At 53.2% G+C, this 57,671-nt stretch carries 52 protein-coding genes and 1 pseudogene (2 of these 53 running past the window's edge); 12 read left to right on the top strand and 41 right to left on the bottom strand.

Annotation, left to right across the window (positions count from 1 at the left end; translation table 11 throughout):
- The 4 genes from D7M11_RS13605 to D7M11_RS13590 all read right to left on the bottom strand — a co-directional run.
- Positions 1-264, bottom strand: the 5' portion of a protein-coding gene (locus D7M11_RS13605; RefSeq protein WP_120747766.1) for an efflux RND transporter permease subunit. It extends 2,856 nt beyond the left edge of the window; 264 of the gene's 3,120 nt are visible here — the first part of the coding sequence; the start codon lies at positions 262-264; its stop codon lies beyond the left edge, outside the window.
- Positions 261-1,514, bottom strand: coding sequence for an efflux RND transporter periplasmic adaptor subunit (locus tag D7M11_RS13600; RefSeq protein WP_193556186.1), 1,254 nt, complete (start codon positions 1,512-1,514; stop codon positions 261-263). The genes D7M11_RS13605 and D7M11_RS13600 overlap by 4 nt, the downstream gene beginning before the upstream one ends.
- A 258-nt stretch (positions 1,515-1,772) precedes the next feature.
- On the bottom strand, positions 1,773-2,231 hold the full coding sequence (locus D7M11_RS13595) for a pentapeptide repeat-containing protein (protein WP_120747764.1): 459 nt from the start codon (positions 2,229-2,231) through the stop codon (positions 1,773-1,775).
- A gap of 61 nt (positions 2,232-2,292) precedes the next feature.
- Positions 2,293-3,285 carry a phosphotransferase enzyme family protein gene (locus D7M11_RS13590; protein WP_120747763.1) on the bottom strand — a complete coding sequence of 331 codons (993 nt, stop codon included), beginning with the start codon at positions 3,283-3,285 and terminating at the stop codon, positions 2,293-2,295.
- A 306-nt stretch (positions 3,286-3,591) separates the two neighbouring features.
- Here D7M11_RS13590 and D7M11_RS13585 point away from each other — a divergent pair, with 306 nt between their 5' ends.
- Positions 3,592-5,259 (top strand): S-layer homology domain-containing protein, encoded by a 1,668-nt coding sequence (locus D7M11_RS13585; RefSeq protein ID WP_147433428.1) that lies wholly within the window; start codon positions 3,592-3,594, stop codon positions 5,257-5,259.
- A 236-nt stretch (positions 5,260-5,495) separates the two neighbouring features.
- Here the strand turns inward: D7M11_RS13585 and D7M11_RS13580 are convergent, their stop codons facing one another.
- Positions 5,496-6,902 carry an ABC transporter substrate-binding protein gene (locus D7M11_RS13580; protein WP_120747761.1) on the bottom strand — a complete coding sequence of 469 codons (1,407 nt, stop codon included), beginning with the start codon at positions 6,900-6,902 and terminating at the stop codon, positions 5,496-5,498.
- Positions 6,903-7,074: 172 nt separating this feature from the next.
- Here D7M11_RS13580 and D7M11_RS13575 point away from each other — a divergent pair, with 172 nt between their 5' ends.
- Positions 7,075-7,932 (top strand): AraC family transcriptional regulator, encoded by an 858-nt coding sequence (locus D7M11_RS13575; protein WP_158606588.1) that lies wholly within the window; start codon positions 7,075-7,077, stop codon positions 7,930-7,932.
- 197 nt (positions 7,933-8,129) lie between these two features.
- Here D7M11_RS13575 and D7M11_RS13570 read toward each other — a convergent pair whose 3' ends face one another.
- The 3 genes from D7M11_RS13570 to D7M11_RS36390 form a co-directional block, all read right to left on the bottom strand.
- Entirely contained in the window at positions 8,130-8,339 is a 210-nt protein-coding gene (locus D7M11_RS13570) for a helix-turn-helix domain-containing protein (protein WP_120747759.1), read from the bottom strand.
- Positions 8,340-8,350: 11 nt separating this feature from the next.
- Positions 8,351-8,827: a DUF2975 domain-containing protein gene (locus D7M11_RS13565; RefSeq protein ID WP_120747758.1), complete on the bottom strand. Its 477-nt coding sequence runs from the start codon at positions 8,825-8,827 to the stop codon at positions 8,351-8,353.
- Between the two features lie 390 nt (positions 8,828-9,217).
- Positions 9,218-9,379 (bottom strand): hypothetical protein, encoded by a 162-nt coding sequence (locus tag D7M11_RS36390; protein WP_193556185.1) that lies wholly within the window; start codon positions 9,377-9,379, stop codon positions 9,218-9,220.
- A 76-nt stretch (positions 9,380-9,455) separates the two neighbouring features.
- Here D7M11_RS36390 and D7M11_RS13560 point away from each other — a divergent pair, with 76 nt between their 5' ends.
- Positions 9,456-10,037: an LOG family protein gene (locus D7M11_RS13560; RefSeq protein ID WP_120747757.1), complete on the top strand. Its 582-nt coding sequence runs from the start codon at positions 9,456-9,458 to the stop codon at positions 10,035-10,037.
- 80 nt (positions 10,038-10,117) lie between these two features.
- Here the strand turns inward: D7M11_RS13560 and D7M11_RS13555 are convergent, their stop codons facing one another.
- The 10 genes and pseudogenes from D7M11_RS13555 to D7M11_RS13510 form a co-directional block, all read right to left on the bottom strand.
- The gene (locus D7M11_RS13555; RefSeq protein ID WP_240041100.1) at positions 10,118-11,128 is read right to left on the bottom strand and encodes a Gfo/Idh/MocA family protein; all 1,011 of its coding nucleotides are present in this window, start codon (positions 11,126-11,128) and stop codon (positions 10,118-10,120) included.
- Positions 11,129-11,192: 64 nt separating this feature from the next.
- Positions 11,193-12,500 (bottom strand): ABC transporter substrate-binding protein, encoded by a 1,308-nt coding sequence (locus D7M11_RS13550; RefSeq protein ID WP_205127053.1) that lies wholly within the window; start codon positions 12,498-12,500, stop codon positions 11,193-11,195.
- 362 nt (positions 12,501-12,862) lie between these two features.
- Positions 12,863-14,449: pseudogene (locus tag D7M11_RS13545) on the bottom strand (response regulator); the annotation flags it as partial.
- Positions 14,446-16,212 carry a sensor histidine kinase gene (locus D7M11_RS13540; protein ID WP_120747754.1) on the bottom strand — a complete coding sequence of 589 codons (1,767 nt, stop codon included), beginning with the start codon at positions 16,210-16,212 and terminating at the stop codon, positions 14,446-14,448. The gene D7M11_RS13540 and the pseudogene D7M11_RS13545, both read right to left, overlap by 4 nt.
- Before the next feature lie 69 nt (positions 16,213-16,281).
- Positions 16,282-17,148, bottom strand: a complete 867-nt coding sequence (locus tag D7M11_RS13535) for a carbohydrate ABC transporter permease (RefSeq protein ID WP_240041099.1) — start codon at positions 17,146-17,148, stop codon at positions 16,282-16,284.
- Entirely contained in the window at positions 17,138-18,058 is a 921-nt protein-coding gene (locus D7M11_RS13530; RefSeq protein WP_120747752.1) for a carbohydrate ABC transporter permease, read from the bottom strand. Before D7M11_RS13530 ends, D7M11_RS13535 begins: the two co-directional genes overlap by 11 nt.
- 242 nt (positions 18,059-18,300) lie before the next feature.
- Positions 18,301-19,827: an alkyl hydroperoxide reductase subunit F gene (ahpF, locus tag D7M11_RS13525; protein WP_120747751.1), complete on the bottom strand. Its 1,527-nt coding sequence runs from the start codon at positions 19,825-19,827 to the stop codon at positions 18,301-18,303.
- Between the two features lie 19 nt (positions 19,828-19,846).
- Entirely contained in the window at positions 19,847-20,410 is a 564-nt protein-coding gene (gene ahpC, locus D7M11_RS13520) for an alkyl hydroperoxide reductase subunit C (RefSeq protein ID WP_120747750.1), read from the bottom strand.
- A gap of 311 nt (positions 20,411-20,721) precedes the next feature.
- Complete coding sequence (locus tag D7M11_RS13515; RefSeq protein ID WP_120747749.1) at positions 20,722-21,564, bottom strand: aldo/keto reductase; 843 nt, start codon at positions 21,562-21,564, stop codon at positions 20,722-20,724.
- Between the two features lie 63 nt (positions 21,565-21,627).
- Entirely contained in the window at positions 21,628-22,845 is a 1,218-nt protein-coding gene (locus D7M11_RS13510) for an MFS transporter (protein ID WP_120747748.1), read from the bottom strand.
- Between the two features lie 133 nt (positions 22,846-22,978).
- Between D7M11_RS13510 and D7M11_RS13505 the strand changes: the two genes are divergently transcribed.
- Positions 22,979-23,350 carry a winged helix-turn-helix transcriptional regulator gene (locus D7M11_RS13505; RefSeq protein WP_120747747.1) on the top strand — a complete coding sequence of 124 codons (372 nt, stop codon included), beginning with the start codon at positions 22,979-22,981 and terminating at the stop codon, positions 23,348-23,350.
- Positions 23,351-23,437: 87 nt separating this feature from the next.
- Here the strand turns inward: D7M11_RS13505 and panB are convergent, their stop codons facing one another.
- The 7 genes from panB to D7M11_RS13470 form a co-directional block, all read right to left on the bottom strand.
- Positions 23,438-24,268, bottom strand: a complete 831-nt coding sequence (gene panB, locus D7M11_RS13500; RefSeq protein WP_120747746.1) for a 3-methyl-2-oxobutanoate hydroxymethyltransferase — start codon at positions 24,266-24,268, stop codon at positions 23,438-23,440.
- 144 nt (positions 24,269-24,412) lie between these two features.
- Positions 24,413-25,384: a hypothetical protein gene (locus D7M11_RS13495; protein ID WP_120747745.1), complete on the bottom strand. Its 972-nt coding sequence runs from the start codon at positions 25,382-25,384 to the stop codon at positions 24,413-24,415.
- Positions 25,371-25,919: an RNA polymerase sigma factor gene (locus D7M11_RS13490; protein ID WP_240041098.1), complete on the bottom strand. Its 549-nt coding sequence runs from the start codon at positions 25,917-25,919 to the stop codon at positions 25,371-25,373. The genes D7M11_RS13495 and D7M11_RS13490 overlap by 14 nt, the downstream gene beginning before the upstream one ends.
- Before the next feature lie 130 nt (positions 25,920-26,049).
- Complete coding sequence (locus tag D7M11_RS13485) at positions 26,050-26,991, bottom strand: DUF4850 domain-containing protein (RefSeq protein ID WP_158606586.1); 942 nt, start codon at positions 26,989-26,991, stop codon at positions 26,050-26,052.
- A 216-nt stretch (positions 26,992-27,207) separates the two neighbouring features.
- Positions 27,208-29,073, bottom strand: coding sequence for a hypothetical protein (locus tag D7M11_RS13480; protein WP_120747743.1), 1,866 nt, complete (start codon positions 29,071-29,073; stop codon positions 27,208-27,210).
- 38 nt (positions 29,074-29,111) lie between these two features.
- Entirely contained in the window at positions 29,112-30,443 is a 1,332-nt protein-coding gene (locus D7M11_RS13475) for an ABC transporter substrate-binding protein (protein ID WP_120747742.1), read from the bottom strand.
- Between the two features lie 496 nt (positions 30,444-30,939).
- Positions 30,940-31,548 (bottom strand): ribonuclease FAU-1 family protein, encoded by a 609-nt coding sequence (locus D7M11_RS13470; RefSeq protein WP_120747741.1) that lies wholly within the window; start codon positions 31,546-31,548, stop codon positions 30,940-30,942.
- 105 nt (positions 31,549-31,653) lie between these two features.
- Between D7M11_RS13470 and D7M11_RS36385 the strand changes: the two genes are divergently transcribed.
- Positions 31,654-31,824: a hypothetical protein gene (locus D7M11_RS36385; RefSeq protein WP_158606585.1), complete on the top strand. Its 171-nt coding sequence runs from the start codon at positions 31,654-31,656 to the stop codon at positions 31,822-31,824.
- Between the two features lie 126 nt (positions 31,825-31,950).
- Positions 31,951-33,066 (top strand): ABC transporter ATP-binding protein, encoded by a 1,116-nt coding sequence (locus D7M11_RS13465; protein ID WP_120747740.1) that lies wholly within the window; start codon positions 31,951-31,953, stop codon positions 33,064-33,066.
- A 45-nt stretch (positions 33,067-33,111) separates the two neighbouring features.
- Here the strand turns inward: D7M11_RS13465 and D7M11_RS13460 are convergent, their stop codons facing one another.
- From D7M11_RS13460 to D7M11_RS13425, 8 genes are all read right to left on the bottom strand, one after another.
- Positions 33,112-34,020: a response regulator gene (locus D7M11_RS13460; RefSeq protein ID WP_120747739.1), complete on the bottom strand. Its 909-nt coding sequence runs from the start codon at positions 34,018-34,020 to the stop codon at positions 33,112-33,114.
- Entirely contained in the window at positions 34,001-35,263 is a 1,263-nt protein-coding gene (locus tag D7M11_RS13455) for a sensor histidine kinase (protein WP_240041097.1), read from the bottom strand. The genes D7M11_RS13460 and D7M11_RS13455 overlap by 20 nt, the downstream gene beginning before the upstream one ends.
- Before the next feature lie 134 nt (positions 35,264-35,397).
- On the bottom strand, positions 35,398-36,048 hold the full coding sequence (locus tag D7M11_RS13450; protein WP_120747737.1) for an amino acid ABC transporter permease: 651 nt from the start codon (positions 36,046-36,048) through the stop codon (positions 35,398-35,400).
- Between the two features lie 13 nt (positions 36,049-36,061).
- Positions 36,062-36,715 carry an amino acid ABC transporter permease gene (locus tag D7M11_RS13445; protein WP_120747736.1) on the bottom strand — a complete coding sequence of 218 codons (654 nt, stop codon included), beginning with the start codon at positions 36,713-36,715 and terminating at the stop codon, positions 36,062-36,064.
- 72 nt (positions 36,716-36,787) lie between these two features.
- Positions 36,788-37,624, bottom strand: coding sequence for a glutamate ABC transporter substrate-binding protein (locus D7M11_RS13440; protein WP_120747735.1), 837 nt, complete (start codon positions 37,622-37,624; stop codon positions 36,788-36,790).
- Positions 37,625-37,673: 49 nt separating this feature from the next.
- Positions 37,674-38,402, bottom strand: coding sequence for an amino acid ABC transporter ATP-binding protein (locus tag D7M11_RS13435; protein WP_120747734.1), 729 nt, complete (start codon positions 38,400-38,402; stop codon positions 37,674-37,676).
- A 187-nt stretch (positions 38,403-38,589) separates the two neighbouring features.
- Positions 38,590-40,548, bottom strand: a complete 1,959-nt coding sequence (locus D7M11_RS13430; protein ID WP_120747733.1) for an FAD-dependent oxidoreductase — start codon at positions 40,546-40,548, stop codon at positions 38,590-38,592.
- 127 nt (positions 40,549-40,675) lie between these two features.
- A complete protein-coding gene (locus D7M11_RS13425) occupies positions 40,676-41,965 on the bottom strand; it encodes an ABC transporter substrate-binding protein (protein ID WP_120747732.1) in 1,290 nt (429 codons plus the stop codon).
- 218 nt (positions 41,966-42,183) lie between these two features.
- Here D7M11_RS13425 and D7M11_RS13420 point away from each other — a divergent pair, with 218 nt between their 5' ends.
- The 4 genes from D7M11_RS13420 to D7M11_RS13405 all read left to right on the top strand — a co-directional run bounded on the left by D7M11_RS13420 (position 42,184) and on the right by D7M11_RS13405 (position 45,991).
- Positions 42,184-43,227 (top strand): LacI family DNA-binding transcriptional regulator, encoded by a 1,044-nt coding sequence (locus D7M11_RS13420; RefSeq protein WP_120747731.1) that lies wholly within the window; start codon positions 42,184-42,186, stop codon positions 43,225-43,227.
- A gap of 78 nt (positions 43,228-43,305) precedes the next feature.
- Positions 43,306-43,935, top strand: a complete 630-nt coding sequence (locus D7M11_RS13415) for a transmembrane-type terpene cyclase (RefSeq protein ID WP_120747730.1) — start codon at positions 43,306-43,308, stop codon at positions 43,933-43,935.
- Between the two features lie 87 nt (positions 43,936-44,022).
- Entirely contained in the window at positions 44,023-44,922 is a 900-nt protein-coding gene (locus tag D7M11_RS13410; protein ID WP_147433427.1) for an AraC family transcriptional regulator, read from the top strand.
- Between the two features lie 7 nt (positions 44,923-44,929).
- Positions 44,930-45,991 (top strand): phytanoyl-CoA dioxygenase family protein, encoded by a 1,062-nt coding sequence (locus tag D7M11_RS13405; RefSeq protein WP_240041096.1) that lies wholly within the window; start codon positions 44,930-44,932, stop codon positions 45,989-45,991.
- Between the two features lie 60 nt (positions 45,992-46,051).
- Here the strand turns inward: D7M11_RS13405 and D7M11_RS13400 are convergent, their stop codons facing one another.
- The 4 genes from D7M11_RS13400 to D7M11_RS13385 all read right to left on the bottom strand — a co-directional run bounded on the left by D7M11_RS13400 (position 46,052) and on the right by D7M11_RS13385 (position 50,663).
- The gene (locus tag D7M11_RS13400; RefSeq protein ID WP_158606584.1) at positions 46,052-47,221 is read right to left on the bottom strand and encodes a Ger(x)C family spore germination protein; all 1,170 of its coding nucleotides are present in this window, start codon (positions 47,219-47,221) and stop codon (positions 46,052-46,054) included.
- A gap of 8 nt (positions 47,222-47,229) precedes the next feature.
- Positions 47,230-48,717 (bottom strand): spore germination protein, encoded by a 1,488-nt coding sequence (locus D7M11_RS13395; RefSeq protein WP_240041095.1) that lies wholly within the window; start codon positions 48,715-48,717, stop codon positions 47,230-47,232.
- A 3-nt stretch (positions 48,718-48,720) separates the two neighbouring features.
- Positions 48,721-49,824 (bottom strand): endospore germination permease, encoded by a 1,104-nt coding sequence (locus tag D7M11_RS13390; protein WP_205127052.1) that lies wholly within the window; start codon positions 49,822-49,824, stop codon positions 48,721-48,723.
- A gap of 98 nt (positions 49,825-49,922) precedes the next feature.
- Positions 49,923-50,663, bottom strand: coding sequence for an HAD-IIB family hydrolase (locus D7M11_RS13385; protein ID WP_120747726.1), 741 nt, complete (start codon positions 50,661-50,663; stop codon positions 49,923-49,925).
- A gap of 88 nt (positions 50,664-50,751) precedes the next feature.
- Here D7M11_RS13385 and D7M11_RS13380 point away from each other — a divergent pair, with 88 nt between their 5' ends.
- A complete protein-coding gene (locus D7M11_RS13380; protein ID WP_120747725.1) occupies positions 50,752-51,441 on the top strand; it encodes a Crp/Fnr family transcriptional regulator in 690 nt (229 codons plus the stop codon).
- 193 nt (positions 51,442-51,634) lie between these two features.
- Here D7M11_RS13380 and D7M11_RS13375 read toward each other — a convergent pair whose 3' ends face one another.
- The 3 genes from D7M11_RS13375 to D7M11_RS13365 form a co-directional block, all read right to left on the bottom strand.
- Positions 51,635-51,832 carry a hypothetical protein gene (locus D7M11_RS13375; RefSeq protein ID WP_120747724.1) on the bottom strand — a complete coding sequence of 66 codons (198 nt, stop codon included), beginning with the start codon at positions 51,830-51,832 and terminating at the stop codon, positions 51,635-51,637.
- 339 nt (positions 51,833-52,171) lie between these two features.
- Positions 52,172-53,095, bottom strand: a complete 924-nt coding sequence (locus D7M11_RS13370; protein ID WP_120747723.1) for an acetamidase/formamidase family protein — start codon at positions 53,093-53,095, stop codon at positions 52,172-52,174.
- A 120-nt stretch (positions 53,096-53,215) separates the two neighbouring features.
- Positions 53,216-54,175: a tyrosine-type recombinase/integrase gene (locus tag D7M11_RS13365; protein WP_120747722.1), complete on the bottom strand. Its 960-nt coding sequence runs from the start codon at positions 54,173-54,175 to the stop codon at positions 53,216-53,218.
- Positions 54,176-54,755: 580 nt separating this feature from the next.
- On the opposite strand from D7M11_RS13365, the gene lysS reads away from it, so the two are divergent.
- A complete protein-coding gene (lysS, locus tag D7M11_RS13360; RefSeq protein ID WP_120747815.1) occupies positions 54,756-56,315 on the top strand; it encodes a lysine--tRNA ligase in 1,560 nt (519 codons plus the stop codon).
- A 143-nt stretch (positions 56,316-56,458) separates the two neighbouring features.
- Here lysS and D7M11_RS13355 read toward each other — a convergent pair whose 3' ends face one another.
- On the bottom strand, positions 56,459-57,671 hold the 3' portion of the coding sequence (locus D7M11_RS13355; RefSeq protein WP_158606582.1) for an ABC transporter ATP-binding protein. 530 nt of this gene lie beyond the right edge of the window; 1,213 of the gene's 1,743 nt are visible here — the last part of the coding sequence; the start codon falls outside the window, past its right edge; the stop codon is at positions 56,459-56,461.

Here is a 57,671-nt window from a genome sequence, read left to right as displayed (position 1 = left end):
GGAGGAATACCCGTTATGCGAAGTCGAGGTGATCGTTTTGATGCCTTGAATTTCCTTGATCTTCTGCTCGATAACCTTTGTAACCGTCTGCTCGACCTTTTCCGGAGTCGCCCCGGGATAAATCGTCATCACGAGCGCTTGTTTGATGACGACGTCCGGCATCTCCTGGTGCGGCAGCTGGGTGAATCCGAAAAAGCCGACAACCAGCGCCATCAGGAGGAAGAGCAGCGTAATTTTCCGTTTTTTGATGACGTAATCGATCACTTGGCACGCTCCTCTGACGTCGCGATCGAATCGCCATCAAACAGTTTGTACGCCCCCTTGGTGACGATTTGGTCGCCCGGCGAAAGACCCGATGTCAGATGAAGCCGGTTGTTCGTAAGCTCCCCGAGCGTGACTTTCGTCTTCACCGCTTTGCCGTCCACCTTCTTGAAAACGTAGGGCTCGCTGCCCGAACTGACGACCGCCTCGACAGGAACGAGAATCCCCGTTTCTCCGGTTGACGTTCGTGCCGCCTTCACGACTTGTCCCGGCAGCCAATCCGCTTTCGGATTCGGCACGAGCACCTCGACGTTCACCGACCCGGAGCTTGTGTTCGTCGTCGGGTATACATTCTTGACCGTCCCGTTCCGGGACTCTTTGTATAACGTTAGCGCCACCTCTTGTCCGACGCTCCATTTGCGGATTTCTTGATCGGGTACGGGGAGCACGACTTTGAGCTGCGTAATGTCGCCGATCCGGTAGGCCGGCTGGCCTCCGCCCGTCAGCTGCCATGCCGAGACGAACTTCTCCAGCACAACGCCATTGATCGGCGAGGCGAGCGAAGACTTCTCGACGGCCATCTGCGCTTGATCCCGCCCTACAAGCGCTTCCCGGCCAGCCGCTTTGGCTTGCTCGAGCCCCGCTCGAGCCTGTGCCATCGTCGCTTCTGCGGACGTGACGCCTGACGACGACTGATCGCTTTGAGCCTTCGCGTTGAGATAGTTGGTCTCAGCTTGTTTGTAGGCTAATCGCGCGTTGTTCATATCTGTCTCCGAAGCGCTTCCGTCTTTATAACTCGTCTCCACCTTGTTCAAATCGTAGGTTGCCTTGCGAAAAGCTTCCTGGGTAAGCGCCTCTCCGTTTTTACTCAACACATCCCTCGATTGCCGCGCCGTTTCTACGCCTACCGCCGCCGCGGCGACGGATGCCTCCGCCTGACGGACCGCCGCTTCGGCTTGCCCGATCGCCGCTTCCGCCCGACCGAGCTGAAGCTTGTAATTCGTGGCGTCCAGCGACGCAAGCACCGCACCCGCCTTGATGACATCTCCCACTTGAACGAAAGTTTCAGTCACCCGGCCGTCCACCTCGAAGGAGACGACGGCTTCCTTCATCGATTGCAGAGTGCCCGCAAGCGCGTACCGGTCCAGAACAGGCTCCGGCTGCACCGTGATCACCTCCACGGTCTGCAGTTTCTCGGCGACAATTGCCGCATCCTTGGCTTGAAGCGAGCAAGCGCTCGAAAGTGTAACCACGAGCCCCCAGGTCAGTACAGAAAGCGAGATTCTCTTCCTACGATTTCCAGCCATCCATTTCTCTACCTCTCTCTATAATCTCGTAGTCCTACAGGATTGGAACTCCTATTTTATTATAATCGAACGTGATCGGCTTCGTCATGCCTAGACGATACTTGTTCACGAATTCGATACTACTTGGAAGTTTTCAAACAAACGAAAAAGGAGCTGCCGTATAGGAGCTCCTTCACTACCGTTTTCCATAATCAAATCCATGGTTTACTGGGAAGTTTTGTTTTGATAACTTTTTAAGAGCTCTTCCACCAAAATCCCATTTATCTTCATACCTTTTAGATCACAATCCGATATCTCGACGTGGCTAAGGTCGCAGTTTGAAATCCGGCTGCCTCTTAGCTCACAATGCTCAAATCTTATGGGCTGACCTGCAGTTTGGGGATTGTAGTGGGGATCTCCTTCCTTAGGGATCCCGATGTTGTGAATATATGCTCCACCCATCTGAGCTTCAGAAATTTCAAGATTGCTCATATTCGCGTCCGAGATTTTAAATCCGGACATATTTACATCATGTAAGGACATCCCACTCATATTTGCATTAGTGATTTGGGTTCTAGCCAAACTGACGTCATCAAAATATAGCTCATCTGCTTTGACCTTTTCAAATCGAGACCCCGTAATATCAGTTAGTTTTAGTTCTAACTTTTCCATTTTCAAATTCATTGTTCCAATTCTCCTTTCGCAGATCAGCGATACTAGGATGATAACATCTTCGACATGTCGGTTAGATTCCCTTTCCGTCCTCAGAGACTATTCCATGATGCTCACACCAATGTCGTAAAAACTTAAGCTGTCTATTGAAATAATGATCATTTTGCCAGCCTCCCCATATATGCGCATTTCCAGTATGGAGACCCATCAGCCAAATATCTCTAATCGCCACAAATAGAGGAATCGCTTTAAGATCGGCATCAGACAGTGGTTTTACCTGCTGGTAGGAGTTAATGAATGGCGCCCACATCTTATTATCAAAAGCGTCCTTGCTCTTTCCCGTAACCATATTCCAGAGAAAGACCGAAACATCGTAGGCTCTCCATCCATACCCTCCGCAATCAAAGTCAAATTGGGTTAATGTTGTTTCTTGAAAATGCACATTGCCTCCGTGAAGATCGCCATGGCATAAGCCCCAATTCAGATAGGGTGATAGATGTTCAATCCGGCTCCGAAGGTCTGCCGCTAGAGTTTCCAAGTATGTAAAGTCCTCAGGTCTGTGAGATAAGAAAGGATGAATCGCTTGCAGCGGTTGCTGTAACAGATGGTTTAAATCTATCTTGAATCTGGCGTAATCAGAATGAAATTCATCCATAGCAAGATGCATTCTCGCCACCTCTTCACCAAACAAGGCACACTTCTGTTCATCCTTTGAATATTCACCTTCAGCGAATGTAAACAAAACAGCGTATCTCAAACCTTCAGGGGCATCGATATCAAAGAGGTACTCTTTATTTGTTCTGGGCACCGGTGATGAAACGGAAATCCCTTTCAACTTCAAATGATTGAGAAGCTCAAGTTCGAACAAAATGTCCTCTTTGCTGCGCCAATGGGATTTGTAGACCCGCAATATATGTTTATCTAAAGCTGTCTTCACTAAATAGGTATCATTCAAACCATTCGAAAGAAACCGGCATTCAGTCGCTTCTCCGATTGAATACAATTTACTTATTGCCTGCATTAACGAATTTGAGGAAATGACGGAGTGATTAATATCCATTTTCATTATAACTTCCTCTTCCTCCCCGTTTTATCTACAAGGGTATAGTACGGTAGTATGATGAATCATATCATAGTTTTTCTGGTAATAAATGATATAATAAAACTTTCCTTCCATTCAAAGAAGCAAGGCTGCCGATTCTATGCCGGGCATAAGGGTACCGTTTTAAGTCGGCGACTAACAGTGCCGGTTTAATTTTTTTTATTTTTTTTAAAATCCCTGTTTCAATTGCGATCCTGTTGGTTAAAGGTAATTCGGAAGGAGGTGAACTAAGGAGAAATGAAAGAAGATTCGAAAAGGAGCGAGACCCCTATGTCCAAGTTTCACCTGTTGAAAAAAACATCATTTTTTGCCGCAGCACTTTTACTAGTTTCGATGCTCGTTCCTGTTCTGGCTTCGGCAGCCATCGTAGTGAATGGTTCGTTTGCGCAAGACGGACGGCTATCCGGACAAATCCGTTTCGACGGCGATGTCGGCCAAGCCGTTTATAATCAGCCGACGGTCACGCTGGGCATTTACGCAGCAAACGGTTCACACCTTCAAGATGTGACCGTATCTTACACTACATATGAAAACGGAACATCCGTTTATACGATTCCGGATTCCGTCGTCATCGATTCCGTATACGATGCCGTCTACTTCAAGTATGGAGCTAATGAGGCAAGCGGAATTTTGTATCGCGAATCGGATAGCTCGAATCCCGATCCGGACGGAGACGGAAATGGCTCCGGCGGCTCGGGTTCTGATGGCGGAAGCGGCGGTTCGTCCGGCGGTTCCGGTAGCGGCAGCGGTGAAGGCAGCGGCAATAACGGCTCCGGCCCATCCGGCGATGTCGGCGATACGATCGATGCCGCAGATGGCACGGTAGACGCCGATTGGCTAAAAGCGGCGCTGGCCAAATACAAGGAGGTTACGATCAGAGTAACGGGAGACTCCGTTTCCATCCCGGCATCCGGGCTGGAAGGCGCAGGGGCCAAATCCCTCCTTCATATCGTAACCGATCACGGTACATACCATCTGCCTCTTGCGGCATTCAGTCTGGAGCAGCTGGCCGACAAAATCAATGCCGACATCGCCGACATGAACATCCATGTAGGCATCAAGGCGCTGACAGGCAGCGAAGCAACAGCTGTAACGAACGCGATTGCCTCGCTCGGCGGCAAGGCGCTCTCTCAGGCTTACGAAATGAATTTTGCAGTATCGAATAAAAACGGCGTTAAAACGAACATCCCTAATTTCGATATGTACGTCAAACGGGATATTCCGCTTTCGACGGCGTCGTCGCACTCGGCTACGATCGCCCTGTTCAATCCGGATACGAACCTGCTCAGCTTTGTTCCGGGAACGATTACGTCCACGCAAGCAACGTTTTGGCGGACGGGCAACAGCATTTACACCGTCCTCGAATTGAACAAGCAGTTTAACGATAGCGCGTCTCATTGGGCAAAGTCCGATATCGAGCTGCTGGCCAGCAAGCTGATCGTCGAAGGGATGAGCGAAACGTCCTTTGCGCCGGAGCGCAGCGTCACGCGCGCCGAATTCGTAGCGCTGGCTACACGCGCATTCGGGCTTGTCGATGTGAACGACGGGACTTACTTTTCCGACGTGGGGCTGGGCAGCTGGTACTCCGGCATGATCGCCGCGGCGGCCAAAGCGGGACTTATTAACGGCTACGAAGACGGCACTTTCCGTCCGGATGCACCTATTACGCGCGAAGAGCTTGTCTCCATTATCGTCCGGGCATACGCTTATGCCGGCGAGCCGATCACGATTGACGCATCCGAACAAGCGAGACTGCTCTCGGTGTTCGACGATGCAAACGAAATCGTCTGGGGACAAAAAGAAATCGCCAAAGCGATTTCCAAAGGCTTTGTGCAAGGAATGACCGTCGATACGCTGGAAACGTCCTCGACAGCTACTCGCGCTCAAACCGTTACGATGCTGAAACGAGTGCTCGTATCTTTGAAATTTATCGATTAACAGGCAGAAGCCATCGGAGTCCTTCATGGAGGCCCGATGGCTTTCTCTTGTTGAAACAGGCCGCCCACCGACTTGCCGGATGACGGCCTACCCCATTGTATCGGTTATCGCAGCAGGCAGAATGCCACCGGGATGCGATGTTGGCGCTGCTGCGCGAGACGGCGATAGTTTAGACGAAAAAGCCGCCAATCGGCGACTCCTTCTGCTTGATTTCATTTATACCCAGGGGGTAGCGCTTACTTTTTCGATGCTTTGATCGTCTCAATATCTTTATCCGTTTCTTCTGTCGCTTTTCTCAGCAGTGTATTGACATCGTCATTTCCTGTTCCGGTGATCAGTTGGTTCATATTATTAACCCATCTTGGTTTAGCTTGAGCATCGTAGGTTGTCATCGCCATAGGCTCAGCCAGCTTCTCCGGAAGCCGCGCCTTAATATTTTTCCCCTTCAAGTACTCCACTTCCGACCCGAAAGCATTACGTACTGCTTGGCTCTTGCTGACAGGCACGTCTCCGCGCTTAGCCAGCTTCATCTGGAATTCGTCCGACGTTAAGAAGGCGATCGCTTCAAACGCGTCATCCTTATGCTTGCTCATCGAAGTGATATCGAAATAGGTCGGATACGGCTGCGAGCCGACGCCGGGAAGCTCTTTAAATTCCGGGAGTTTCACCATGTCCCAATTTTTAAGCGCATCGTTTTTATCGGGGATGGCCAGATGCGCCATCATCGCTACGGTCAAGTCTTTACGGAACGCATCCACCTGTGCGAGCAGGACGCCTGTCTTGGAATCCACCTCATTGCCCGGAATTTTATAGAAACGGATGAGATTTTCCGCGATTTTTTTCCAGTTCGCATTTGTCCCGAACAATGCCTTATCCGTTTTGGGATCCACATAACCTGCCGAGAACTGGTTCGTCTGAGCGATATGTTCGACCGAGGCTACGAATCCGCGATATTGTACGCCGCCTTCGTTTCTCGTCATTCTTTTGGCTAACTCGTAGGTATCGTCCCAAGTCATTCCGTCTTTTGGATAACTAACCCCGAATTTGTCGAACAAATCTTTATTATAGGACAGCACGCTTACGGTGTTCGTCACCGGCAGTCCGTACATGCCTCCATTTGCGATTTTTTTCATGAGATCAACCGTCGAAGGCTCTATTTTGCTTAAATCGTAATTGTTCTTCTTAATCAGCTCCGTCATATCGTACTGCATGTTATTGGCTAACAAAAACCCATGAATATGACCGACCGAGGAGAACAGCACGTCTATTGTCGTTCCGCTGGCAAGCAGATCGGTGAGTTTCGCGCTCGGAATAAATTTGATATTCATATGCGGGAATTTCGCTTTGATCGCATCGCCGTACTGCTCCATAAACATAGCTTCCGTCCATCCGCTGGAGGTCTGGTAAAACACCAGATCGACCGGGTCTTTCTTTTTCACTTCCGGAGCTTTGCCGCTATCGGCCGGCCCCACAGTCGTATTCCCACCGGTGTTTGCGCCCGAGCAGGCTGACGCTATGGCGGCAAGCAAACCGAAAACTGCGGCGTTTTTGGCGAACTTTGCCAGCAGGACTCCCTTATGACGATTTTCGCTTTTTGTAGCGCGGCTATCCGCAAGTCCGATTGTGGTTCTTTTGTTAACCATTCTCTACGCCTCCCTTTTTAAATGAGCGCATATGATGAAATTGTTGTAAGCGCTCTTTTCCTGATGCGATATAAGCCGCACAACTTGAGGATATCATAAATCCGGTATAGGAAAGTTACGATTTGTTATGGTAAAATGTCAATATTATACGTCGAATGTTATCGGAGGATTTATGTTGATTTTCGAACATTGCCAATTTCTGATTGACTCCCCGATTAAGCTCGATATGTTTTTTAACAACTCCCGGTATTTCAAGCAGCTGTTTCATTTTCATCCCGGTATTGAAATGATTTTTGTACATGAAGGGTCCGGGCAGCTCATTCTGGAGCAAAGCATCTATGAAGTAAAGCCCGGCACTTTGATTTTCCTCAAGCCGTACCAGCCGCATTATTTGCAAATGCAGATCAGTCCCGGAAAACCTTATATCCGATCGCTGATCAAATATGAAACCAGCTATTTCTCCGAAAATCTGAAAGCGTTCCCGCAGCTGCATGAATTTCATGAGTACATATGCAGCGACACTTCGACGGCCCAAGTGCAGTATGTACCGGAATGGAAGCGCTTCGAACAGTTTCTTCAAGAAAACTACGAAAGGCTGCAGCGGCATCCTTACCGCAATCAGATGGAGGGCAATGCCCTGTTTCTCGTAACCATCCTTCACTACTTGTATCCGTTATGGAATACGGGAAATGTATCGAAGCAGAGAAGGCAGGCCGCCGCACCGACCGTAGCGAAAATGATAAGATGGATCGACGAAAATTATGAGCAGGATTTTCAGCTCGAAGCGTTAGCCCAAGCGGTGCATATCTCACCGAATTACGCGTCGCATTTATTTCGCCAGACGACCGGCAAGACGATTATGGAGTTTTTGACGGATCGGCGTCTCAAACAGGCGTGCATCCTGCTGAAAACGACAAGCGGATCGGTCCAGGAAATCGGCGAAAAGTCGGGATGGGTGAACTTTAACTATTTTTGCAGCATCTTTAAAAAACGGATGGGCATGACGCCGAAGCAATATCGTCACCATTAAGGGATTACCGTACATAGCTGCCTTTCACGGGTCATTTTGGCCAACGTTGGAATGCAGCTTTTTTTCGATAGCCTTCTATGATTTTTACCATAACGTTAATCACCCTCCTTTCAGCCTTCTTGGCCAAATAGAGGGCGATCATAGAAATCCCTATAAGCGTGAGTGATTAATTCAAACTTAAGTAAAACGCAGTTCGATCATTCGTCAGCTCTGTATTCCAAAATATCACCGGGCTGACATTCCAAGGCTTTACATATCGCTTCCAATGTGGAAATCCGAATCGCCTTGGCCTTTCCATTCTTCAATATAGATAGGTTGGCCATCGTTATGCCTACTCGCTCCGACAACTCAGTAACGCTCATTTTCCTTTTAGCCAGCATCACGTCAATGTTTATTATGATCGCCATGTCGATTCACCTCAGACCGTTAAATCGTTCTCTGATTTTATATCTATGGCTGTTTGCAGCAGCTTCTGAAGCACAGCGGCAAAGACTGCAATTACAACAGAAGCAAAAGAAATGACCAGTCCGATCACGATAAGACCCGGGGCATCGTCCATTTCCGCCATGAGATACAGGAACGGAAGCACTGCGACATACAGGATGCAAATCGCGATAGCGCAGTTTTTAATTTTCTTCAGCGCCCCAACCGACAATTCCGAAAAAGCTATATTTCGGTCGATGTAGCCTAATAGTCTGAAGGCCTGATACAGGGCAATGAAAAACGGCACTGCCGAAATATACATTCCCGCCAATACGGGGTACAGCATGTAGGCCGGAAAATAATCTGCCGCTTCCTTCACGATCATAGGCAGCCCGATTAGACATAAAGCCACAATCGGAATACCGACTAGAAAAATGGTTGCTTTCAAAAAAAGCGTTGTCCCCCGTTTCATATCCAAATACACCTCACACGGACTTTTTTTCAACGATTAAAGAATACATTAATGAATTTATCACATCATTTATCGTTTTACAATATATTTTGATCGTTTTGTGACGATTAGGATCATAGTAATTCCGGAAAACAGCAAGGCACCCGGTTGGGGTACCTGTCCATAAGAAGCTGTGAAGCCGTTATCGCGGGGATAACGGGCCAAAAGCGGGAGCGACTCCTTATTTCGCTGCTGCTCTCGTTTCCTCGATTTTTCTTGTTCGTCGCTTCCGCCGCCTGGCGCAAGGCGGCATTGATGTCGACGCCCTTCGTGGAGATATTCGTCAGCGCGGCGTTCAAGTTCGACGAGGCGACAGCGTTTAGCGATGCTTGTAACTCGTCCGAAAGTTTATTAGTTCACGATGAAATCGTGCAGCTGCGCGTTAACCGTTTGCTCCGACTCTGTCTCGTTAGACAGATACGCAGCTTCGACGACGGCCATCACCGACTGCCCGTACGCGCCGGAGATGGAGAATGTAATCGGGGTACGCCTCGGCTTCAACATCCTCATCATTTGTGATAGAGTAATATAGCAAACATTCGTTCCTGCCAACGGAACGTACGTTATCCATGAAGAGGAGCGACCGGAATTGAAAACAATCGCTGTTTTTTGCGGCTCCAGCGAAGGAGCCTCCCCCCTATATAAACAAAACGCCAAAATGCTGGGCAAAGAGCTCGCCAGGCGCGGATTGACGCTGGTTTACGGCGGAGCGAACGTAGGGCTGATGGGTGCTGTCGCCGATGCGGTGCTGGAGGCGGGCGGCGAAGCGATCGGCATTTTGCCCCGTTTTTTGCAAAATCGCGAAATCGCGCATCAAGGGCTGACCGAGCTCGTGCTTGTCGACTCGATGCACGAACGCAAGGCGAAGATCGCCGAGTTGGCGGACGCCTTCATCGCCCTTCCCGGCGGCCCCGGAACGATGGAGGAATACTTCGAGATGTTCACATGGGGACAGCTCGGACTGCATCCGAAGCCGTGCGGGCTGTTGAACGTCAACCGGTATTACGACCCGCTCGTGGCGATGTTCGAGGTAATGGAGCGGGAAGGCTTCATGCAGCCGAAATACCGCGGCATGATCCTAACAAGCGACACCGCCTCCGGGATCCTCGACCAGTTTGCCCGTTATGAGGCTCCATCCGTCAAAACGTATTCCGCCGCTCCGCGCGCCTGAATCGGCGTGACAATCGGCAAAAACCCGTAACCCCATGCAAAAGCTGGGGATACGGGTTTTTATATGGGCTATTCGACTGCTTATGCTTCAAAGCGGTTCAAATACGTTACTGCTTGATCGGCGAGAATAGTCGCCTCCGTTGCTTTTACGATATCGTCGTGTGTGATCATGCTCGCCTCCCCGCCGATCCGCCGCAGCCAATCCTGAGTGATCGTACAGGGCGGCTCCAACGCGGGTAAGCATTCGACGGACTCGCCGTTCGTCGAACGGATGACGACCGGATCGAGGCCGACCAGCGGGTCGCCGTGCAGCCTAAGCTCCACGAAGCTGTCCGTTCCGGTTACGAAGATGCGGCCGTCGCCCCACGACCAGCCCCCGACCGGCGAATGCCAGTCGGCATACAGCTGGGCAACGATGCTATCTTCCAAAACCACCTGCAAGCTCGCCGAGTTGTAAAACGTCGGATGCTCGGGCATAATCGTTTTCCCTACATATCCGCCGATCGTTACGAGTTCCTTGCCGGTCAGCCAGCGGAGCAGGTCGAAGTCGTGAACGAGCAGATCGATCAGGATGCCGCCGGACAGCCTTTTGGAATAAAACCATTCCGGGCGGGAAGCGGCATTCAGCCGGTGCGGCTTCCGCATGCCGATCGTCACGATGTCCCCGAGCGCTCCTTTCTCGATCTGTTTCTTGACGGTGTAGATCGCCGGATGGAATCTCTCGGTCAGCAGCATGCCGATCTGGATACGATTTCGCTCCACGACCGCCTTCAGACGCTCCAGCCCTTCGCGGCTAACCGCCGCCGGCTTGTCCACCATCACGTGCTTACCCCGGCTTTCGCACAGCTCGATGACGTCGAGCTTGTCGCTGTTGATCGCCGAGCAGCCGACGAAGGCGACGTTTTCGCCGAGCAGCTCCTCTTTATTTCGAGTAAGAGGAACTCCGTACTGATCCGCCAAAGTGCGGGGCAGCTCACACCCTTCTTCTTCATAGATGCCCGCGCAGCTATAGCCCAGCTTCAGCATTTCGTCGATAAAAATCCCGATATGCGCATGCTGGCAGCCGATGACGGAAAACTGTCTTTCGCTCATGCCGGATATTTCCCCCTTACTGGCGCAAGTTATGGCAGCGTTCCGCTTGAAAGCGCGCTTAACCTTAGTTGTTTTTCTCGAAAATTTTATCGGCTTCTTTGCGGAATTCAGCGACGACATCGTCGATGGATGCTTTGCCGAATTGCAGCTTTTGCACCGTTTGTTCGAACAGCTTGGTCACCTCGCCGGTTCCTTTCGGCCCGCCGTCGTACATGCTTGGTTTACTGCTGGTCACATGCTCAAGCATCTTCACCATTTTTTTGTCGCGATCGTTAAATCGCGGGGTCAAATATTCGAGTATTTTTTTGTTTTCCGGCAGTCCTCTCTCGATTTCGAGCACGTCGGCGGCTTCCTGCGAATTAAGGAAAAAGTCCACAAACATCGCCGCTTCCTTCGGATGCTTCGATTTGGCCGACATCGACAGGAGCATGGCGGGCAGCAGCGCGCCTCCGCTCATCTTATCCTTCGGGAAGGAGACCATGTCGATTTTGTCCTTCATGACGTTCTCATACGCCGGGAATGTCGCCGTAAATTGCGGGCCGATGATCGGCACGATGCCTCGCATAAGCGCGTCCTTGTTCGGATCGAAGTTGCCAAGCGGCAAAAACGAAGCCGTCATTGCGGCAGTCGGCACGGTCCCTTCTTTGCGGGCATCGTCCCACATTTTCAGCCAGTTGCGGAACGTTTGATCGTTATAGCCGAGCTTGTTGCCTTTGTACATCGTATCCCCGACCGAGAAGGCGTAATACATGAACGCTTCCAGCGACGCCGACATATCGAACGCACCGTACACTTTGTCGCCGAGCTTCGCCTTGATTTCGCGCGCCTTATCGAAAAACTCCTGCCACGTCATATCCAGCTTCGGCGGCTCGATGCCGGCCTGCTGATACATTTCTTTATTGTAAATGAGCACGTTCGCGTTATCCGATACCGGCAGCCCGGTCAGTTTGCCGCCGATTGTGCCTTGACCCGTTATGACTTCCTTGTTCAGATCGGCGATGCGAATTTCTTTGTTCGCATACGGAGTCATATCGGCAAGCACGCCGCGGTCGGAATATTCCTTAATGTAAAGAACGCTCATCTGCATCAAATCCGGCGCGTTGCTGCCGGCGACCTGCGTGGACAGCTTTTCCCAATACCCGTCGAAGCTTGTATATTCCGGCTTGATTTTGATGTTCGGGTGAAGCTGCTGGAATTTCTCGATCGCTTTCAGCGTCCGGTCGTGCCGGCCCTGGCTACCCCACCACGCAAACCGCAGCTCCACATTTTGAAGCGCTTCCGAATTGGTCGAGCCGGCGGCGGGTTGATCGCTGCTTTTCTTTTCCGTCGGCACACAGCCTGCGAGCAAGCCCCCTAATACCGTTACCGCCATAACCGAACCTAGTAATCGCCGTGTGGACCGATTCTGTCTCCTCATTATGCATACACCCCTCTGGTGATTTCTTTCCTACACCTTTTATTATAGAATCGGCGATTTTTTTAAAAATAAGACAAATCTACAATCTCTATTAAAAATTACGGATTGTGCGGGATAGAGAAAAAGAAACGCTTCTTCGCGAAAAGAAGCGGCCTAGAATTTATAAGTTTCTGGGCTCCCCGCAAAGTATTTGGAACAATCGATTCCCCCGAAAGTGACGTGAGCCTCCGTAGCTTACTCCTATTACTTTCGGGGGAGCCCCCAGCTTCGAAGCCTAATCTCCACTTTGTGGGGTTATCTTATTTATTCAGCTCGGACGGATACGAGCCGGTATGCTTTTTGAACAGCTGGCTGAAGTAGGCATTGTTTTTGTAACCGACGATTTGCGCGATTTCGAACACTTTGTAGTTGCCGGACAGCAGCAGCTCCTTCGCTTTTTCCATACGGAAACGCGTCAAGTAACTGTTGTAGTTTTCGCCGGTTTCCTGCTTGAAAATTTGGCTTAAATAGTTGCGGGTCAAATACACTTTCTCGGCGATGAGGTCGAGCGTAATATCTTCCGCATAATGCTGCTGTACGTACCGTTTGATGAAATCGATCGTTTTGCGGTGCTTCTGCGAGCTCCTCTCGTCCATCGTCCTGCATATGGGAACCAGCAGATCGCCAAGCCAGCCGGTAAAATCCGCGACCCCGCAAAACAGCTCCAGCTCCTTGTACATGGACACGTCGGCGCGAAACGATTCGAGATGCAGGCCGTTCTCATGCAGCGCTAGCGACAAAATGCCGACGATATCGATCGCACACTCCCTCAGCTCGCCGATGCTCGGACTGCTCTCCCGCAGGAAGGCGGTCAGCTCCTCGATGCAAGCCGTCACCTGCTCCTGTTGTCCGAGCACGACCGCGTCAACTAGCGCCTGGTACGTCTCGATCGGCCGGCGCGGCACGGTCCGGGCCAGCTCCCGCACGTCCTCCTGGAGCAGAAGCTGCTTGTCCGACACGCGATCCCGGCTGGCGAGCAGATCTACCGCGACTGCGTAAGACTTCGGAATATCGCCGACATGCTCCGCAACCGGACCGACCGCCGCCCATACTTGGAGCTTCAAGTAATCCCGCACATGCTCTAACAGCTCTTGCGCCACCTGCACCGCTTTTTGCCGGGCTCTATCCCGTTTCGCATGGAAAGGCGCCGCGACGATGACCGACAGCAGATTGCGCTGAAGATCCGCAACGTAGACGCCATCCTTATGATCGGCAAGCTCATTCACAATATTTTGCACAGCGTAGGCGAACAGAGCCAGATCGTTTGGCCGGTACGAAGTACGCTCGCGCCCCACGAAAAATTCGATCAGGACGACCGTATACGACTGCCCCGAGAAATCGAGCTGCAAATAGTCCGTCACTTTGCGATAAAAGCCGGATTGGGTAAAGCCGGGCTCCAGCAGTCCTTTGAACAGCTGCCGCCGCGTCGTCGGTTTATGGAACGTCAGCAGCTCGCGCAGCTCCCTGTCTTCCTTCTCTGCCGTTTCCCGCTTCGTTATTTGATTCACGGCATCCTGAAGAACGCGCTCGATCTCGTCAAGCGTGGCGGGCTTCGACAAATAATCGTTAACGCGAAGCTTCACCGCGGACTGGGCGTACTTGAAATCCTCATAGCCGCTCAAAATGATCACTTCCGCCGCATTTCCCGCCTCGCGCAGCTCCTTCAACATATCGATGCCGTTCATAACCGGCATGAAAATATCGGTCAAAATAATGTCCGGCCGGTGGGCCTCGATCTGCTCAAGCCCCTCCTTGCCGTTTTTCCCCGTGCCAACGACCTGAATGCCGAACTGCTCCCATCGGACCGATCGCGTCAGTCCTTGTACGGTCGTCATATCGTCGTCGATAATGACAGCCTTGATCATGCCGGTTCCCCCCCGATGCGTTGTGCCGGCTCCTCGGTTTGCTTGGGCATATGGAGCGTCACGCTTGTCCCTTGACCCAGTTCGCTGAACAAGCGAACCCCATAACGGTCGCCGAAATAGAGCTGTATCCGTTCTCGTACATTGCGAATCCCGTTATGCTCCCTCCCGGGTGCGTCGCTGTCCAGATTCATACCGTGTCCGTTGTCTTCGATCTTGAAATAAATGCCGTCGGCGTCTTCCCAGCCCGTAATCGCGACAATTCCTTCGCTGCGGCCGTGCAGGCCGTGAATGAGGCTGTTCTCCACGAACGGCTGGACGATCAGCTTCGGGATGTAATACTGCTTCATCGTTTCCGGAACGTCGATGACGAACTGGATCGTATTCTTGTAGCGAATCGTCTGCAGCTCTGCGTAGCATTGCAGATGTTCGATTTCTTTGCGGACGCTAATAAAGGACGCTCCGCTGGACAGTCCGATCCGCAGCATCTTGCCGAGCAGCGCCAGCATGCGGCTAATGTCGCGCGAGCCGGCTTCGATCGCGTGCCAGTTCATCATGTCGAGCGTATTGTACAGAAAGTGCGGGTTGATCTGCTCCTGAAGCACCTGCATCTCCGCTTCGCGCTTGCGCCGGTTTTGCTCCGTCACCTGCTCGATCAGCGTTTCGATGCGCTGCGTCATGTCGTTGAAGTTGTCGTTCAGATGGCCGAACTCGTTGCGGTACTCATTTTCGATCCGAACGTCCCACTTGCCGATTTTCATCGCGTTCATCGCGCGGATGAGCCGCCGGATCGGCGCCGCGAACTGTACGGACAATAAATAAGCCATCGGAACCGCAAGCAGGATACACAAGCCGACGACTAGCCAAATGACGTTCGCTATGCGCCGGCTGCCGGTTGTAATGGTATCCCACGGGATGACGTCCATCGTTACCCACGACGTCTGGTTCTGCTTGTTCCAAATAATAAGCGATTTCCCGCCTGCATGGGCGACCGCATATTGATCGGCCGGGGATCGATCCAGAATGGCTGCGATCCCCCCGCTTGCATCGTCATACGCTACGGGGGCGGCCGAGCCGCCGCTGAACTGCGCGATCAGCCTCCGGTTCGTGTCGAGAATAAATCGGCTCGCATCCGTCTTGCTGCCGAACGCCAGCTTCTGCAAGTACGACAATTTGACGTTGACGACAAGAATGCCGGCCTCCTTGCCCGAGGCCGACATTACTTTGCGAGCGAAGCTGATCACTTGCCGGTCTTCCTCCGAATAATCGCCTACTTCGATCGGATGAGACCCGACCCAGCAATAGTCGGCATCTTGGATCTGGTTGTACCAGATCGCCTGCTCGAGGACGCCGTATTCGTACACCCCGCTTCCGGCGATGTGGCTGCTCCCCGACGCAAACTTCGCATACAGCTGTACGGACTGAATGCCTTCCTTCACGTAGCCGGGACGGCTGAGCAGATCGATCAGCTCTGACGTTTGGCCGATCCGCTCAAACGGGTCCGTGTTAAACTCCAAATAATGGATCAGCTTCGGATTACTCGCCAGCGCCAGCGAATCGAATTCGACGGATTGCAGCTGCATGTCGAGCTGCTTGTTGATCTGCTCCAGCAGCAGCTTTCGCGACGATATCGTTTGCTGCACGACTTCCTGATTCGTAATATAATAGCTTGTCAGGCCGAGAAGCAGGATAAGCAGCACGGATATGGCCAGAAACGAAACCAGAAACGTCGCCTGAAACGAAAATAGCTTGAACGGGTTTCTCATCGTGTGCCTCCTCTGCCTTCCTGACCGTTTCTATATACAGCATAAGGCCGAAAACGCCTGACGTAAATACTAGCCTTTGATTCCGGTCGTGGCAATTCCCTCCACAAAATATTTTTGCGCCAACAGGAACAGCACGAAGCAAGGAATGACGGACAGCAGCGCCATCGCATACATCGGTCCCCAGGTAACCGCCGACGTGTTATCGAGGAACAAACGGAGCGCCAGCGGCACCGTAAACTTCGCCGTATCGGTCAAATAGATCATCTGTCCGAGGAAATCGTCCCAGGTCCAGATGAAGCTGAATATCGCCGTCGTGATGAAGGCCGGGGTGCACAGCGGCAGCACGATGCGGAACGCGATCCCGATCGTCGAGCAGCCGTCGATTTTGGCCGATTCATCGAGGTCCTTCGGAATGCCGCGAATAAACTGAACGATCAGGAACACGAAGAACGGGCTGACCGCCAAAAAATGCGGTACGATCAGCGGCAGCGTCGTGCCGACCCAGTCGAACGACTTGAACAAAATGTACTGCGGCACCAGCGTCACCTGCGCCGGAAGCATAAGCGTCATCATCAGGATGCCGAACCACAAGTTTTGCAGCGGAAACCGGAGCCGGGCGAACCCGTAAGCGACTAGCGCGCTGGACAGCAGCGTGCCGATGACGGAAAGCACTGCGATCAAGAACGAATTGGCAAAAAAATGCGCAAAGCTAAACCCAGGTATCGCCGTCCATCCTTCGGCGAAATTGCTCCACTGCAGCTTGCTTGGAAACAGCTGTGCTTTCGGAATATCCTCGTTCGATTTTAAAGCGTTGCCGACGAGCCATAAAACCGGATAAATCATTACCAGGCTGCCGAGTAAAAGAACGATATAACGATAGATTGTATCCAGCTTCATCCCCGACAAGCTCCTTCCTGCCGATTCGTTACGTTTCATAGTGTACCCACCTTTTCGAAGACCAGAAGATCAGAGCCGTACAAATGCCGATGATCGCAAGCAAAATCCAAGCCAGCGCACTCGCATATCCCATATTGAAATAGGCGAAAGCTTTCTGGTACAAATACAGCGCGTACACGAGCGTCGAGTTGATCGGTCCGCCCTTCGTGACGATAAAAGCTTGGGTGAACATCTGGAAGCTGCCGATAATCTGCATCACGAGATTGAACAAAATAATCGGCGTCAGCATCGGCAGCGTAATCGCAAAAAAACTGCGCACCTTCGACGCTCCGTCAACCGAGGCGGATTCGTACAAATCCCGCGGAATTTGCTTCAGTCCGGCGAGGAAAATGACCATCGACGAACCGAACTGCCATACCGCGAGCAGTACGAGCGTGTAAAGCGACGTCCCCGGCGTGTTGATCCAGTCGAGGCCCTGCAAGCCGAAGAAGCCCAAGATCCGGTTCATGAACCCATCCATGCCGAACAAGTTGCGCCATATGGCCGCGAGCGCTACACTTCCCCCGATCAGGGACGGCAAGTAAAAGACGGCCCGGAATATCGACATGCCCCGGATCGCCCGGAACAGCAGCAGAGCGACGAGCAGCGCAAACATCAATTTGAGCGGCACCGACAGCCCCACATACGTAAGCGTTACTTGCAGCGATTTCCAGAACGTATCGTCCTCCGCCAAAATTTCCTTGTAGTTGTCGAGGCCGACCCACTGGGGAAGCTCCAGCAAATTGTACTGAGTCAGCGATAAATAAAACGATTGGGATAACGGGCCGATCGTCAAGACGAAAAAGCCGATCAGCCATGGCGATATAAACACGTACCCCCATATCGGCTCGATCCATTTGTTCCACCGGCTCGCGCCGGATTTGGTCGTGCGCCGCCGCACTTGCTCCATACCTAACGTCACTCCTGTCTGCACTCGGTAATAGTTGAATCGCTTTGTATTCAACATGTTACCGTTAACGGGAGACGCTATAAATGAGAGAAATCTACAATAAATAATAAAATTATACGGAGAATGAAGGCAGAGGCAGGTGTTTGCTAGATTGGTGGTAGCGGAAGTGCTTCCATACGTTGGCAGATTGGCTTACAGACAAAAAAAGCCACCGCAAAGCGGTGGCTTCTCCAGTTACGATATTAATTCCGGATCAAATAGTCGAATGCGCCAAGTGCGGCGGTTGCGCCTGATCCCATCGAAATAATGATCTGCTTATAAGGGCTGTTCGTGCAATCGCCTGCGGCAAACACGCCGGGGACGCTTGTCGCGCCTTGACGGTCGACGACAATTTCGCCCATGCGGGTACGCTCCAGCGTTTCGCTGAGCCAGTCGGTATTCGGCACGAGTCCGATCTGCACGAATACGCCTTGCAGTTCGACATGCTTCACATCTCCGGAGTCGCGTTCGATGAAGGAAATACCGTCTACTTTATCCGTCCCGGTAATCTCCTTCGTCTGAACGTTTTTGTACACCGTAACGTTCGGCAGGCTGTAGAGCCGCTCTTGCAGAACGGAGTCAGCCTTCAGCTCAGGCATGAATTCGAGTACGGTCACATGCCGAACGATGCCCGCCAGGTCGATGGCCGCCTCGATGCCGGAGTTGCCTCCGCCGATAACAGCTACGTCTTTGCCGGCGAACAGCGGACCGTCGCAATGCGGGCAATACGCTACGCCTTTATTTTTGAACTCCGCTTCGCCCGGAACGTTAACATTCCGCCAGCGAGCGCCGGTAGCGAGAATGACCGTTTTGCTCCGCAAAATGGCGCCGTTCTCAAGCTCCACTTCGATCAGCTCTTTTTTCTCGAGCCGTTTCGCGCGCTGGAGCTTCATAATATCGACGTTGTATTCTTTGACATGCTCTTCCAAGCCAGCTGCGAGTTTGGCGCCTTCGGTGTACTTGACGCTGATGAAGTTTTCGATGCCGACGGTATCCATCACCTGACCGCCGAAGCGCTCTGCGACGATCCCCGTGCGAATGCCTTTGCGGGCCGCATATATAGCCGAACTTGCGCCGGCCGGACCTCCTCCGATGACGAGTACGTCAAATGGAGCTTTATCAGAAAATACCGATGCATCCGGGGCTTCGACAATCTTGGCGACAATCTCCTCAAGCGACATCCGTCCGCTGCCGAAAAACTCGCCGTCCAAATAAACGGAAGGTACGGCCAAAATGTCCTTGCTCTCGACCTCCGCTTTATAGGCGGCGCCGTCGATCATCGTATGCGAAATACCCGGATTGAGCACGCTCATCACGTTTAACGCTTGTACGACATCGGGGCAGTTGTGACAGCTGAGGCTGATATAGGATTCGAAGGCGTACGTGCCTTTGATACTCTTAATCTGATCGATAACGCTCTGATCTACCTTCGGAGCTCTACCGCTCACCTGAAGCAGCGCCAGAACGAGCGAGGTGAACTCATGCCCGAGCGGGACGCCGGCGAATACGACGCCGGACTCTTCGCCCGGCCGGTTCACGCTGAAACTCGGCGTTCTGGGAAGCTGAGCGTTTTCGACCGATATGCGGGAGGACATGCCGGACAGCTCGTCCAGGAACGCCAGCATGTCGACCGATACGGGATCGGAATCCGCGCTAACTTTGATGAGCAGGTCGCTTTCCAGGAGCTGAAGGTATTGGTCTAACTGCTGCTTAATATCCGCATCCAACACCGTGATGGCCCCCTTTGGTTTAGATTTTGCCTACGAGATCGAGGCTAGGCTTCAACGTTTGACCGCCTTCTTGCCATTTTGCAGGGCAAACTTCGCCCGGATTGTTGCGAACGTATTGAGCCGCTTTGATTTTGTTAACCAGCGTGCTCGCATCGCGGCCGATGCCGCCTGCGTTGATTTCTACCGTTTGGATGACGCCGTCCGGATCGATGATGAACGTTCCGCGGTCGGCCAGCCCGTCGGCTTCGATCAGCACGTCGAAGTTGCGCGAGATCGTATGCGAAGGGTCGCCGATCATAATATAAGTGATTTTGCCGATCGTTTCGGAGCTGTCATGCCATGCTTTATGTGTAAAATGGGTGTCCGTCGATACGGAATATACTTCTACTCCGAGGTCCCTAAGCGTCGCATATTGATCTTGCAGATCGCCAAGCTCGGTCGGACATACGAAAGTGAAGTCCGCCGGATAGAAGCACACGACGCTCCATTTGCCTTTGAAATTTTGTTCCGATACTTCGATGAACTTCCCATTTTGGTAGGCGGATGCTTTAAAAGGTTTTACTTCGGTTCCAATCAGAGACATAGTGTAATTCCTCCTGGTTTTGGGTTTATACTTGTTAACTGAGAATCGTTAACAGTCGATAATTATTTTAAAGTAAATCTTGTTATAAATAATAACATCGTTAGGCGCTTCAATCAAGAACCAAGCCCAAAAAAGTTTTTTGATCTTTTTGTGAACTTTTATAGGATTCCAACTTTGGCGAAAACGATGCAATGGGCCCGGTGATAGGCTATTCTGCAAATAACCGGATACCCCTTAATTCGAGAAAAGCTAAACATTTCCTGCTGGATCGCTCCGTTTATTCCTAAAAGTTCTGTTTCGTCTCCCTCATCTTAGAAGTCAAAATTGTCGGGGTCAGGTCCAACCCGCAAGTTCTGGTTCAGCGCATCGATGCGGGCCATCTCTTCACTCGTTAGCTCAAAATCGAACACCGAGGCGTTCTCGATAATCCGGTGAGCCTTCGTCGACTTGGGAATCGTTACGATGCCGTGCTGCAGATCCCAGCGAAGAATGACTTGGGCGATCGACTTGCCGTGACGGGCGCCGATTTCTTGCAGCACCGGGTTATCCAGCAACTGGCCCTGCATCAAAGGCGACCAAGCCTCGATCTGAATATCTTGCTGTGCGCAGAAGTCACGCAGGGCTTGCTGGCTGAGCCGCGGATGCAGCTCGACCTGGTTTACCATCGGCTTGATCTCGGCATCTTTCATCAGGTCCTCCAGGTGATGAATCTGGAAGTTGCTGACCCCAATCGCTTTGACGCGTCCGGTCTTGTACAGAGTTTCTAGCGCACGCCAAGCTTCCTTGTACTTGCCAGCCACCGGCCAGTGAATCAAGTACAGATCGAGGTATTCCAGCCCAAGCTTCTCCAAGCTGGTCTCATAGGCGGCGAGCGTTGCTTCATAGCCGAGATCGGCGTTCCATACCTTGGAAGTGACGAACAGGTCTTCGCGGGAAACTCCCGTTTCTTGGATGGCTTCGCGAATAGCTTCGCCTACGCTGCGCTCGTTGTCATAGATGGCCGCCGTGTCAATGCTGCGGTAGCCATGGGCGACAGCCGCTTTGACTGCCTCCACGAGCTCTTGGCCGTCCGCGACTTTGAATACGCCGATACCGAACCAAGGCATAGACTTTCCGTTATTTAGGGTCGTAGTTGCTTGCAGATGCGTTGTCATAGATAAAACCTCCAGTAGGTGAATTTAGATTAATTGTTTTTGTTGGAACAGGTAGCTTGAAAGTCAAGACCGGGCCGGCTTCGCCTGCATGGCGCTGCCCCCGTTGCCTTTGCGTTCCAGTGCCACGCTCCAACCGGTCAGCAAAACCGCAGCCAAGACCATGACAGCGCCGATCCAGGTGGTATGAATCAAACCCAACGAATCGGTGACCACCCCACCAAGATAAGCCCCAATGGCGATGCCAGCATTAAATGCAGCGATGTTGACGGCGGAAGCGACATCCTTAGCTCCCGGCGCGAAACGCTCAGCGAGTACTACGACATAAATCTGCAGACCGGGAACGTTCATAAAGGCCAGCAGGCCCATGAAGAAGATCGTAATCAACCCAGCTACCTTGAATGGCGCGGTCACCATCAACACTAGCAGCACGATCGCCTGAAGGATGAACATGAAGAATAAAGCCTTAAGTGGCTGACGGTTCGCCACCTTTCCTCCGATGACATTGCCGATCGCAATCGCAATGCCGTATATCAGCAGGATGAGAGCAACAGTGCTTTCGGCAAATCCGGTTATCTCATGCAGCAATGGGGATAAATAAGTAAATACAACAAAGGTGCCGCCATACCCGAGTGCCGTGATGGCGAACGCGAGGAGCAATCTGCCATTCGTCACCAGCTTTACCTGCTCACGCACAGGGGTCCGAGTGCCCTTACGCAGCGAGGCGGGAATTAATATCAGGTTGGCGATCAGCGCGACCAGACCGATAACGGCGATAACGACGAAGGCCGCCCGCCAGCCCATCTGCTGGCCAATCCAGGTACCGAGCGGCACCCCTGTCACGATGGCGACCGTCAGGCCTGAGAACATCAAAGAGATAGCGCTAGCCCGTTTGTTGTCCGGTACGAGGTCGGCAGCGATGGTCGATGCGATCGACATAAATACGCCGTGCGACAAAGCGGATAAAACGCGGGCCATCAGCAGAACGCCGATGCTTGTGGAAGCCGCCGCCAGACTGTTGCCAGCGATAAAAACGACTATGATGGCGATCATCAGCGTCTTGCGGGACATTCCTGTGGTGAGCGAGGTCAGCACGGGAGCCCCGAAGGTGACCCCAAGCGCATACAGCGTTACGGTAAGTCCTGCCGTTGTGACCGATATATGAAAGTTTTCTGCGATCAGGGGCAGCAGCCCCACGCTGATAAACTCGGTAGTTCCGATCGCATAGGCACTGATGGACAGTGCCAGAAGTGCAAGCATACTCCGTTTTTGATTCAATTGCATGTGAACTCACCTCTAATCGTGGTAATCATCGGCCGATATATGCTAGTATGAGAGGAGCATGCATTTTTGGCTAGTACGTACTTTAAAGTACTATAGGTACTAAAAAGTACCTGTGGCTATTGGAGGGCATCGCATGAGCATAGAAACCAAAAAGAAGTATAATATATCGGTGGAAGCAACCTTGGAAGTCATCGGAGGAAAATGGAAGTGCGTGATCCTCTGTCACTTGACGCGCGGAAAGAAGCGGACAAGTGATCTCAAGCGTATTATGCCAAACATTACGCAAAAGATGCTAACCCAGCAACTGCGGGAACTGGAGACGGACGGAATCGTCAACCGGATTACGTATCATCAAGTGCCGCCCAAGGTCGAATACGAGCTAAGTGAATACGGATGGAGCCTCAAGCCTATTCTGGATGCGCTTTGCTCCTGGGGAGAGGGTCATATCATTAAAGAATACGGCGATAAATTCGCCGTATTGGAGGACAATATTCTAAATCATTGAGAATTGGAAAATTATCGTGGAACTTTATACGTAGAAAAAGACCGCCGTCTCCGGCAGCCTCCTCAGTTGGATCTATCTATTGTAAAATTACTTCCGGTCTTTTCCCGAGTACCAGCCCATAAAGCGCTCGCGTTCCGAATCTATCATCGTGCGTGCGTTCGCAGGCTGCGGAAACTGGCCGTTCGTCACTTCTTCGGCGTAGGCTCGAAACGCCTGGAGCATCCATTCTCCCGCATTCGCATAATTTTTCGCATGACGCAGCGGGTGCGGAGTCAGGCCCAGCATATCGTGAACGATCAGCACTTGTCCGTCCGTGTATCGGCCCGCGCCTATGCCGATCGTAGGGATCGTTAATGTCTCCGTTATCGCCTTCCCAAGCTCCTCTGGAATCAGCTCCAGCACGATCATGCTCGCACCGGCGTTTTGCAGCGAAACGGCGCTTTCCAGCAGCGCCCTGGCCGCATCATACGTTTTCCCCTTTACGGCAGCTTTCTCGTGGAACTGCGGGTTATATCCGAGATGAGCGCACACCTCGATTCCGCTACCGGCCAAATGGGAAATGACCGCCTCCTGCATCCCTTCCAGCTTGACTCCATCCGCTCCGTGAGACAGCAGCTCTCTTGCCGTGATCATCGCCATCCCTGGATCGTCATACGTTTTGTACGGCAGATCGGCGAGCAGGTACGCTTCCTGCACTCCCCGGCGCACCGCCTTTAGATGGTGTACGATTTCGCCTAAAGTTACCGACGTTTCCCGTTCATACCCAAGCTCATTGGTTCCCAGGGAATCGCCTACGAAGATGACGTCCAGTCCCGCTTTGTCCTGCAGCACGGCGGTCGGATAATCGTAACACGTCAGCATCGTAATTTTCCGGGACATTTGCTTCTTGCGGTGCAGCTCCTGCATCGTTGTGGTCATGGTAAAGCCTCCTTAGTCTTTGTTCGCTTGGAATCAAAGCAACGGATTAAAAAAGAAATGATTCAGTCTCGTGTCGAGTACCGCTCCACAAGGATGCCGTCCCGACAAGATGAGATTACCACAAAATCCCTTTTCGGTCATCGGTTATTTCGGATTGCTTTTAAGTTCGTTCGGCTTCAACTGATCCGTTGTTTGCAGGATGAGCGACTTCTTTTTCGGGTCATAAAGGAAATGATACACGTCGATAAAATCTTGACCGGCCCCGTACCCGCCGGTTATGATCAGCTCCTCGTCCGTTATTTGCAGCTCGCGGATCGGGAGCCTGCCGAGATTCGATAAGCTTCGCTTCGCGTCCATCTCGAACGGAACAGAGAACGCCTTGCCGTCCGCAACGCCGAATACATATGTTTCGAGCGCGTGACAATCCGTATAACGCGGTGTATAGGCGAAAAGCTCCGTCCCTCCGAGCTGGAATTTCTTCATCTCTACCGGCGTGTCGCCTCGTTGGATAATCTCGAAATCGATTGGGAACGTAAATATTAAACTTGTGGCTCCCCCCGTCTTCGGTTCCCAATAGACAGCATAGTCCCCTCTCCAATTCAAATCCGTTTCCTGCCCGTAACAGCTGGCGGCGCCGAGAGCGGCTACCTTCGCTTGATTTGCGGGCTTTATCACGATAAGCCCCTCCGAATGCGTTCCAATGGCACGGACCGACACGTCCTCTCTGGGCGGCGCCACGGCTTCCTCTGTTCCATCGTTTTTTTGCTGCGGCACTGAGGGGGCGTTGTCCGCTTTATTCGGTGCTTGGGCTGAATCTCCGTCGCCTTGAAGGCCGTGCCTTTCTTTTACCGAGGGCGGGTCCGCTTCTTTCCCGACTTCCGTAGAATTATGAATATACGGTGCATATGGGTTAAAAGAAACAAACACAAGCAACACGATGATTAAGCCGGCAGCAATCCCTATTGCCGCTGATCTTGTCCCTCTCGCCCGGTACGAGTTGCTTCGCCCCTCCTCCGCCAATCGTTCAATACGGCTTATCGTCCGATCCGTGAACGTCTTTTTGCGGAACGGGTCGTTTTTCAAACGCGCATACCAATCCGGCTTAGACTCCTTCAAGCGTTTCCCTCTCCCTCCACATTTTCGTCACCTTGCTGCGCGCCCGAGACAACCGCGACTTTACCGTACCTTGCGAGATGCCTAGCACTTCCGCTATCTCCTTGTTCGTAAGCTCGTATTTCGCATCGAGGATCAAAACCTCCCTATACGCAATCGGTAGCTTGAGAACGACCTGCCAAATATCTTCGGCAAGGCACAGCTCCATCGCTTCGTCTTCCGCCGAGTTATGGGTGTCGGGACGGACGATCCATTCGACCAAAGTCACTTTCCGGATAAAAGCGGAACGCCGGTAGTTGATCGCCGTATTTCGCGTGATGGAAAACAGCCACGTCTTGAACGACGACTCCCCCCGAAACGTTCCGATGTTTTGATATACTTTCAGAAACACATCTTGCGATATATCGTCAGCCAGATCGGCTCGCTTCGTAATGAGAAAAGCATAGTTCCAAACCTCTTGTCCGTACTCAGTCATTAACGCACGGAATGTTTCTTTATTAAGGGAAGCCATATGCTTCCAGTGCTCTTGCTCCTGCACGAACTATTCACCTCGCCCTCACTATATTGGACAAATGAAAGAGGGATATAGTTCCAGCCTTTAGGAAAAAAGCAACAAAAAACCGAACCCCGCGTAGAGGTTCGGTTTCTCCGAGGACGCCGCATACCGACTATTCCGGCTGTTCCCGGTGCAGCGCTACAAACAAATTCAGTATTGCGGTTGCCATCGCTTTGTCTGCGGACGGTAGACCTACTTCCTCGTCGCGGAACCTTGCACCTCCGCCGCCATGCTCTTGGTAGGCAACGCCGTGAACCGAATATCCTCTCTTCTCCGATTGCTTGCGGAAGGCGACTAAATTCGGCGTCAACATCGCCCGTTCGGCGATTTCTGGGCGCGGACTTACTTCATATCCTTGCTCCTCGACCCACTCTTTCAATTCAGGAAAATAACCGCCTATATTCGGAACGAGGCAGCCTTGACAGCCTCCCTGATCGAAGTAGTCGACATATTGCTCCTCATCGTCCGGATTGACGAGCCGAATGTTATGAGAGCCGTTGGCGCCGACGCCGGCCGCAAACAAGCTCCAGTCTTTAGGCGCCAGCAGCAGTACGCCTCTCCCGTTCACCCCGAGATTCATCCAATAGGCGGCGAGCGATGAGCGAAACGCTGAAGGAATGACGTAGGTGTCGACCTGGATCGGCTGCCCGGGAGCGACCGCTTGCGAACCTTCCGGGCCGTCGAACCCGTAGGTTGCCCGAATGCAGCGCAGCGGCAGGTGCGTGGTACGCTCATCTTTACCGAATTGGGCGGTACCGCACTCTTCCAGCCCGATCTCTATCGGCTCGGGGGCAGCTACCGCCGGGACTGGCACTGGCGATGCTCCCCATGTAGCCGGTGTCTCGGCTTGCTGCGGTCGAGGTGAGACAGCAGGCGTATCGACAGCGGGTTCTGGCTGTCTGATAGCGGGACTGTTCATCTGCACGGCTGGATGAGGCGGCTCAGCCGCCATTCCGGATGGATTATTCCCCTCGCTGCAAGCGCTGATCGTAAGTGTAGCCAGTATTGCGGCGAACCGTATGCTGTTTTTTACAAGGCTGAGACTACGTTTCATTCCAATCTCCATTTCGATCAGGTGTAAATTTATACTTGCTTTCCAATTTATTATAGTGGATCACTATTCAAAGGTCAGCACCCTTTTTACCTATTTGCCCGGGATACGAGGATTACACTGAATTTATTTAATGTCATTAATAAAATTAATAATTATTTAATCACATTAAATAAGCCCCGCAAACCGGAAATTGCCGAGTTTACAGAGCTTATCTGTCTAACCATCGTATTCGATTCGAAGCAGCGACAGAGGCGGCAGTTCAATTCGGTCCGATGCGGACGGGGCTGTAATCTCCGTAAGCGGAGAACCTGCATAGTCCGCTGACATCAGTACAGCGGAGCGCCAGCTTGAGCTGTCAATACGCAAGTGTACGTTCGCGGAACAGGTAACGGAACGGTTGCTTACAAACAGCCATAACGAACCGCCGCCTTGCACGGCGAATGCATCAAGCCGTCCAGAAACAAGCTCCCCCGCTACGATAACAGGCTCCCCCTGCTCTTCTCTATCCGCACCTGATTTCTCTTCTCCATTGGCCTCAGCCGAAATGGGGAGCAGAACGCCAGGAAAAGCAGGGCGGTACAGCCGATACAAACGGGAGATCGAGGTTTCCGCCACTTCTCCGCCGTCCTTACGGATCATTCCCATCACATTGATCAGATGATAAAAGTTCGCGACGGCCAGGTGCGGAGCCAGCCGCGCCAGCTCCTGAATCAGTCCGGCGTAGAACAGGCCATGACTTGCATCGTCGGATTCGTAAAAACCCCGGCCGTCCCAATGGGACGCCGATATCCAATAATTCCACTCCGTTAGCGCCACCTGTGCCTGCGAACCCGCTTCGCGGCAGTCCCGAATAAGTGCCCGCAGATCGTCTCCAATTTTCGCTGCGCTGTCCGCCGCGTTGTCGATTTGCTGCTGCGGGTCGGCGTACAATTGTCCTTTGTAACGGTTGATGGAAGCGACATCGAACAAGTCCCTTCCTTCCCGCAGCAGTGTTTCGCGCCACTTGGTGTCGGGCTGCCATACGCCTACGGATATCGGCTCGGCCAACGCCACAATGAACGCTTTCGGATATCCGCTGCGCACCTGGGGAACGAAATCGCGCAAAGCGCGGATATACATCTCCGCATCCATATGCGAAAGCTCCCACCTGCCGTATTGCTCGTTGCCCATCTGAAAATAAATGTCCGGAAGCTCCAGACCGCGCCGAACGTACCAGTCCCGGCAATAGTCGGCCCATTCGCCCGCTTCCTCCGGCGTGCCGGTGCCGATATTAAGCGTCAGAAACGGCTGAATGCCCTGGGCACAACACATCTCCAAATATTCGCCGATGCCGAATTCGTATTCGAGCCGGCTCTTGTTGACGGGGTCGTGGCAAACCGGACGGTGATGGGCCTCTCCGGTCCCGAGGCGCCAGTGATAGGCCGTCGACGTACAGCCGCCGGGAAAACGCAGCACCGGCAGGCGCAGCGACCCGATCATCTCGATCAGCTCCCGGTCAAGCGAAGGCTCCGCTGCCGGACGCAAATGGATCTGATCGAAGCAGGCGAAGCCCGGGCCCGCGACCGAAACAACGAAAACGGCTTCGGGATCGCCCACTGGGCACTCGAGTTCGGCTGTGTACTTTTTCCAGTAGGACGTCTCGACCCGCACTCGGGCCGTGACGTATTCCGGCTGCCGGATCTGAAGCGGCCGCAGCGAAATCTCCAGCTCGAACGGCTGGTGCTTCGCCATCGCCCATATTTCGGCTACGAGCCGCTCTCCGGCCTTCACGTTTCGTCCGGTTTGCACCATCGCCCCGTTTGCGGCTTTTGCATACACAACGATCGTTTGCGCTTCGCTGCCGTTTAGCCCTAATCCCGGAACGAGCCGGTACTGGACGCCGGCATAATGATTGCTCATCGGCTGCCAGCCAGGAGCCAGCCCGTTAACACCCTCCGGTCCGAAAAACTTCGGATTGTCCAGCCGCTCCGACAGCAGCAGCCCGTCCGTATACTTCCCCATCTCCAGGTTCGTCCCGAGTATGGATGCGGGCACAAGCGGGCCGCTTCTTCCCAGTCCTTCGACATCAATTACGAAATCCATCTGCCGCAACTCCTTGTTCCGTTTCGGTCATGTGGAAGCTATTTCTTGTTCGCCAGTTGGGTCTCGATCGCTTTATTGGCGTTTTCCTGTGCGACGCGAAGCGCCGTGTTCAGATCGTCGCTGCCGAGTACAGCCGCCAGGAACGCTTGATACACTTGTCCCTGCGCAACGCCCAAATACGTGTTCGGCTCAACCAGATCGGCATATTTGACGGGAAACAGCGATTTCGCATTTTTACCCTTGAGATCCGGCACTACATCCGCTCCTATGGAAGCGGCCGGACTTTGCTTCAGCACGCTGCCGAGACCCGTTTTCACAAACGCCTTCTGCTGTTCTCCCTCCAGAATGGCCGTAAGCGCCTGAAAAGCGCTATCCCGCTTGTCGCTCGTTTTCGGAATGACATAAAACACAATGTTTGGCTGAGGCCCCGTACCCGGATTGGCCGCCAGTGTCGGGTAGGAGACGACGTCCCAGTTAATTTTCTGCCCCAGGCTTTCCCGCGGATAATCGGATTGCATCTGCACTAGCATCGCCAGTGTCTGGTCCTTGAGGAACATATCGTACGCTTTGGCGCCTTCTACGAGTTCCTTCGTGGCACCGTACCCCGGAACCTGATAAAATCTGGCGAAATTCCCAATGTAATTTTTCCACGAGTCTGTATTGAATACGGCTTTATTGTTTTTGTCGACGACAGGGAGCGAAAGTTGGTTCATTCCGATGAAGTTGCCAGTCCGAATGCCAAAGCCCCGGTAAACCGTCCCGCCTTCCAGACGCGTAATCTTCTTCGCAACCTCATACACTTGGTCCCAGGTCATGCCGTCGGTCAAGTAAGGAACGCCGAACTTATCGAACAAATCTTTGTTGTAAAACAGCGCGAGCGAGTTGACGTGCGACGGCAAGCCGGCGATTTTCCCCGGATCGACAGCCTGAATCCCTTTCAGCACGCCCGGATTGATCGCATCGAAGTTATATTTGTTCTTGGCTGCGAGCTCCGTAATATCGCCGTCCCAGCCGACTGTCTTGACTGCGGCGAACGAGGAATCGGTCGTCATGATCAGGTCCGGCTTCAGCCCGCCTGCAATCAACGCCTCGTAAGAGCTGCCTTTCTCGTTTTGTACGTAGTTGATCGAAATATGAGGGTACTTTTTGATGATGCTGTTCCCGGCATCCTCCATAAACTTTTCTTTCGGATAACCGCTCCATGGATAAAACATCGTCAGCTCTACCGGCTCCGGCTTGGGGGCCGGTTTCGTTCCCGGATCGGCCGTCCCCGGCTCTTTTTGGGTTCCGCATGCAGTCGTGCCCAGTAACGTCGCGATAAGAAACGTTACTAGCGCAGGTTTCATCTTCTGTCTCGGTCTGTTTGCCATGTCCGATTCCCTCCATCCTAATAGATGACAGCCAGTCTTGGACCGGAATGTGTGCGGAGATCGACAAGTGTAAGCGCTTAATAAAAACGCTTCAGTCCTTGACTTTTATTCATAATCTAGACCCGTTGTGACGCAATCCCTCCCCCGCGAGATTCTGATTCAGGGAAATTTGAACCGGTCCCCTTTGGTCTGTCTTCTCTCTACCCACAGTGTATTGTCTGAAAGTAATATTGTCAACAATTATTGACGGAGAGATGTCCTTACCTCGTAGTCATTTTTAGAAGGTATCCTGTCCCTAGCTGCACCCGAACTGTCGTCCAAACTCCATCGCTCTGGCCGGCTTGACGCTCCTTCCCGCTTTAGCGGAACTTCCGGTTCCGCGATCACCCGATATCCTTAGTCGCGAACGCACGCTGCGGCCCTTCCAAAAAAAATCCGCGATAAACGCGGACCGGCAGATTAACATCATATGAACTTCAGCAAAGCTTCCGGGCCGTCACGCCCAGCGCGGCAGCTCGGGAACCGTCCATTCCTGCGGAGGCCGCCACTGCCTCCATCTATCGACAAAGGATGCGGGGAACTCCTGCAGCTGCTTCGCCGCCAGCTCGCCTTCCTTGCGAATGCCGCTGGCCATCTCCTCCTTAATAACCCCGCCGGCGACCGCCAGCTCGAACTCTTCTTCATCCTTCCATGTCCAAACGGACCGGTCGGTCGGGAGGGTCACATCCAGCAAGTAGTCGGTCGTATCGAAACCGAAGTCCGTCCGGACAAGGGGTGCTTGCAGATTGATATACCAGCCGGTCAAGTGAAACTCCTTGTCCTTCATCGCATAGATCGCATGGGACGCTCCAGGACGAATCAGCATAAGCAGGTGCTCGATCCCACCTCCCCATCTGCAATCCCGCAGTTCGGGCTCGAGCGCTTGCTGGTCGGCGGCTTGAAGCGGACTTTTCGCGGCTTTGAGCGGATAGCCCGGACCCAAATACAAGACGATCCAATCCTGCGTATCCTGCACAACAGTTAGCGTCGTAACCCGGTACACCCGTTCCTGCCATACGCGCCGTAAGACTACATGTTCGCCAGGGCGATAATAAAATGGACTCATCTTTTCCCTCCTTGCGGCATAGCTTGCCGGCCGACTACAACCTACTGGCAACACTTGTGAGACTCATTTTACCAATAAGAATGAAGCGGGAAAAGCAACTTACAGTTGCTCCCGGACGACCACGCGGAGCCGGTTATCGGCGATTACACGACTACCGAAGAGGATTACTTGATTTACATCGTACAGGATGACGACAAGAATAGTCTCCGCGAGCTTGCCATCGATTTTCTCGCCAAGACGCTGATCAAGCAAATGCCCCTGCACCCCAAATCATAACCAGAAGCCGCAGTTTACGCATTCTTAACACAACAGCCGTTCCGTTTCGCGATATACTTGTGCGCAGGAGCTGTCTATCTCCTTTCCGCTTAAGTTAATCGACCCAGATAACGGAGGTATCGGTTCGTGTCCCGCATATTGTTCAGTCACGTAGGCAAGCGGTACGGCAAAAACAACGCCGGCGCCGTGCAAAATTTTACGCTCGAAATCGATGACAAAGAGTTTATCGTCATCGTTGGTCCCTCCGGCTGCGGCAAGTCGACACTGATCCGCATGATCGCGGGATTGGAAGAAATCAGCGAAGGCCATATTTACATCAACAACGTGCGCATCAACGATCTGCCGCCGAAAGACCGTGACATCGCGATGGTGTTTCAAAATTATGCGCTATACCCGAATATGTCTGTCTATGAAAATATCGCTTTCGGACTGCGGCTGCGGAAAATGCCCAAGCACGAAATCGATATCGCGGTCAAACGCGCGGCCCGCCTGCTCGAGATTGAAGCTTATCTGGAGCGTAATCCGAAGCAGCTGTCCGGCGGACAACGCCAGCGTGTCGCGCTGGGGCGCGCGATCGTACAAAGTCCCCAGCTGTTTCTGATGGACGAGCCGCTGTCGAACCTCGATGCGAAGCTGCGCGTGCACATGCGCTCCGAGCTCATACGGCTGCACAAGCAGTTAGGCGTGACGACGCTGTATGTGACCCATGACCAAACGGAAGCGATGACGATGGCCAGCCGGATCGTCGTCATGAAGGACGGCGTCATCCAGCAGGCGGATACGCCGGAAGAAATATACAACAATCCGGCCAACGCGTTTGTGGCCGGATTTATTGGGCTGCCGCCGGTAAATTTGATTGCAGGGCAAGTGCAGGAACGAAGCGGGAAGTTGGAGTTTCAGGCTGGACTGTTCGCGATTGCTATCCCCGCTCGTATAGCCAAAGTGTTTACCGATCGCAATCTGCATAATAGCGCCGCTTTGCTGGGCATCCGACCGGAGCATGTTTATCTGAGCGATCCTGCTCCTCCCGCTTTTCCTTACGCCGCCATTCACGGCACCGTTCAGTACAGCGAGCTCCTGGGAGCGGACCGCTATGCCTATATGGATATCGGAACACAAAAGCCGATCGTCGCGCGGACAAGTCCGGGCCGCAGCCTGACACCAGACCGGCAGGAACCGATCTTCCTCGATATGGACAAGGCGCTGTTTTTCCATGCCGAAACTGGGGAACGGCTCGTTTGAGGGGCCTTTTTCTTGCTGAAATGGCACGTCAAGTCTCTGATGCGGTCAGCTTTGCTTCAGCTCCAAATAAAACGCCTGGATAAATTTTTTCACATTTACCTTGCTATTCGTTCCATCCGTTTCTTGCTCCAGCTCGCGCATGCGGGTGCGTACTTCCTTGAACTCGAACAAGCGGGATGCATAATGCTCGAATATCGGATTCGCATAATCCGTCAGGCCTAGCGACGAAAGGTGGGTCAGCGTTTGCAGCACCATCCGCCGCATTCGCTGCTCCAGCGCCCGAACCTCCTTCTCCGCTTGCTTCGGCGGCCCGCTTCGTTCCTCCTTCCTCAGTACTTCGGCGTATAGGTCTTTCAAAGAAGGCAGCTCCCGGTGCGGACCGTTCTTCCGTTCCTCTTCGTCCAGCCAGCGGACAATGCTCATCAGATCCCCCGCACCCGCTTCCCCTGCAATGCCGAGCTGAAGCATGATCGAACCGGCTTTCTCTTCAAGCGATGGCTTGGGAGGGGTTGACGCTACTGGTTCCTCAGCTCCGGCATCGCCTCCGAGTGCGCGCAGCGAATGGCGGATCGAATCGATCGACCGCACCAGATTTAGATGATGCTCGACGCGTCGCAGCACGGACAGCACTTCATTGCGATTGATCGGCTTGCTGATGAACGTGTCGACTCCTTCCCGGTAGGCTTCCCCGACCAGTTCCTTATGCTCCACCTGTGAGATCATAACAAAGGTTCCAATATAACCTTCCTTGCGCAGAGCCTTGATCGTTTCGATCCCGTCTCTTCCCGGCATTAGCAGGTCCATCAGAACGACATCGGCTTTCGCCACCTCACGGGCTGTCACTTCCAGACCGTCCGCAGCTTCCCCGACGACTTCGCCAAGTCCGCTTTCGGCAATCATTCGCTCCAGCATTTTGCGTACGGCCGCATCATCGTCAATCAAATACAGCTGCATGTTCGTCCTCCTCCCCTTTCCGCATCAAATGCCTGATCGGCACACGCAGCTCGAACCGGGCACCGTTGTCGGAGCCGGGCAGCAGCGTCAGCGAGCCTCCCAGCGAAACGGCCATATCCCGCGCGTGCGTCAAGCCGATGCCGGTCGAGAAATAGCCGTCCGGGCTGAACTTGGTCGAATAGCCAGGCACGAATACCATCTCCCGCTCCCGCTCGGATATGCCGGGTCCGTCGTCGTTAACCCGAATGACAAGCCATTCCTCGATCAGCACCGCCTCCAGCCGGACCAGCCCGTGCTCCGGTATCGCCTCGACTGCGTTTGTGAGCAAATTATTCAAAATCGACAATAACACATACGTTTGGTTCGTGTGGAGGTGCACATCCGCCTCCAGCCGAAATTCGATCCGCTTACCGCGGTTTTCCGCATACGATTCGTTCGCCTGCACCGCGAGCCGGCAAAGCTCGGCGATCTCCAGCCGCTCCCCGGCCTGCGTGGGCTTCATCAGCTTGGAAAGCCCGGCGACGATGCGCTGTAAATCTTTTTTTAGCTCATGCACGTTTTCCGCCACATGCAGCGCCTCGCGATGCTCCGGCAGATGCTGATCGATCAGTCTTTTGTACAGCCGGTAGCTTTCGCGCGTCAGCCGTTCGACATGATCCATCAATTTGCGCATATAGAACGATTCCTTGTACAGATTGGAGTTGAGCAGGATGAGCCTCTCCAGCTCCATCTTCTGCCATTCCCCGTGCGCGCGTACCTGACGGATCGAAAGCATATTGTACAAGCCGACGACGAAAAAACTGCGCAGCAAACCGGTAATGGCGATCAAGAGCAGTCCCTTCCACGTAAACGAAGCGGAATCCAACAGCAGCGAACGGGCAAACAGCTCGGCGCAATTGGAGAGCGTATCGGCCGCCCCTCCTATTAGGCCGACAAGGATCGGAAATTCGGCCTGCCTGCGGATGCGAAGCAGCTTCACCGACAAAGCGAACGTCAAATAGAAGAGAAACGTCGGGATATGGTGCACAAAACTGGAAAATACCTCATCGCTACCCGTAACGAGATCGGCGCCGATCCGGAACAGAACGACGAACGCGCCGGTCAGCAGCCCGGTGGACAGCACCGGGACGGAAAACCAGAGCAAGCCGAAAAAATAGGCGACGATGCCGAGCGAGAAGCGGAACGAATCCCCGAACGGATTCAGCTTTACTTCCCCAAGCAGCGCTGTACTCAACAGCAGCACGATCAATATACGAGTTCGATCCGACACGGCGGTTTCGGTACACCTCCCCAAAAAACGATATGGTTATCGTGCCCAAAACAGCCCCACCCTAAAGTGGAGCTGCTGTTTGTTCGCCGAAGAAGCGGCAAGCGGTCCTACGCTTGCCTGCTTTCCAGTCTTCTGGACAGAACCGACAAGGTGTAATTGACGACAAAGTACATGAGCGCAGCCATCACATAAGTGGGAATCACATAATTGACGTTGCGCCCGTTAATAATTTGCACATGGTTCATCAGTTCGGGCAGCGCAATCACGACGGCGAGCGACGTGTCCTTCAGCAGCGAAATGAATTGGGAGACGATCGGCGGTACCATGCGCCGCATCCCTTGCGGCAAAATGACGTAACGCATCGTTTGCACGGCGTTTAGTCCCGACGAGCGAGCCGCCTCGATCTGCCCTTTGTGAACGGAATCGAGCCCGCCGCGGACGATCTCCGCCAGCATGGCCGATTCGAATATAACGAGGGCGACGATCGCGGCGGTCATCTTGCTCATCTTGATGCCGATTTCCGGCAGCGCGAAATACGTAAAGAAAATGATGAGCAATAGCGGCAAATTGCGAACCGTTTCCACAAGAAATGCCATAATCCCCGACAAAAGCGGAACTTTCCAATAACGGATGATCCCGATAATCGTGCCGACCGCGAAACTGAGCACGATCGAGACGAAAGCGACCTCAAGCGTCACCCATAATCCTTGTACCAAAAACTTTAAATGCGAAGGAGCGTAGGCGCCGGCAAAATCCATCTCGTTCTCCTCCTCACCGGGCTCCTGCCAACCGGCGTTCCATATAACGGATGCCGAAGCTGAGCGGAATCGTTAACACCAAATAAAACATGGCGACAAAAATGTATACGTCAAACGTGACGAACGTAGAAGAAGAAACAAGGTCGCCGTAATACATCAGATCGAGACCGGCTATGACGCCGAGCACGGACGAGTTTTTGATCAGGTTCAGAAACTGGTTGCCGAGCGGCGGAATGACAAGCTTGACCGCTTGCGGCAGGATGATGTAACGCATCGTTTGCACATAAGTGAAGCCCGAGGAACGTCCCGCCTCCATCTGGCCTTTCGGCACCGACAAAATGCCGGCCCGGATCGCTTCGGCGATGAACGAGGACGTATAGATCATAAGACCGATCGTTCCCGCGGCAAACGGCTCAAGCCGCAACCCCAACACGGGAAGTCCGGTAAACATGAAAAAAACGATAATAAGAATCGGAATATTGCGGAAAAATTCTACATAGGCAGCCCCGACGATATTCAGCGTCTTAACGGGAGCGATGCGAAAGACGGCGAAAATCGTACCTATAATGAAGCTGCCGATCAAAGCGAGCACGCTTGCCTTGATTGTATTCAGAAATCCGGCCATATACTGGCCGAAATGGTCGGTCAAAATCGTAAAATCGAGCATGGCGGCCTCATCTCCCCGAGCTGGCGGATGGCGGCGGGCAAGGTCTGTTGCCTCGCCGCACCCGGCATGCTTTTATTTTTTCGGCTTCTCGCCGATCCATTTTTCATACAACTTGTCGTACTCGCCGTTGTCCTTCATTTCTTTAAGTACCGAATTGACCAGCTTGACGAGCTCCTCTTCGTTTTTGCGCATGCCGATCCCGTATGGCTCCTCGGTAAACGTCTCGGAAACGACCCGGTAGTTCGGGTCCTGCTTCGCCATGCCGTACAGGAGGGCGTTATCCGTCGTAAGCGCGTCGCCTTGACCGGCTTTAAGCGCGGTGAACGCTTCGGCATAGTTTTCGAACTCCATAATTTGCGCGCCCGGCGCCTTCTCGCGAATATTCGTCGCAGAGGTCGAGCCTTTGGCCGTAACGACCTTGGAGCCTTTAGCCAAATCCGCCAGGCCGTTGATTTTGCTGTCCTTCTTCACCAGCAGAGACTGGCCAGCCATAAAGTAAACGTCGGAAAAGTCGATTTCCTTCTTGCGATCTTCGGTAATCGTCATCGTTGCGACGATCATATCGATTTCGCCGTTTTTGAGCATCGGGATACGCGTCTTGGACGTAACTTCCTTCAGTTCGATTTTGTTTTCGTCGCCGAATATTTTTTTGGCGATCGCCTTCGCCAGATCGATATCGAAGCCTTCGACTTTGCCCGAAGCCGGGTCCTTCAGCCCGAACAAGTTCAGATCGTATTTGACGCCGACCTTCAGCTTGCCGTTTGCTTTAATTTGCTCGACCGGACCGGCTGCCGGCTGTGAGCCCTTCTTCGTATCTCCTCCAGCTTGGTCTCCGCCGCCGCAAGCGGCAAGAGATACGGCCATAACCGCCGTCAGCGCAAGTCCCGTTACTTGTTTCCACATGTTCATTAGTAGTCTCCCCTTTTACCCATATTATTGAAGAGCGAAACAGAGTGAATCAATGATTCAGCACGCGGCTGAGAAACAGACGTGCCCTCTCTTCCTTTGGCTCGGCGAAAAACGACGCGGGAACGGCTTCCTCGACGATCCGGCCCTGATCCATAAATACGACGCGATCGGCTACCTCGCGGGCGAAACCCATCTCGTGGGTGACGACGACCATCGTCATCCCTTCGCCGGCAAGCGTTTTCATAACATCGAGCACTTCGCCGATCGTTTCCGGATCGAGCGCCGACGTCGGCTCGTCGAACAGCATAATTTTCGGCTTCATCGCAAGCCCTCTGGCAATCGCAACACGCTGCTGCTGGCCGCCGGACAGCTGCGACGGATAGGCGTCCGCCTTGCCGGATATGCCCACCTTTTCGAGATACGTCATCGCGGTTTCGCGCGCCTCCGCCTCGGACACCCCCGCCGTTTTCGTCGGCGCGAGCGTAATGTTTTTCAGTACCGTCATGTGCGGGTATAGATTGAAATGCTGAAACACCATCCCGATGTTTCGGCGCAGCTTGTTAATATCCGTTTTGCTGTCATTGACGCGAACGCCGTCCACGATCAGCTCCCCGTCGGTAACCGCTTCCAATCGGTTGATGCAGCGGACGAGCGTGCTTTTTCCGGAGCCGGAAGGCCCGATGACGACGACGACCTCGCCTGATTTGACGGATAAATTAATATCTTTCAAAACGTGAAACGACCCGTAATGTTTGTTCACCTGATGAAACCGTATCATGCGCTCCCCCCTCCAAAAACCAGAATGATAAGGCTTACACGGAGTATAAACGGCGGCGCACCGAATCCGACCGAAAACGACAAAATGTTTATTTGACTTGAGAAAAGTCCGTAAAAAAGTAAAACGGCCATGCCTGTATCGGCATGACCGTATATCAATCGGTGCAAGATGGACGCGACAAAAAATTTTATTCGCCCGTCTCCCGCTTCGTCTGTTTCCAACGCGAAAGTTTAAGCAGCTCGTACAGCACCGTCAAAAACCGGCCGCGGGACACGGCGTCGCCGCTCACTTCCCCCAAGCTTACTGCACCCGCATCGCCGACTCCGAGTGCACGACAAGCAGCAGCAAGCCACCTGGAGGCAAGAAGCCCCGTAAGCTCCGGCCGCTCGGCCCAGTACTCCCGGTACGGCTGTTCATCCTCCAGCTTTCTCGGCCCGATGTCCACGCCGGCCGGCACGATGCGATCCGTAGCGGGAAGCGCAGGCAATCGGGCGCCGCCCGGCAGCGCACGAGCCATGCCGATCCACAAGGAAGCGTCAGCGACGGTACAAGGCTCCCCGAGCTTCGCCTCATACCCGGAGAAAAACGATTTCGTCCCGAAGTATTGCAGTGCCCCAAACGCTTCATGTTCGGCTTTGACGTCGCGGAAAAAGGTGATTAGCTGGCGCGCTTCGATCAGCTCATCTTGAAGCGAATCGATGCAGAGCCTCTCTACCGGCGCGTTTGCGTCCGCGCTCATCGACGCGGCCACCCCTGCTGCGAAGCCGAGCTGCATCCAGAACGGCTCCATCCGAATCGTCCCGAAGCCCATATGGGTAGCAGATACCGCTACCGGGACGAGCAGATTGCCTACGGTTTCCGGCACCATTAGGCCGAACGGAATTTGGTACACCTCCGTCAGCGCGCCGAAGCCGAGAAACCCTTCCAGCGAGCGGTTTTGTCCGATAGGTTCCCGCTTGCACGTGGCGTGCGAATCGATCGCATAATCGCCTGTAGCGATACTGTCGTAGTGAATAGGAGAACGCTGCAAGCCGGGGGCAAGACGTGCGTCGTTTTCAGTAAACACATATCGTCCAGCGATTCTGCGCGCTTCCCGCACATAGATTTGCGGAGGAAAGTGACCGCTCTCCACAAACTCGTCCGCCGCATAACCCCATTGCCGGGCTTCCGCTCGAATCTTCTCGGGAATTTGCCGGTCCTCCTGCAAAAACCAGAGCAGTCCTTGGATGTAACTTTTGTGACGCTGAGCAATCCGCTCCCTCACTTGACGACTGCCTTCCGGATAAGCGCCGTTCTCGCCGGGCAAGTCCGTCGAGCACATGCAGTTGTGGTGATTGTTCGTATCGGTCTTGCCGTTCGGTATTCGCGAAAGCTTGACGATCTCGCCAAAGGAGTTCAGCCGTCCGGCCGTTATATCTTCGATCAGACTCACATAGTCGTTCCGGTCGTACTGCTCCGGCTCAGTGAATGGGACCCGGTTGGCCGGATTGTCGGTCATACAGAGCCGGAAGTTGTACGCCTGAAGCAGTTCGTCACCTTCGCCCGTGCTTCCTGGAAGCACCTCTTTGGTTCGGTATTCGCAGTACAGCTTACCGGCGAATTCCTCGTTCCACTCGTCGCGCGATTCCCGCCCGAGCCGGTACGGAACGCCTGCCGCGGCAGCGAGGTCTCCTTCGTACGTAGCGTCGATAAACTGACCGGCCTCGTAAACCGTTTTTTCACCGGTAGCGGTATGCTCCGTTACGATGCCCCTAATCCAGCTGCCGTCCATCGTCACCGACACAAGCTCCTCACTCAAGAGGACTTCGATACCGGGTTCCCCGGCAAGCAGCACCCGCATCACTTTTCGCGCTACGGAAGGCTCGAAGCGAAGCCCTCTGTTGCACTCCTTCACCTGGATGGACCCTTTGCCGTATTCCGTAACGTAAAACTCGTATACGCGAGTGAGAAATTCGCCGAATACCGAGCCGGACGTATCGACGGAACGAATATCCGTTTCCCCGAGCCCGCTCGTCATCAGTCCCCCCACGTATGCCGAAGGCTCCACCAAGGCTACGCGTTTTCCCCTTCTGGCCGCTGCTATAGCCGCGCCGATCCCTCCCGGCGTTCCGCCGTATACGAGTACATCCGTCAGTTTTTTGTTCATTGTTGTACACTCCCATGCAGTATGATTGATTGTCTCTGTATGCGGCCTACGGCTCCACTCCGCGAACTCCGCTTTTCATTCAGGTTAACCGCTTACTTGACCGGGCGCCGAACCGCTGCTTCCGGTCCTACTTGGCCTGCAGCTTCGCCTTCTCCGTCTGTATCGCCTTGTTGATCTCATCGTCAAAGTCGCGCAAAATCGTGTTCGAATCGTTCGTGCTCGTAAACAGCTTGGAGAAATTGACGGATACGTTCGTCAATTGATCGGCCCTCGGAGGCAATGCCGGGGCGTCGGGATAGTAGTAAAGCGCTTGAACATTTTTGCCCTTCCACTGCGGCAAGTCCTGGCCGAACGATTTGCGCACGCCCGGATCGGCCAGTGGCGTGCCGATCGCTTGCCTCGTCAGCTTCGTCTGCATCTCGGACGATACGAGGAAGGCCATAACCTTGAACGCTTCTTCCTTATGCGCCGATGTCGATGCCAGAAACAAGGAAAGCGATGCAGGCTTGAAGCCCGTCTTCGGTTTTTGCGGCAGCTCCGGAACCGAAGCGAGGTCCCACTCGATATCGCTCCCCGCCTGGCTGATCGATCCGGAATCGAGGATCATCGCCACGGTGCCTTTGACCGAATCTGTAACCGGCACAAACGCATTGTTCGGAATTTCGCCGAACCGGCGCAAATTGTCCAGCAACAGCTTCCAGCCGTCCGTATTCATCGCCGCCTTGTCTTCCTTCAGATCGAGCGGGCCGAGCGATAACTGGTTGTTCAGCATGATGTTGTTCGGCAGCGCGGTGAAACCGTAATACTTCGCCCCGGCATCCGTCCGGGTCAGCTTTTTGGCGAGGTCGTATACTTGGTCCCAAGTCAGACCGTCCTTCGGATAAGCGGCGCCGAAACGGTCGAACAAGCCTTTGTTGTAAAACAGCGCATACCGGTTCATCGTGAACGGCAAGCCGTACAGCTTGCCTTCGCTATTGGTCGACATCGCATGAGCCAGCACATTCGGCTCGAAAACGTCTGTTTTAAAGCCGTTTAGCTTGATTTGCTCCTGCAGATCGACATGCAGCCCGTTCGTCTTGATCGAGCTGACTGTGAACGCAGTCGATTCGTAAATAATGTCCACCGGCGTTTTGCCGGTCACCCAGTCTGCGTACTCCATGCCCTTTTCTCTTTTGAGCAACTGAAGCGTAATATGGGGGAATTTCTGCTTGACCGCCTCCGCGATCCCCAGCTTTTCAAAATCCACCGCTCCCGGCTGCGCGTTGTACAGTGTCAAGGTGACCGGCTTGGCCGGCTCGGCTCCTTTCGGCGCGGACTCTCCTTGCGAGCTTGTCTTTCCCTCTCCTCCCCCGCAACCGCTTACAAGAGCGGCTGATGTCAGGAAGCAGACGGCGGCTTTTCCCCATTTGAACGTCATGCCAAGACCCTCCTCATCTTCATATAGGTGGAATGTCTGGATGCACTGTCATCTGGTACTCATTATAAGCGTCTGCCACAACGCTTCCAGTTCCATTTTAGCTTCATCAAAAATGCCGTATTGACGGGCACGGAGAGGAAACCGCTTCACCTTCGCGGCAATCGGTGATACGATGATGGCATCCGTGCTACATCAATACCTAGGACCGAGGTGCCCTAATGCCCATCATCAAGCCGGTTACGCTTCGCACCATCGCTAACGAACTGGGGCTGACGGTCCATACCGTCTCCAAAGCGTTAAAAGGCAGACCGGGCATGTCCGAGATGACGCGCCAGCTCATCGTACAAACGGCGGAGAGGCTCGGCTATTTTACCAAGGAGCAGATTCGCAGCCTGAAGGTAGACCATATTATCCCGTATCCGCTCGAGCGCAAACGATTCCTGCTCGTGCAAACGACGCAATCGACCAGCTATAACGAGCAGCTGCTGGCAGGACTTCACGAACGCTTCGCCTCGTTCGGCCATCAGATCGAGGTTGTTCTGCTTCCTTATGCAGTCAAGGAAAGCGGTATGGAAGAATGGCTCGATCGGAAGGGCATCGCGTATGCGGACGGCTTGTTTATCGCTCCGAGCATAATGCCGCGGGAGTGGGAGCCGAAGCTGCTCGCCCTGCCGCTTCCGAAAATACTGCTCAGCTTTCCTCCGCTCGGGACGAAGGTCGACAGCGTCATCTGGGACATCTATGAAGCGACGTTCCAGGCGGTATCGTATTTGCGCTCGATCGGGCATACCAACATTATGTATATAGGCGATACGATCGGGCAGCGGGGATACATTTTGCGCTGGCAGTCGTTTCTCCATGCGATGAACGAATTTGGCTCCCCCGTTCATACGGACGCCCATTCGATCGGCTTGCGCAGAAGCCGCGACGAGTTGCTGGATAACATAGCGGACAAACTCGGGCGGTATAAGCCGACCGCCATTTTGTGCGGAATCGACGGAGAAGTCGCGGACGTGTACCGGCTCATCAGCGAACGTCTAGGGATGAGCATCCCCGGCGATATTTCTATTATCGGTCTGCTGAACCGGCAGCCGGAGTCGATGCCTCCATTCACGATGCCGCTCCTGGCCATCCGCGAAACGGGATACCGGGCCGCGGACCGGATGTTGTGGCGAATCGCCAACCCGTCTCTCCCTTACGAGCATATTCGCATCCAAGGCGAGCTGAAAATCGGTCAGACGACCGCGAGTATCGGAAGCTAAGCTTAACTTTGACTATCATAAGCCGCACTCGTCGCTCATAACGTCTACTATTCGGACGAACCGGGGTGTGACGAGACGATGACGGAATCGGGATTCCCGTTTTTCATGATGGTGTGGCTTGCCGGCGTTTTCATCTTCTGGACCGCTGCTTATGTGCTGATCATTTGGCGCGGGTTTCGCGACCGTATATGCGGCATGCCTGCAGCCGCGCTCTGCGCCAACATCGCGTGGGAGTTCATTTATTTGTTCGTATTTCCCCAAGAAATGCTGCGAACGTTGGCAACCGCGATATGGCTCATTCTCGATGTGATCATTTTCGCTCAATTTGTTGTATTTTCAAAAGGTTTATGGTCATCAGTCCGGTTCAAAGTCACGGCGCTTGCACTCTTCCTCGCAATCGCCTTTACTCTGCAAGTAAGCGCATCGATCGACCTGCATGATCCCGAAGGGACCTATACCGGCTTCGCCATCAACCTGATGATGTCGATCCTGTTTATAGCGATGCTGCTGACCCGGGGACATGCCGGCCAGTCCGTTCTGATCGGTTATGCGAAAATGCTCGGCACCTTTTGCGCATCCGTCGTCTCCTATACCCAGTATCCGGACTCGATGTTTCTCACGGTTTCGTATGTGCTCATCGTTATTTTGGATGCCCTTTACATTTATCTGCTCTATGCATGGCCCGGCAAACAAGCTGCCGTCACGTGATTCCAAGTAGCCGCCGTATGACGGATGTGCGGAGAGAACTGACACCTGGCGGACAAAGTGGAAAAACGTATTCCGGAAGGAGTCGTCATGAAAGAAAGCAGGATTCGTTTTCATCATGCAGGCGACGTCACCGTCAAAGCGGGCCGTATTCTCGGCCCCCGTACACTGCGCGACTACGAGCTCGTCTACTTTCCCGTAGGCAGCCGTTCCGTGTATACCGCGAACGGAACGGCTCACGCGCTGGATCGACCGTGTCTGCTTGTGACTCGCCCTGGCGAGCAGCACGAGTATCGGTTCGATCCGAACAGCCCGTGCCGCCATTTATTCGTCCATTTCGACATCGGCAGCGAGACGGAGCTTCTGCGCTATCGTCTGTTTACTTCCTCGGGCGGCTGCGTTTTCCCGCTTCCGGATCGTTCTCTGGTTCCGCAGCTGATGAAGCAGATGCTTTATCTGTTCCACAGGCATCCGCCGAGATGGAAGGTGCTGGCCGAGAAGCTGCTGCTGTACATGCTGGAGGAGCTGGAGAGCGCCCTGGAGCCGGATGGCGCCGGTTATGACGAGCAGACGATGCCGCCGCAAATTTCCACCGCCCTACACTATATCGACACCCATGCGTCGGAATCGATCGGGGTGGAGCAGCTCGCCCGCCTGGCGGGCTGGACCCATGAGCACTTCACGCGTTCGTTCCAGCACTATGTCGGCCACTCTCCGAAGCGCTGGATCATCAAGCGTAAAATCGATCTTGCCTCCCAATTGCTGCTTCAGAGCTCCGACAGCGTCAAGCAGATAGCGCGCGGGATCGGCTTCGCCGACGAATATTATTTCCACCGGCTGTTCCGCAGGACGATGGGCATGACCGCCACGGAATACCGGCACAAATACGGCGACACGCGCATGCGCGAACTGGCTCCCCCGGATGACTGGGGACGCTTCTACCCGCTCAACCACTTCTTCGTGTTGGAGCACCCGGCGAACGATACCTAGATCAAATTTGTCCATCATCGTTTCGTCTCCGTACATTGCCGGTCCGCTTCCGATCGGTGACAATATAGATGTCACGAACGAAGGGAGAGATTTTGCGATGAACGAAACGACCGCCTCACAGCGCAGCCGGTTCACGGTATCAGTCGAGCAGTATGCGGAGTACCACCGGAACGGTTATTTGATCCTCAGAGGGTTGCTGGAGCAACAAGACATCGCCAGGCTGCAAAGCTGGACCGACGATATATATTACGGCCGGGTGACCGAGCTGGACCATCTGTCGCGGGATCACGCCTGGATGAAAGAGACGGCTAAGCCGGAACGCCTCTCCTCTGCCCGTATGCATATGCCACATCAACACAACGAAACGGCCGAATGGGGGCTGCTGCATCCGCGGCTGCTCGACGTGCTGGAGGCGCTCATCGGTCCCGACGTTCTCGCCTTGCAATCGATGCTGTTCTTCAATCCGCCGGGCAAAGGCGGTCAGGGCTGGCATCAGGATTCATTCTACATCCAGACTCAGCCGGACAGCCTGATCGGCGCGTGGGTCGCCCTCGACCGGGCGGACGAGCAGAACGGCTGCCTCTGGGTTGCGCCGGGCTCGCATAACGAACCGATCTACCCTCCGGCCGAGGCGCGTAAAGGTTATGTGCACGCGGACGGGAGGCTAATCCGAGGCCTTGAACCGGCAAAAGCGCCGAGCGTGATGGATGACGCAATCAACAATTTATCGGCAGTTGCGGCCAAATACGGTGCGTCTCTTCCTGTCGTCCTGGAGCCCGGCGATGTCCTGTTCTTCCATTCGCATCTGCTCCACCGTTCGTACCGCAACGAGACCGCCGACCGGTTCCGCCGCGCTTATGTGCTTCATTATTGCAACGCCCGCTCCCGCGTTCCGTGGAACGGCTCGAACGAAAACCATATTTTGGCCCGCGGCCGTACGCATTTGCCGTATGCCACCCCTGCTCTCGGCACGCCGCTGGAGCTTCCTGCGGAGCCAGAGTCCGGCAGCGAAGCAGAGTCCATGATGGTAGCCATGCCCGGCGGGGATATTGGCATGATGGAGATGTAAACAAACGTGTGAGAAACAAAGCGACCTTAGGGTAAGGTCGCTTTTAATACTCCTACACCTTCAATGCCGAGCCGCCCCCCGCACCCGCTCGTTTTTCTCCGTGCTCGTATGCTCTATATTGATGTCGACCGTAACATCCTGCAGCGCCTCATCGGTAAGCAGGACGTTCTCACCCCCGGTCAGCTCCTTCCACTTTTTGTGCTGATAACGGAACAGATCGTATTCCATGTTGAGCACATCCGTCTTTTTCTCGATACCGAGCTTGTACAAATCGCGAATTTCTTTTTCGATCGCACTTTCCGTCATCGAAGTCAGCAGGCTCAAACTCACCAAATCGTTTTTGATCCGGCTCACGGTATACCCCGTCCCCTTCACCCGTAAATCGAACCGCGGTCCGTCTCCATTCCCGGAATATTGCAGACGCCGCTTCGGATTTTCGATGGCAATTTGCACGGAAGGATGTTTCGGGTCCGGCACGGATATGCCCGCGCGGATCGTGCCTGGACGAACCCAGCGAAGACCGGACAGCTTCTCAAGCGGAATATAGCTTTTGAACGATTCGTTTTTGAGAAAAACCGCCCCGTCGATCCTCAGCTTCGGCTCTTGCTTCTTTTTTTCCGTCCACATCTTCTTGTTGATCGCAAGCGACGGAATACACGATGTAAACCCCGGTTCGTTGGTTTGTCTGATCAAAGTATGAAGCCTGATCGGGGTGACGTAAGACGACTGGGAATGGATGCTCTTCGGCTCGTGAAGAATCGAATTAAGCGGCGAGCGTTCGAAAAAACCGGTTGCCGAAAAAATGTCCTTGACGGATTCCCTTGTGGCGAATATCCATGGTGTCAGCCGAAATTCGTAATACCTGCTAAAACTGTCGTAAATGCCGATAATGCCTTCTTTTATCGCATTTTCGCTAATGACAATGGCCGTGACGTGTCCCCAAATTATGCGCTCTTGGGCCGACTCGTAGGTCTGAAACAAGGCATCCTCCAAGTTGCTTCCTATGCCTTCTCCAATCCATATTTTACCTGGTCCTTTTTGGCCGTCCGACGTTTTGGCTACGCTTTGGAAATCAATAGACTGGATATAGCAGTGATAGTTGCCGTCTTTGAAGTCGACCCCGATCGCATTGGCATAGTTCAATTTCTCAATATTTTTCATATCGGTGCTGCAGCCTGCACCAAGCATCAACAAGGCCAAGGCAAGTATAACGTTAATCCGTTTGCGCATCGCTTCTCTCACTTTTTCGGTTTTTTGATCATCGAGGTCGAGAAATGGAATCTTCGGAACGGGTTGGACAAAAAGGCGGCCGGCCATTTTTTCCAGCGCAAGGAGGACACCGGCTCCAGATAAGCGATACCGAAGCTCTCCAGCCTGGACAAATAAATCAGGATCGCAAGCATCCCCAGCAAAAAACCATAAATGCCGAGGAACGCGGATACGAGCATGATGAACACCCTCAATATGCTGACCGTACCCGAGAGCGACTGATTGACGAGGGAAAATGTGGCGACCGCCGCAATCGCCACGACGACAAGCAGTGTCGGCGAAGCCAGACCGGCGCGGATAAGCGATTCTCCGATGATGAGGCCGCCGACGATTCCGACCGTCTGTCCGACGGCTTTCGGCAGCCGTATGCCGGCTTCCCGCAGCAACTCGAACAGAAACAGCAAAAGCAGCCCTTCCAGAATCATCGGAAACGGCACGCCTTCCCTTGAAAGGACAACCGTGGACAGAAGCGCGAGCGGAATTTGATCCAGATTGACGGTGGCAATCGCAAGCCAGAAGCCCGGCAAATAAATGCTGAGGATGAGACCGATCAGCCGCAGCGCTCTTTGGAACATGACATAGTAATATGGAGAATGGACGTCCTCCGGCGTTTTCAGAAGCTCGAGAAAGTTGGCCGGCCCGATCAGAGCCATAGGAGAGCCGTCGACAAGGATGACGAACCTGCCGCGCAGCAGCGTCTCGATCACATAATCCGGACGGCCGATGTAATCGATCAGAGGGAACAGCGAAAACGTCCGGTTGGACAACCATTGTTCGAGCTGGCCGCTGCTCAGTACGCTTTCCGTTTGAAGGGTATCCAGCCTTTTGCGGGCTTCGGCGAGCATATCCGGATTCGCCTGGTGCTTCAAGTAGACGAGTGCGATGCGGGTTTTGCTCAAGCTGCCGGCAACGAACTGCTCGCTGAACAGCAGACCCGTCTGCATCCGTTTCCGAATAAGGCCGAGATTCGTAATCAGTTCTTCGGTAAACGCGTCTTTCGGCCCTTTGATCGAAATTTCCGTACTGGATTCTTGCAGAGCCCTCTGCGGAATATGAGCAATATCGAACATCCAGAAATACGTGCGGCCCGTTTCGTATACGATCAGCTGGCCTCCGAACAAGCCGGACACCATGTCTTGAATCGAATGTTTCCGGACGAATACAGGCAGCATGGAATCTGAGTCGGCGGAAGCCTCTTCGGGTTCCGACGCCCGCCGGCTTGCAAACAAGCATATGGGGACGAAAAACTTGTTCAGCTCGGTTTTATCCACCATTCCTTCGCAATAAAACGCGGTTAACTTCCCCGACAATTCCGGTAACGGCGGCGGCGGAAACAAAATATCGCAATAGCTGGCCAAAACTTGCCGGAGCTGCTCCGGCCGCATCGTACCGCCGCGCAAATGCGACTCCAGCTCGGCGAACAGCTTCGTTTCTTCCATTGCCTGCGCTTCTCCCATTCTTTACGCTCCTTTCTTCCGCTTGATACAAGTAATTGCAAAGAGACCCGTTATAAGCACGATGCCGAACAGGAACGAAGACAGATAAAAATAGTTGTGAATCGCGCCCTGCATCGTAATATCGCTGACTTGCAGCAGCGAGGGTATCGAAGCAATCGCGGCACCGACTACCATGATCGTCTGTCGGAATTTCCCTGATCGCCCCGTAAGCAGTTGCGGCAGCAAATGAACAAGCAGCGCGGTTCGCGTTACACTGCCCGACATCAATTGAAACGCGGCCAGAAAGTCGACATGGGAAATATAGTCGCCGAGCATCAGCAGCCTCCACTGCTCAAAGGCGGGAATCCGCATATTGCCCGCTTCCGCAGGACCGAATGCGCTGAGTGACCCGAACGTCGGCCCGGCAATAAGTCCGACGAGCAGCGTGAGCAGCACGAATAATGTCTTGTAATCGACCGGCCTTCGCATATTATGCTGGATCAGGAGCAGCAAGAGCAGCTCCACGCTGCCGCCGACTACGATCACGCTTCCATTCAAGTTCGGGCGGAGCCCCTCGGCCCATATCGGAAACATGATACCGTAATCTTTGCTGCCCATTGTAAAAATCGATATTCCAATCCCAAGCAGCCATACAATCGGAAGCAGCACAGCGGACATGTACACAATCGTCTTAAGTCCCGCGCTGGCCGCCCAGTACGAAATGAGCACGAAGCTGACCACGACGACGGTGTTTGGCGTTTTGGGCAGTAAATAGATGTCGATGTTTCTCGTTGTATCGAAGACGATCATAACTGCCAATACGAGAATGTAGAGCAGCAACAGAACGCGAAACATCCATCCACCCCACAGACCGATCCGCGCGTGCAGCCAATCGCTGAACAAAGAAGTTCCCATCGACTTAAGCACACGGATCAGAATGAAGCTCCAGCCTATCAACACCGCATATCCGAGCAAAATGCTGATCCAGGCGTCCCGGCCAGCTGCTTGGATCAGATGAGGAATAATAAACACATGATTCGAGATGCCCAGCGACAGCAGCAGCATAAATACAATTTGCGGTCTTGAAAAGGCGGACTCCATCTTCGATCCCCCCAAATACTGGATCACAATTCGCATTGGTATCGTGCCCAAAAGGAGCATTTTCATGCATGTTAAAAAGCGGCACCTCTCCCCATTGGGATGCCGCTTCGATGTTTTCATTTCGATTATCCGACCAGCTCAGCTATTTTCTGGATGACGCTCGCCTCATCGCCGTGTACCTGTTCGGCTGCCATCTGCGCCAACTCGTTATAGTTACCCACGCATACGGAATGCCGTGCATGACGGAACATCGCGATGTCGTTTGCGTCGTTGCCGAATGCGATATAAGAGTTCGGTGTAACGCCGAGCTTTTGCAGCCCCGCCCATTTATCCACACCTTCCGGGCTGATATCGATGATCCCCTCGCTGCCGTGTTTATGAATGACGACAGGCAATTTCTCCAGTTCCCCCGCGAGGCGATCCGAATCGTCCAGCACCGCTACTTTTACAAGTTCCGCCGCCAGCTTCCCGATAGGCACACATGTCGCCCGCCCCTTTGGGTCTACTTTTCGGCGAAGCGGATGATCGGGATGTCCGGTATAGGCGTAGTCCCATTCGCCGTCGGCCATATAGGGAACACCGTATTTATGCAGAAGAGCCATGATCGCTTCGGCGACGCCCGGATCGAAATGGATCGTGGAAATGATGCGACCGCCGGCAGCGACAAACGCACCGTTACCGCCGACCAGCGCATGATGTTGAAACACAGCCGGCAGTACCGGCAATAAATCGCGAATCGGCCTCGCCGAGGCGAAAATTAGCTCATGACCGTTAGCTTCGGCGGCTTCCAGCACCCGCACTACCTGTTTACTCAAAGGCTTTCCTGCAAAACATATCGTCCCGTCCAAATCGAATACCGCTCGCATCTACTCGTCAGCTCCCCTACGCATCTCTTACTTATGATAGCAATTTCCTGTAAGATAAAAAGGACAGATGTCCTAAAAGGAGAATCCGATGAAAATAATTCACGACCAGGCGGAACTGATCCGTTATACGACGCATGCCGACATCGAGCGATTGTGCAACTTGCCCGCATCCGTCCCGTTTCAGCTTCGGATATACGAGCGCAACGAAGTCGTGCTTCGCGAGGGCGACGCCTTGGACGGGCTGTACATCCAGGTAGACGGCAGGACCAAAGTATCGTCCAGCATCGGGACGGGAAAAAGCTTGCTGCTGCGCTTCTGCCACCCGTTCGCTTTATTCGGCGACATCGAGCTGATCCGCGGCGTGGCCGTACAATCGCAGGTGGAGGCCGTTACGGAGTCGCGGTTTTTGTACATGGACATCCGTTATGTCAAAGCACATCTGATGCAGGACTGCCAGTTTCTAAACGAGCTTCTGCGTCATCTCGCCTACAAGCTGCAAACTTGCACAACCGCCTCTCGCACGAACGCGCTTGCCTCGGTCGAGGAACGATTTGCGGGATATATGCTCACGATCCGCTCCGAGCGCGAGTTCGGCAAAGAACTTCAAACGCCGCACAGCCATGAGATCGCCTCGCTGCTTGGCACTACCTCCCGACACTTGAATCGCGTCATCCGGAATCTTTGCGAGACCGGCATTGTCAACAAGGAGCGAAAACGAATGAAAGTGCTGGACTGGAACCGCCTGGACCAGCTATCGAATGGTTTGCGTTACGAATGAGGCTGTGATTTGTTTACATATTATTTGTTATGTAAACAAATCACAGCCTCCCTTTCTTTTATTTAATGACATTAATGAACTCAATTCAGAATCGAATAAATAGCAGTAAGGAGATATGCCGTTATGCAAAAAAACTCGCCGGATCTTAGTCCGACGAGCCCTTCCCCGCTCCCAACACAAACAGCGACCGGTCTTAATAAGCGGCCGAGCTTGGAACGAGAGCAAACCTGCACGTATCGCGGGGATACGGTATATTGCGTATTTTGATGGCCTCTTCGGTTATTTCCTCGATGACGCCGCTGCCGATCAATACGCCCTCTTCAAATACGAGCACTAGCCGCTTGTCGATCGCCGCTGTAAATAAATGAACATTCGTCGTTAAAGGCCTCATAAGTTATGCGCGTTCCACCCATCCATCCAATCATGTATGTACAATCCCCGTGGCTTGATGCCGTCCTTCTACTCTATCATATTATGGCGGCCCAGGTCTCATTCTTTTTTTGAAAGAGGCCGATTACAAGACGGCGAATATACCAATTATAGAACGGATGTTCCTAAACTTCAATTCCATATTGCAAGTTGCATACTCATCAATTTTATTTAATCACGTTAATCTTATGAGCATACTCGTCGAACAAGCAACTATTTGACACTCCCCCCTCGAACCAAAAAAGACAGAAATACCGCAAGGTATCTCCGTCTCTTTCTTTGTCATTGTATGGCAGTCGGTTTACGTCCGGGCAGCGTCCGGCAGCCAGCGTTTATGGATTTTGCACACGAGCGAATACGCCGGATTGTAGATGTTGGCGACATCGTATTCCACCGTTTGTCCGAGCAGCTGACTCGCATCCTGGGCGGAAAGGCCGTATTCTCCGGTCAGCCTGATCAGCATCTCCGTCGTGGCGTACTGAAGCGCATAATCGAGCGGCTTGGCATTGCCTACAGTAAAAATGTGATCGGCCGTCTCACCGCGAGGCCAGCCGCTCTTCCGTCCTTTCAGAACGTAAACGGTGAACGTAACGTTCATGGATATTTCCAGGCCCGTCCCGGCGATTTCGCCGTCTCCCTGCACCGCATGACCGTCCCCCAGGTGAAGAAGCGCCCCTTCGGCAAATACCGGAAAATAGGCCGTCACGCCGGCGACGAAGCCGCGGTAATCCATATTGCCGCCGTGCTCGCCTGATGTGGATGTGGAAATCGCTTGGCCTCTTGCGGGCGCCACGCCAAAACAGCCGAGGAACGGGCGTAGCGGCAGCCGCCTTCCTGCCCAGTAGCTCCCTTCCGCCTGATCCAGCTCCGCATAACCTTCCGCGGCGTTCACATTCCAGCGGCATATGTTCGCTGCCGGCAGCTTGGCCAAGTATTCCGGATCGACAACATTCGGAGCCAGTACGTCGGAAGCCCACGCCCAGCTTCGGTTAGGCACAATGCTATCGAATCGCACGGCCAGCGTGTCCCCGGGCTCGGCGCCATTTACGTAAATCGGTCCGGTCATCGGATTGCCTCTTGCGGCAGCCTGCTCTCCTTGCTCGTCCCAGCCTCGTGCATCAACTGTCGTCGTTTCCACCGTATCGCCGCTATTCACATGAAGCGCCGGTGCATGCGAGCCGATCGTATTCCAATACACTTCCGGTTTGAAACGATGAACTGCCATAAGTCGACACGTCCTTTTCGCCGTATAGGTAACTTCTCAAGCAAGTCCAATCACACTTGTTTCCAGTAACATTTTACCATACACAGGACCATTCGAAGAAATATTATTTCTAAATCAGCTTCAGGAGGAAGCCGTCACGGCTCCCCTGCCACTTTTCAGCGAAACCGGAAGCGCCGGGCGCACATGATCCATCGCCCGTTTCTTCGTCTCGTCCATAACATGCGTGTAGATTTGCGTTGTGGATATATCCTCGTGGCCGAGCAGCTCCTGTACCGCCCTCAAATCCGCGCCGCTGCGAAGCAATTCCGTGGCAAAGGAGTGCCGCAGTTTATGTGCGGACAGTTTTTTCCCTCTCAGCTCAGGGTTTTCATTAATTAATGCCGTTAATGTTTTATCCGCAATCGTTTGCACCATCCGTTTGCTGATGCGGCGTCCGAACTGTGATACGAAAAAAGCGTGCTCATCCTTCTTGTTCCGCGGCTGCCTTCGCTCGGCCAGCGCGTGTCGCAGCAGCTCGCTCATTTCCGGCGGAAGCGGGATGTAGCGCCATTTCTCGCCTTTACCGAGCACGCCGATCTGTGAACCGCCGCTGCCAATGTCCATCGTATTCAGCCTCACAATCTCGCTGACGCGAAGCCCGGCATAGGCCATCAAAGCAATAATCGTAATATCGCGAACCCAATATTTCCCCTGCACCAGCTGCATACACGCATCAAGAAACGGCTTCTCCAGATACGTGGGCTGGCGCTTTTTGTCCACCTTCGCTTTTTCAATCTGACTTGCCGGATTTTTGTTAACGACATTAAATTTCATCAATACATTATAAAAGAGACGGATCGCCGACTGGCATCTGTTCCGGTAACGGGCGCCGGCTCCCGATTCCCTGACCGATGTGAGAAACTTCATAATATCGATGTCCGTTGCCTCGGCGACACTCTTCCCCTGCAAGCTATGCAAAAAGTGTTTGATATCATGATGGTAGGCGCTCTGCGTATCTTTGGAGTATTCGCGGTCCTTCATATAAATGGAGAATATGCTCAGCTCGCGCTCATAATGCTCCGTTATGTAAATGGGCTCCATTTCGAACGTCTCTGTCTCCTTCCGCTGCCTCAAAATGGACAAATATAGCTTCTTTTTCTCTCATCTCATCTATCATAGCACGAGGAATCGTCCGTTAAAATCGAAATTGCATTAAATATAGATTTAATGCAATTTTTTTGGTCGAAAAATGAGGTTTTGAGCGATCAATTCAGGATTAATTCAAGCTTCCCCTTTACAGAGCAGCGGTTAATTGCTAAACTATTACAAATATTCGAAAAGCGATGACGAGGGCAGTACATAAACGAAACTTTCACAGAGAGCTCCGGCCGCTGAAAAGGAGTAAAGGTTCTTTTATGGAAAAAAGCCTCTGAGCAGCACATTGGATCCGTTCGTTAGGGTGATGGTGGGACAGGAGCTCCTGTTACAGAGCTAGGGTATACGCAATCCGCAGGAATGCCGTACTCGAAGAGGCTGGCCGGGTGACCGGTCCGCAAACCTGGGTGGTACCACGAGGAATGTTCGATCTCGTCCCTGAGACTATGTCTTGGGGGTGGGATTTTTTTGTTTGTTTGAAACGATATCGGATACCAAAATCGATCTAAAAACGAGGTGTTTGCACTTGCACTGGTCGGAAAAAATAGCGAACCAACTAATCGAAGCCCATCCGGAGCGAGATACATTCGTTTGCGCTTCAGGGATTAGCCCCTCCGGGTCGGTACACATAGGCAATTTCAGAGAAATTGTGACGACCTATTTTGTAACCAAAGCTCTTCAGAAACATGGGAAAAAGGTGCGCTTCCTTTTTTCATGGGACGATTTCGACCGATTCCGGAAGGTGCCTGCCGGCGTAGACCGCTCTTTTGAACGTTATATTGGCATGCCTTATTCCGAGGTGCCTTGTCCCTTCGGCTGCCACCGCTCCTACGCGGAACATTATGAGAAAGAGTTCGAGCATGCGCTGCACGCTTTTGAAATCAGGCCCGAATATATTTACCAGACAGCGGAGTACCGGTCGAGGAGATACAACAAGTCCATCCTGCACGCGATTAAGCAGCGAAAAGAGATCTACAATATATTGATGTCGTATAAAACAGGCGAGACGAGCGAGGAAGCGCGAAATTCCTTTTTCCCCGTTCATGTGTATTGTGAAAGCTGCCGGAAAGACTCAACTACCGTTCTGGCTTTCGATGACAGGAACGATACGTTATTGTATGGCTGCGCTTGCGGTCATCAGAATACGGTAGCAATTGCCGATGCCGTGAATATCAAGCTGCAATGGAAAATAGACTGGCCGATGCGCTGGCAGATGGAGGATGTATTATTCGAGCCGGGAGGCCGCGACCACTCTTCGGAGACTGGCAGCTACAACGTGTCCAAAACGATAGCGGAGCAAATTTTCGGGAGCAAGCCTCCCTCCTACGCCCCCTATGAGTTTATCGGGATCAAGGGCACTCACGCCAAAATGTCCAGTTCTTCCGGCAACAATTACACGCCTGATGATCTGTTACAGGTATATGCGCCTGAACAAATTTTATTTTTGTTCGCCAAGTACCAGCCGAGCGCCGCCTTCAACATCGGTATGGATGAAGATGTGCTAAGAAATTATACCGAATATGAACGGTATCGGGAAGCTTATGGAGCAAACACCATTCCGGGTGAAATTCGGGAAGCTTTCGAGCTTTCAATAGTGAACGACGACAGAAACGAAAAAGTCCCGAAGTTCAGCCTGGTTTCTAGTATCTTACCTCTGGTCCATTTCGATATCCGGCTGCTGCGAGATGTGCTGCTCCGCAGTGGCGAGAATTACTCTCAGGAAGCAATAGAGCAAGTGGCCAACCGATCCGAGTATTGGATCAAACAGTGGTTTCCGCAAAAATTAGTGGCTGTGAATTCGGAGAGGAACATCGCTTTTTACGAAACCTTGAGCACCGAGGAACGGGTATGGGTTGAAGCTTTCCGTAATTTGCTGAGAACGGACAACGAAGGCGATGATGAAGCGTTAATGAGCGAAATCTATGCGATTTGCCACGATGAAGACAGCAAAGTGAAGAAGCGTAATCAAAAGCGGCTGTTTTCGATCATCTATAGGCTGGTTCTGGGTAAGGATGAAGGTCCCCGCATCCCTCTACTGATTCAGGTCGTCGGATCAGCCAAGATGATGGCTCTTCTGGATTTTTGATTATAACTATGCCCGCAACTGTTCACTTTTTGATTGCACGGTTCTTCACAAAAAAGTTAACATAACATTTATTATGTAACCTTCTATTCCTCACCAAAACAACAAAACACCCGGGCATTCCCGGGTGTTCCCCTTTTCCATTCTCAAGCCCCTCGAATCCGCTTCTTCGGGGCTCCTTCGTCACTCATCACCGAGACGAGACGCCGATAAATATCGCCGCCGTTCATCAGCTCCTGATGCGTGCCCTGCTCGACCAAGCGACCTTCGTGCATGACCAGAATGAGGTCCGCGTTGCGAACGGTAGACAGCCGGTGCGCAATGACGATTGTCGTCTTCCCTGCTCTCTCCCGGTCCAGCGCCTCTTGCAGCTTCATCTCCGTCTCCATGTCGAGCGCCGACGTCGCTTCGTCCAGAATGAGCAGCTCCGGTTCACCCGCAATCGCCCTCGCAATGGCGATCCGCTGCCGCTGTCCTCCCGACAGCGTGTACCCTCTCTCGCCGACAACCGTATCGTAGCCGTTCTCCATCGATTCGATAAACTCGTGAACCTGCGCGATCCGGCAAGCTTCGATTATACGCTCTTCGGAAAAAGGGCGGCCGAAGAGCAGATTGCTTCGGATCGTATCGGGCAGCAGAAAAGGCTCTTGAAACACAACGCAAAGCTTGCCCAGCCAATCCGCATTGCGAATATCCGACAGCGGCGTGCCGTTGATGCGAATACAGCCGGATGTAGGCTCGAAAAAACGAAGCAGCAGCTGGGTAACAGTCGATTTGCCCCCGCCGCTGGAGCCGACAATGGCGATTTTTTTGCCTTGCGGAATCGAAAGCTCGAGTTCGTTTAATACCAGGCGTTCGGTACCGGGATAAGCGAACGTCACTTTATCGAATACAATCGACTGAACCTCCGCCTTGAGCGGTTTCGATCCTTCGGGAGCGGCCTCCTGGTTGAATATCTCTCTCACTCTATCGGCATAGGCAAGCTGTCCGGACATGTTCATCACGAAGTTAAACACCGTCTGGTAATTGTTAAACAGCTGGTTCGAATATTGGTACACGATGACGAATACGCCGATCGATATACTGCCGCTTATGACCGAGTAACCTCCGAACAGCAGGACGGCCATCCGGCCGATCCACTGCACCGAATTGCTCAGCAGCAGCTGGGAGTTGGCCAGTTTGCCGTTTTCCATCACTTTATCGAAGAAGACGGCGAAGGCGCCGCGGAAGCTTTTTTCCTCCCAGGCCATCCGGTTGAAGGCGATCACCTCGCGCGTCGACGAAATGCCCTCCTCAATCTTCGTAAGCATATCGCCCCGCTTCTCCTGCATTTCTCTTGTCTGCCGCCGCATGATCGGC

This window comes from Paenibacillus ginsengarvi (assembly GCF_003626695.1).
GTDB lineage: Bacteria > Bacillota > Bacilli > Paenibacillales > NBRC-103111 > Paenibacillus_AB > Paenibacillus_AB ginsengarvi.
Note: the sequence above shows the minus strand (reverse complement) of the source record. Positions and strands in the feature narration are given on the sequence as shown.

What these genes read in the sequence shown, in the direction of transcription:
- D7M11_RS13485 (WP_158606586.1), bottom strand. Translation starts at nt 26,991, where the DNA reads ATGAAACGTAGTCTCAGCCTTGTAAAAAACAGCATACGGTTCGCCGCA.
- D7M11_RS13460 (WP_120747739.1), bottom strand. Translation starts at nt 34,020, where the DNA reads ATGCAGCTGTATTTGATTGACGATGATGCGGCCGTACGCAAAATGCTG.
- D7M11_RS13435 (WP_120747734.1), bottom strand. Translation starts at nt 38,402, where the DNA reads ATGATACGGTTTCATCAGGTGAACAAACATTACGGGTCGTTTCACGTT.
- D7M11_RS13395 (WP_240041095.1), bottom strand. Translation starts at nt 48,717, where the DNA reads ATGGGAGAAGCGCAGGCAATGGAAGAAACGAAGCTGTTCGCCGAGCTG.
- D7M11_RS13450 (WP_120747737.1), bottom strand. Translation starts at nt 36,048, where the DNA reads ATGGATTTTGCCGGCGCCTACGCTCCTTCGCATTTAAAGTTTTTGGTA.
- D7M11_RS13410 (WP_147433427.1), top strand. Translation starts at nt 44,023, where the DNA reads ATGAAAGAAAGCAGGATTCGTTTTCATCATGCAGGCGACGTCACCGTC.
- D7M11_RS13550 (WP_205127053.1), bottom strand. Translation starts at nt 12,500, where the DNA reads ATGGCGGTAACGGTATTAGGGGGCTTGCTCGCAGGCTGTGTGCCGACG.
- D7M11_RS13515 (WP_120747749.1), bottom strand. Translation starts at nt 21,564, where the DNA reads ATGACAACGCATCTGCAAGCAACTACGACCCTAAATAACGGAAAGTCT.
- D7M11_RS13570 (WP_120747759.1), bottom strand. Translation starts at nt 8,339, where the DNA reads ATGGCGATCATAATAAACATTGACGTGATGCTGGCTAAAAGGAAAATG.
- D7M11_RS13420 (WP_120747731.1), top strand. Translation starts at nt 42,184, where the DNA reads ATGCCCATCATCAAGCCGGTTACGCTTCGCACCATCGCTAACGAACTG.
- D7M11_RS13440 (WP_120747735.1), bottom strand. Translation starts at nt 37,624, where the DNA reads ATGAACATGTGGAAACAAGTAACGGGACTTGCGCTGACGGCGGTTATG.
- D7M11_RS13430 (WP_120747733.1), bottom strand. Translation starts at nt 40,548, where the DNA reads ATGAACAAAAAACTGACGGATGTACTCGTATACGGCGGAACGCCGGGA.
- D7M11_RS13530 (WP_120747752.1), bottom strand. Translation starts at nt 18,058, where the DNA reads ATGGAGCAAGTGCGGCGGCGCACGACCAAATCCGGCGCGAGCCGGTGG.
- panB (WP_120747746.1), bottom strand. Translation starts at nt 24,268, where the DNA reads ATGACCACAACGATGCAGGAGCTGCACCGCAAGAAGCAAATGTCCCGG.
- ahpC (WP_120747750.1), bottom strand. Translation starts at nt 20,410, where the DNA reads ATGTCTCTGATTGGAACCGAAGTAAAACCTTTTAAAGCATCCGCCTAC.
- D7M11_RS13555 (WP_240041100.1), bottom strand. Translation starts at nt 11,128, where the DNA reads ATGAGCGAAAGACAGTTTTCCGTCATCGGCTGCCAGCATGCGCATATC.
- D7M11_RS13475 (WP_120747742.1), bottom strand. Translation starts at nt 30,443, where the DNA reads ATGGCAAACAGACCGAGACAGAAGATGAAACCTGCGCTAGTAACGTTT.
- D7M11_RS13445 (WP_120747736.1), bottom strand. Translation starts at nt 36,715, where the DNA reads ATGCTCGATTTTACGATTTTGACCGACCATTTCGGCCAGTATATGGCC.
- D7M11_RS13480 (WP_120747743.1), bottom strand. Translation starts at nt 29,073, where the DNA reads ATGGATTTCGTAATTGATGTCGAAGGACTGGGAAGAAGCGGCCCGCTT.
- D7M11_RS13595 (WP_120747764.1), bottom strand. Translation starts at nt 2,231, where the DNA reads ATGAATTTGAAAATGGAAAAGTTAGAACTAAAACTAACTGATATTACG.
- D7M11_RS13535 (WP_240041099.1), bottom strand. Translation starts at nt 17,148, where the DNA reads ATGAAACGTAACGAATCGGCAGGAAGGAGCTTGTCGGGGATGAAGCTG.
- D7M11_RS13370 (WP_120747723.1), bottom strand. Translation starts at nt 53,095, where the DNA reads ATGGCAGTTCATCGTTTCAAACCGGAAGTGTATTGGAATACGATCGGC.
- D7M11_RS13510 (WP_120747748.1), bottom strand. Translation starts at nt 22,845, where the DNA reads ATGCAATTGAATCAAAAACGGAGTATGCTTGCACTTCTGGCACTGTCC.
- D7M11_RS13425 (WP_120747732.1), bottom strand. Translation starts at nt 41,965, where the DNA reads ATGACGTTCAAATGGGGAAAAGCCGCCGTCTGCTTCCTGACATCAGCC.
- D7M11_RS13415 (WP_120747730.1), top strand. Translation starts at nt 43,306, where the DNA reads ATGACGGAATCGGGATTCCCGTTTTTCATGATGGTGTGGCTTGCCGGC.
- D7M11_RS36390 (WP_193556185.1), bottom strand. Translation starts at nt 9,379, where the DNA reads ATGATGAGGATGTTGAAGCCGAGGCGTACCCCGATTACATTCTCCATC.
- D7M11_RS13590 (WP_120747763.1), bottom strand. Translation starts at nt 3,285, where the DNA reads ATGAAAATGGATATTAATCACTCCGTCATTTCCTCAAATTCGTTAATG.
- D7M11_RS13400 (WP_158606584.1), bottom strand. Translation starts at nt 47,221, where the DNA reads ATGCGCAAACGGATTAACGTTATACTTGCCTTGGCCTTGTTGATGCTT.
- D7M11_RS13385 (WP_120747726.1), bottom strand. Translation starts at nt 50,663, where the DNA reads ATGCGAGCGGTATTCGATTTGGACGGGACGATATGTTTTGCAGGAAAG.
- D7M11_RS13375 (WP_120747724.1), bottom strand. Translation starts at nt 51,832, where the DNA reads ATGAGGCCTTTAACGACGAATGTTCATTTATTTACAGCGGCGATCGAC.
- D7M11_RS13365 (WP_120747722.1), bottom strand. Translation starts at nt 54,175, where the DNA reads ATGGAGCCCATTTACATAACGGAGCATTATGAGCGCGAGCTGAGCATA.
- D7M11_RS13565 (WP_120747758.1), bottom strand. Translation starts at nt 8,827, where the DNA reads ATGAAACGGGGGACAACGCTTTTTTTGAAAGCAACCATTTTTCTAGTC.
- D7M11_RS13575 (WP_158606588.1), top strand. Translation starts at nt 7,075, where the DNA reads ATGTTGATTTTCGAACATTGCCAATTTCTGATTGACTCCCCGATTAAG.
- D7M11_RS13470 (WP_120747741.1), bottom strand. Translation starts at nt 31,548, where the DNA reads ATGAGTCCATTTTATTATCGCCCTGGCGAACATGTAGTCTTACGGCGC.
- D7M11_RS13505 (WP_120747747.1), top strand. Translation starts at nt 22,979, where the DNA reads ATGAGCATAGAAACCAAAAAGAAGTATAATATATCGGTGGAAGCAACC.
- D7M11_RS13580 (WP_120747761.1), bottom strand. Translation starts at nt 6,902, where the DNA reads ATGGTTAACAAAAGAACCACAATCGGACTTGCGGATAGCCGCGCTACA.
- D7M11_RS13585 (WP_147433428.1), top strand. Translation starts at nt 3,592, where the DNA reads ATGTCCAAGTTTCACCTGTTGAAAAAAACATCATTTTTTGCCGCAGCA.
- D7M11_RS13540 (WP_120747754.1), bottom strand. Translation starts at nt 16,212, where the DNA reads ATGAGAAACCCGTTCAAGCTATTTTCGTTTCAGGCGACGTTTCTGGTT.
- D7M11_RS13380 (WP_120747725.1), top strand. Translation starts at nt 50,752, where the DNA reads ATGAAAATAATTCACGACCAGGCGGAACTGATCCGTTATACGACGCAT.